At 53.7% G+C, this 57,671-nt stretch carries 48 protein-coding genes and 3 pseudogenes; 20 read left to right on the top strand and 31 right to left on the bottom strand.

What is annotated here, in order from left to right; genetic code table 11:
• Nucleotides 1–43 precede the first annotated feature (43 nt).
• On the top strand, nt 44–865 hold the full coding sequence (locus FHW04_RS03240; protein WP_069729745.1) for an alpha/beta fold hydrolase: 822 nt from the start codon (nt 44–46) through the stop codon (nt 863–865).
• A 45-nt stretch (nt 866–910) separates the two neighbouring features.
• Here the strand turns inward: FHW04_RS03240 and FHW04_RS03235 are convergent, their stop codons facing one another.
• The 5 genes from FHW04_RS03235 to FHW04_RS03215 all read right to left on the bottom strand — a co-directional run bounded on the left by FHW04_RS03235 (nt 911) and on the right by FHW04_RS03215 (nt 6,248).
• Nucleotides 911–1,636: a pirin family protein gene (locus FHW04_RS03235; protein ID WP_031374435.1), complete on the bottom strand. Its 726-nt coding sequence runs from the start codon at nt 1,634–1,636 to the stop codon at nt 911–913.
• A gap of 179 nt (nt 1,637–1,815) precedes the next feature.
• Nucleotides 1,816–2,796, bottom strand: coding sequence for a LacI family DNA-binding transcriptional regulator (locus tag FHW04_RS03230; protein WP_031374434.1), 981 nt, complete (start codon nt 2,794–2,796; stop codon nt 1,816–1,818).
• An 84-nt stretch (nt 2,797–2,880) separates the two neighbouring features.
• Nucleotides 2,881–3,927 carry a sugar phosphate isomerase/epimerase family protein gene (locus FHW04_RS03225; RefSeq protein ID WP_089561781.1) on the bottom strand — a complete coding sequence of 349 codons (1,047 nt, stop codon included), beginning with the start codon at nt 3,925–3,927 and terminating at the stop codon, nt 2,881–2,883.
• A gap of 23 nt (nt 3,928–3,950) precedes the next feature.
• Nucleotides 3,951–5,180 (bottom strand): MFS transporter, encoded by a 1,230-nt coding sequence (locus tag FHW04_RS03220; RefSeq protein ID WP_069729749.1) that lies wholly within the window; start codon nt 5,178–5,180, stop codon nt 3,951–3,953.
• A gap of 162 nt (nt 5,181–5,342) precedes the next feature.
• Nucleotides 5,343–6,248, bottom strand: a complete 906-nt coding sequence (locus tag FHW04_RS03215) for a DMT family transporter (RefSeq protein WP_046289353.1) — start codon at nt 6,246–6,248, stop codon at nt 5,343–5,345.
• A 634-nt stretch (nt 6,249–6,882) separates the two neighbouring features.
• Between FHW04_RS03215 and FHW04_RS03210 the strand changes: the two genes are divergently transcribed.
• On the top strand, nt 6,883–7,899 hold the full coding sequence (locus FHW04_RS03210) for a lipoate--protein ligase A (RefSeq protein ID WP_089561780.1): 1,017 nt from the start codon (nt 6,883–6,885) through the stop codon (nt 7,897–7,899).
• A 38-nt stretch (nt 7,900–7,937) separates the two neighbouring features.
• Here the strand turns inward: FHW04_RS03210 and gap are convergent, their stop codons facing one another.
• The 4 genes from gap to FHW04_RS03190 form a co-directional block, all read right to left on the bottom strand.
• The gene (gene gap / locus FHW04_RS03205) at nt 7,938–8,939 is read right to left on the bottom strand and encodes a type I glyceraldehyde-3-phosphate dehydrogenase (RefSeq protein ID WP_046289315.1); all 1,002 of its coding nucleotides are present in this window, start codon (nt 8,937–8,939) and stop codon (nt 7,938–7,940) included.
• A gap of 335 nt (nt 8,940–9,274) precedes the next feature.
• A complete protein-coding gene (cspE, locus tag FHW04_RS03200) occupies nt 9,275–9,487 on the bottom strand; it encodes a transcription antiterminator/RNA stability regulator CspE (protein WP_031374430.1) in 213 nt (70 codons plus the stop codon).
• A gap of 227 nt (nt 9,488–9,714) precedes the next feature.
• The gene (locus FHW04_RS03195; protein WP_158087041.1) at nt 9,715–9,891 is read right to left on the bottom strand and encodes a hypothetical protein; all 177 of its coding nucleotides are present in this window, start codon (nt 9,889–9,891) and stop codon (nt 9,715–9,717) included.
• Between the two features lie 26 nt (nt 9,892–9,917).
• Nucleotides 9,918–11,117: an MFS transporter gene (locus FHW04_RS03190; protein WP_227021901.1), complete on the bottom strand. Its 1,200-nt coding sequence runs from the start codon at nt 11,115–11,117 to the stop codon at nt 9,918–9,920.
• A gap of 274 nt (nt 11,118–11,391) precedes the next feature.
• Here FHW04_RS03190 and FHW04_RS03185 point away from each other — a divergent pair, with 274 nt between their 5' ends.
• Nucleotides 11,392–12,444 (top strand): FUSC family protein, encoded by a 1,053-nt coding sequence (locus tag FHW04_RS03185; RefSeq protein ID WP_179420060.1) that lies wholly within the window; start codon nt 11,392–11,394, stop codon nt 12,442–12,444.
• 45 nt (nt 12,445–12,489) lie between these two features.
• On the opposite strand, the gene FHW04_RS03180 is transcribed toward FHW04_RS03185, so the two are convergent.
• The 3 genes from FHW04_RS03180 to FHW04_RS03170 form a co-directional block, all read right to left on the bottom strand.
• Entirely contained in the window at nt 12,490–14,037 is a 1,548-nt protein-coding gene (locus tag FHW04_RS03180) for a UbiD family decarboxylase (protein WP_089561778.1), read from the bottom strand.
• A 10-nt stretch (nt 14,038–14,047) separates the two neighbouring features.
• Nucleotides 14,048–14,449 (bottom strand): SRPBCC family protein, encoded by a 402-nt coding sequence (locus FHW04_RS03175; RefSeq protein WP_031374426.1) that lies wholly within the window; start codon nt 14,447–14,449, stop codon nt 14,048–14,050.
• A gap of 201 nt (nt 14,450–14,650) precedes the next feature.
• Nucleotides 14,651–15,544 (bottom strand): ABC transporter six-transmembrane domain-containing protein, encoded by an 894-nt coding sequence (locus FHW04_RS03170; protein WP_031374425.1) that lies wholly within the window; start codon nt 15,542–15,544, stop codon nt 14,651–14,653.
• A 94-nt stretch (nt 15,545–15,638) separates the two neighbouring features.
• Between FHW04_RS03170 and FHW04_RS03165 the strand changes: the two genes are divergently transcribed.
• The 3 genes from FHW04_RS03165 to FHW04_RS03155 all read left to right on the top strand — a co-directional run bounded on the left by FHW04_RS03165 (nt 15,639) and on the right by FHW04_RS03155 (nt 19,560).
• A complete protein-coding gene (locus tag FHW04_RS03165) occupies nt 15,639–16,214 on the top strand; it encodes a TetR/AcrR family transcriptional regulator (protein ID WP_031374424.1) in 576 nt (191 codons plus the stop codon).
• Nucleotides 16,215–16,693: 479 nt separating this feature from the next.
• Complete coding sequence (locus FHW04_RS03160) at nt 16,694–18,079, top strand: diaminobutyrate--2-oxoglutarate transaminase (RefSeq protein WP_176035905.1); 1,386 nt, start codon at nt 16,694–16,696, stop codon at nt 18,077–18,079.
• Between the two features lie 14 nt (nt 18,080–18,093).
• The gene (locus FHW04_RS03155; RefSeq protein ID WP_031374422.1) at nt 18,094–19,560 is read left to right on the top strand and encodes a pyridoxal phosphate-dependent decarboxylase family protein; all 1,467 of its coding nucleotides are present in this window, start codon (nt 18,094–18,096) and stop codon (nt 19,558–19,560) included.
• A 58-nt stretch (nt 19,561–19,618) separates the two neighbouring features.
• Here FHW04_RS03155 and FHW04_RS03150 read toward each other — a convergent pair whose 3' ends face one another.
• Nucleotides 19,619–20,935, bottom strand: a complete 1,317-nt coding sequence (locus FHW04_RS03150) for an MFS transporter (RefSeq protein ID WP_089561776.1) — start codon at nt 20,933–20,935, stop codon at nt 19,619–19,621.
• A 206-nt stretch (nt 20,936–21,141) separates the two neighbouring features.
• On the opposite strand from FHW04_RS03150, the gene FHW04_RS03145 reads away from it, so the two are divergent.
• Entirely contained in the window at nt 21,142–21,429 is a 288-nt protein-coding gene (locus tag FHW04_RS03145; RefSeq protein ID WP_031374421.1) for a VF530 family DNA-binding protein, read from the top strand.
• A gap of 73 nt (nt 21,430–21,502) precedes the next feature.
• On the opposite strand, the gene mqo is transcribed toward FHW04_RS03145, so the two are convergent.
• Nucleotides 21,503–23,152: a malate dehydrogenase (quinone) gene (mqo, locus tag FHW04_RS03140; protein WP_031374420.1), complete on the bottom strand. Its 1,650-nt coding sequence runs from the start codon at nt 23,150–23,152 to the stop codon at nt 21,503–21,505.
• A 311-nt stretch (nt 23,153–23,463) separates the two neighbouring features.
• On the opposite strand from mqo, the gene FHW04_RS03135 reads away from it, so the two are divergent.
• Together FHW04_RS03135 and dcuR are read left to right on the top strand one after the other, a co-directional pair.
• Nucleotides 23,464–25,098, top strand: coding sequence for a sensor histidine kinase (locus tag FHW04_RS03135; RefSeq protein WP_031374419.1), 1,635 nt, complete (start codon nt 23,464–23,466; stop codon nt 25,096–25,098).
• Entirely contained in the window at nt 25,095–25,814 is a 720-nt protein-coding gene (dcuR, locus tag FHW04_RS03130; RefSeq protein ID WP_031374418.1) for a two-component system response regulator DcuR, read from the top strand. The genes FHW04_RS03135 and dcuR overlap by 4 nt, the downstream gene beginning before the upstream one ends.
• Here the strand turns inward: dcuR and FHW04_RS03125 are convergent.
• Nucleotides 25,808–26,776 (bottom strand): FAD:protein FMN transferase, encoded by a 969-nt coding sequence (locus tag FHW04_RS03125; RefSeq protein ID WP_031374417.1) that lies wholly within the window; start codon nt 26,774–26,776, stop codon nt 25,808–25,810. The two genes, dcuR and FHW04_RS03125, sit on opposite strands and share 7 nt — an antisense overlap.
• 62 nt (nt 26,777–26,838) lie before the next feature.
• The gene (locus FHW04_RS03120; protein WP_179420059.1) at nt 26,839–29,616 is read right to left on the bottom strand and encodes a flavocytochrome c; all 2,778 of its coding nucleotides are present in this window, start codon (nt 29,614–29,616) and stop codon (nt 26,839–26,841) included.
• Nucleotides 29,617–30,203: 587 nt separating this feature from the next.
• Between FHW04_RS03120 and FHW04_RS03115 the strand changes: the two genes are divergently transcribed.
• The 3 genes and pseudogenes from FHW04_RS03115 to FHW04_RS03105 all read left to right on the top strand — a co-directional run bounded on the left by FHW04_RS03115 (nt 30,204) and on the right by FHW04_RS03105 (nt 34,982).
• Nucleotides 30,204–31,712, top strand: coding sequence for an anion permease (locus FHW04_RS03115; RefSeq protein ID WP_031374416.1), 1,509 nt, complete (start codon nt 30,204–30,206; stop codon nt 31,710–31,712).
• A gap of 159 nt (nt 31,713–31,871) precedes the next feature.
• Nucleotides 31,872–33,518 carry a class I fumarate hydratase FumA gene (gene fumA / locus FHW04_RS03110; protein WP_031374415.1) on the top strand — a complete coding sequence of 549 codons (1,647 nt, stop codon included), beginning with the start codon at nt 31,872–31,874 and terminating at the stop codon, nt 33,516–33,518.
• A gap of 66 nt (nt 33,519–33,584) precedes the next feature.
• A pseudogene (locus tag FHW04_RS03105) lies at nt 33,585–34,982 on the top strand (IS3 family transposase).
• 61 nt (nt 34,983–35,043) lie between these two features.
• Here the strand turns inward: FHW04_RS03105 and FHW04_RS03100 are convergent.
• Nucleotides 35,044–35,682, bottom strand: a pseudogene (locus FHW04_RS03100) (IS3 family transposase); the annotation flags it as partial.
• 23 nt (nt 35,683–35,705) lie between these two features.
• Nucleotides 35,706–36,826 (bottom strand): IS3 family transposase gene (locus FHW04_RS03095; protein ID WP_089562617.1). Its coding sequence is split into 2 segments (ribosomal slippage): nt 35,706–36,568 and nt 36,568–36,826, totalling 1,122 coding nucleotides; the frame shifts between segments, so codons are not numbered across the junction.
• A gap of 551 nt (nt 36,827–37,377) precedes the next feature.
• Between FHW04_RS03095 and FHW04_RS03090 the strand changes: the two genes are divergently transcribed.
• A complete protein-coding gene (locus FHW04_RS03090; protein ID WP_227021900.1) occupies nt 37,378–38,082 on the top strand; it encodes a DUF6710 family protein in 705 nt (234 codons plus the stop codon).
• A 13-nt stretch (nt 38,083–38,095) separates the two neighbouring features.
• Here the strand turns inward: FHW04_RS03090 and FHW04_RS03085 are convergent, their stop codons facing one another.
• The 6 genes and pseudogenes from FHW04_RS03085 to FHW04_RS03060 all read right to left on the bottom strand — a co-directional run bounded on the left by FHW04_RS03085 (nt 38,096) and on the right by FHW04_RS03060 (nt 44,025).
• Nucleotides 38,096–38,731 (bottom strand): hypothetical protein, encoded by a 636-nt coding sequence (locus FHW04_RS03085; RefSeq protein WP_094106471.1) that lies wholly within the window; start codon nt 38,729–38,731, stop codon nt 38,096–38,098.
• A gap of 24 nt (nt 38,732–38,755) precedes the next feature.
• Nucleotides 38,756–38,932, bottom strand: a pseudogene (locus tag FHW04_RS03080) (tyrosine-type recombinase/integrase); the annotation flags it as partial.
• Between the two features lie 242 nt (nt 38,933–39,174).
• Entirely contained in the window at nt 39,175–40,941 is a 1,767-nt protein-coding gene (locus FHW04_RS03075) for a GNAT family N-acetyltransferase (protein WP_089562618.1), read from the bottom strand.
• Nucleotides 40,926–41,732: a class I SAM-dependent methyltransferase gene (locus FHW04_RS03070; RefSeq protein ID WP_089562619.1), complete on the bottom strand. Its 807-nt coding sequence runs from the start codon at nt 41,730–41,732 to the stop codon at nt 40,926–40,928. Before FHW04_RS03070 ends, FHW04_RS03075 begins: the two co-directional genes overlap by 16 nt.
• A complete protein-coding gene (locus tag FHW04_RS03065; RefSeq protein ID WP_089562620.1) occupies nt 41,729–42,964 on the bottom strand; it encodes an MFS transporter in 1,236 nt (411 codons plus the stop codon). Before FHW04_RS03065 ends, FHW04_RS03070 begins: the two co-directional genes overlap by 4 nt.
• Nucleotides 42,961–44,025 (bottom strand): HesA/MoeB/ThiF family protein, encoded by a 1,065-nt coding sequence (locus FHW04_RS03060; protein WP_089562621.1) that lies wholly within the window; start codon nt 44,023–44,025, stop codon nt 42,961–42,963. The genes FHW04_RS03065 and FHW04_RS03060 overlap by 4 nt, the downstream gene beginning before the upstream one ends.
• Nucleotides 44,026–44,587: 562 nt before the next feature.
• Between FHW04_RS03060 and FHW04_RS03055 the strand changes: the two genes are divergently transcribed.
• The 3 genes from FHW04_RS03055 (at nt 44,588) to FHW04_RS03045 (ending at nt 46,487) form a co-directional block, all read left to right on the top strand.
• Nucleotides 44,588–45,759 (top strand): IS3 family transposase gene (locus tag FHW04_RS03055; RefSeq protein ID WP_179420058.1). Its coding sequence is split into 2 segments (ribosomal slippage): nt 44,588–44,855 and nt 44,855–45,759, totalling 1,173 coding nucleotides; the frame shifts between segments, so codons are not numbered across the junction.
• Nucleotides 45,704–45,973, top strand: coding sequence for an HNH endonuclease (locus tag FHW04_RS03050; RefSeq protein WP_227021899.1), 270 nt, complete (start codon nt 45,704–45,706; stop codon nt 45,971–45,973). The genes FHW04_RS03055 and FHW04_RS03050 overlap by 56 nt, the downstream gene beginning before the upstream one ends.
• Nucleotides 45,974–45,980: 7 nt before the next feature.
• Complete coding sequence (locus tag FHW04_RS03045; protein WP_089562607.1) at nt 45,981–46,487, top strand: YrhA family protein; 507 nt, start codon at nt 45,981–45,983, stop codon at nt 46,485–46,487.
• 179 nt (nt 46,488–46,666) lie between these two features.
• Here the strand turns inward: FHW04_RS03045 and FHW04_RS03040 are convergent, their stop codons facing one another.
• Together FHW04_RS03040 and FHW04_RS03035 are read right to left on the bottom strand one after the other, a co-directional pair.
• Nucleotides 46,667–47,323: an SDR family oxidoreductase gene (locus FHW04_RS03040; RefSeq protein WP_031374414.1), complete on the bottom strand. Its 657-nt coding sequence runs from the start codon at nt 47,321–47,323 to the stop codon at nt 46,667–46,669.
• An 88-nt stretch (nt 47,324–47,411) separates the two neighbouring features.
• A complete protein-coding gene (locus tag FHW04_RS03035) occupies nt 47,412–48,479 on the bottom strand; it encodes an SDR family oxidoreductase (protein ID WP_031374413.1) in 1,068 nt (355 codons plus the stop codon).
• Nucleotides 48,480–48,579: 100 nt separating this feature from the next.
• Here FHW04_RS03035 and FHW04_RS03030 point away from each other — a divergent pair, with 100 nt between their 5' ends.
• From FHW04_RS03030 to FHW04_RS03015, 4 genes are all read left to right on the top strand, one after another.
• Nucleotides 48,580–49,482: a LysR family transcriptional regulator gene (locus FHW04_RS03030; protein ID WP_089562608.1), complete on the top strand. Its 903-nt coding sequence runs from the start codon at nt 48,580–48,582 to the stop codon at nt 49,480–49,482.
• 379 nt (nt 49,483–49,861) lie between these two features.
• A complete protein-coding gene (locus FHW04_RS03025; RefSeq protein ID WP_031374411.1) occupies nt 49,862–51,304 on the top strand; it encodes a sugar porter family MFS transporter in 1,443 nt (480 codons plus the stop codon).
• 136 nt (nt 51,305–51,440) lie between these two features.
• Entirely contained in the window at nt 51,441–52,268 is an 828-nt protein-coding gene (locus tag FHW04_RS03020) for a TIM barrel protein (RefSeq protein ID WP_031374410.1), read from the top strand.
• Nucleotides 52,269–52,281: 13 nt separating this feature from the next.
• Nucleotides 52,282–53,292, top strand: a complete 1,011-nt coding sequence (locus FHW04_RS03015) for a Gfo/Idh/MocA family protein (RefSeq protein WP_031374409.1) — start codon at nt 52,282–52,284, stop codon at nt 53,290–53,292.
• Between the two features lie 37 nt (nt 53,293–53,329).
• Here the strand turns inward: FHW04_RS03015 and FHW04_RS03010 are convergent, their stop codons facing one another.
• From FHW04_RS03010 to FHW04_RS02990, 5 genes are all read right to left on the bottom strand, one after another.
• On the bottom strand, nt 53,330–54,844 hold the full coding sequence (locus FHW04_RS03010; protein WP_227021898.1) for an MDR family MFS transporter: 1,515 nt from the start codon (nt 54,842–54,844) through the stop codon (nt 53,330–53,332).
• 621 nt (nt 54,845–55,465) lie between these two features.
• Nucleotides 55,466–55,939: an OmpA family protein gene (locus tag FHW04_RS03005; protein ID WP_094106462.1), complete on the bottom strand. Its 474-nt coding sequence runs from the start codon at nt 55,937–55,939 to the stop codon at nt 55,466–55,468.
• Nucleotides 55,940–55,941: 2 nt separating this feature from the next.
• A complete protein-coding gene (locus FHW04_RS03000) occupies nt 55,942–57,150 on the bottom strand; it encodes a diguanylate cyclase domain-containing protein (RefSeq protein WP_031374407.1) in 1,209 nt (402 codons plus the stop codon).
• A gap of 1 nt (nt 57,151) precedes the next feature.
• The gene (locus FHW04_RS02995) at nt 57,152–57,475 is read right to left on the bottom strand and encodes a YfiR family protein (RefSeq protein WP_227021897.1); all 324 of its coding nucleotides are present in this window, start codon (nt 57,473–57,475) and stop codon (nt 57,152–57,154) included.
• Between the two features lie 32 nt (nt 57,476–57,507).
• Nucleotides 57,508–57,671, bottom strand: a 164-nt coding sequence (locus FHW04_RS02990; protein ID WP_000507499.1) for an IS1 family transposase, incomplete at its 5' end; no start/stop codon positions are given.

Here is a 57,671-nt window from a genome sequence, read left to right as displayed (position 1 = left end):
TACAGCAACCTTTCATTCATCACGTCATGTAGAGGGCAATACCATGAGCACACTCAAAACCACCGACGGCACCCATATTTATTTCAAAGACTGGGGCACCGGTAAGCCTGTACTGTTCAGCCACGGCTGGCCGCTGGATGCGGATATGTGGGACAGCCAGATGAATTTCCTGGCAGAGCGCGGTTACCGGGTTATCGCTTTTGACCGTCGTGGCTTTGGCCGTTCCGAACAACCCTGGACCGGCAACGATTACGATACTTTTGCTTCTGATATTAACGATTTGATTAATCATCTCGATCTGCAGGATGTCACACTGGTGGGTTTCTCAATGGGCGGCGGTGATGTGACGCGCTATATCGGCCGTTACGGCACTGCACGTGTGGCGGCGCTGGTATTGCTTGGCGCGGTAACGCCGGTGTTCGGCAAAATCGCTGATTACCCGCAGGGCGTCGATCTGTCGGTGTTTGCCGGTATCCGCGATGGCCTGCTGAAAGATCGTGCGCAGTTCATCAGTGATTTCGCCACGCCGTTCTACGGCCTTAATGCCGGTCAGACCGTTTCGGAAGGCGTGCTGACCCAGACGCTGAACATTGCGCTGCTGGCCTCACTGAAGAGCACCGTTGATTGCGTTACCGCCTTCTCCGAGACCGATTTCCGTGCCGATATCGCCAAAGTAGATGTGCCGACGCTGGTGATCCACGGCAGCAACGACCAGGTGGTGCCGTTTGAATCCACCGGTAAAGTGGCCGCAGAGATGATTGAAGGATCAGAACTGAAGGTCTATGACAATGCGCCACACGGTTTCGCGGTGACGCATCAGGATCAACTGAATCAGGATCTGCTGGCGTTTTTGAACGCGCGTTAACAGCAAAAAACTGCGCGGTGCAAGCCGCGCAGTTTTTATTAACGGTTAACGGGTCGGATGATTGACTTCATTTGGCCGCAGGTCGAACACCAATACTTCCGCGTCGTTACCGCCACTGAAGGTCAGAGTTTTCTCGTCACGCACCCGCGCACCGTCTCCGGCATTAAACTGCAGTCCATTAACGGTGATACTGCCGCGCGCCACATGAATATAAGCGTAGCGATCGTCCGGCAGCGTCAGGGTTTGCTGCTCGTCTCCGTCGAATAAGCCTGCATAGATACGGATATCCTGACGCACCCGCAGCGCGCCATTTTCCCCTTCCGGCGATATAATCAGCCGCAGATTACCGCGTTTATCCGCTTCACTGATCGAAACCTGCTGATATCCCGGCGGGCTGTTTTTCTCTGCCGGCACCACCCAGATTTGCAGGAAGTGCACGCCATCGGTACTGGAGTGGTTAAACTCACTGTGCGTCACGCCACTGCCGGCGCTCATCAGCTGCACGTCGCCGGGCACGATAACTGAACCGGTACCCATCGAATCTTTGTGCGCCAGTGCGCCTTCCAGTACGTAAGAGATAATCTCCATGTTGCTGTGGGGATGCGCACCGAAGCCCCGTCCTTTCGCCACCCGGTCATCATTAATGACCAGCAGATCAGAAAAGCCAACCTGTTTCGGGTCCCAGTAGTTGGCAAAGGAGAAGGTGTGACGTGAATTCAGCCAGCCGTGATCACCGACGCCGCGTTGTTCTGACAATCTTTGCTCAATCATGTTCTGCCCCTTAACGTGCTGTTTAATGGTGTGAAGCGCGAGTGCCCTTCGTTAGAAACAGCATATAAGTAAACCTGATCGTCGAACAATGGCGTCAAAAGCCAATCACTGTCAGGGATTAGTGGACAATAACGCTAAGCGGTATTTCGCATGAAAGCGGGAGGCTGATAAGTGAGGTGTTAGCTGCTGGCGCGGAGGATTAATTCGCCGGTCATGATGATGCGCTGCGGCGACGCGTCGGGCCGGGCAATTTTCTGCAGCACCAGTTCGCACGCCTGACGGCCTATCTCACGTGACGGCTGGGCCAGGGTGGTAAGCGGCGGCGAAACCATGCCGGCCAGCTCGGTGCCGTCAAAACCAACCACGGCGATATCGTCCGGGATGCGCAGGCCAGCCTGCTGAATAGCCGCCATTGCACCGGCGGCAAGCGTATCAGAGACGGCAAACACCGCGTCTGGCCGGGTTTCAGCCTGCAGTAACAGATTCATCGCCGCCTGACCGGCGCTAAAACTCAGCTCACTGGCGTAGGCGATCGCCTGCCAGCTCAGCCGTTGTTGACTGAGCTGTTGCAGATAACCCTGCTGACGCAGCCGGGCATAGTTGTAACTCAGATCGTGATTGATCAGGCCGATGCGCTGCCGTCCCTGTTCAGCCAGATACCCGACCACCTGCCGGGCGGCAACGCGATCGTCAATACCGACACAGGAGGTCGCGCCACTGTCGTCATATTCAGCACACTGCACCCACGGCGCAGTGCCAATCAACTGACTCAGCTCGGCCAGTTTACTGAACGCATCCATGGTGATGATGCCATCTACCATTTTGCCGGAGAGCAACTGCAGGCTGGAACGCGACCGCTCGATATCTGAACCTGAATTACACAGCAGAATGCGATAACCGTTTTTCTCAGCCTGCTCCTCAATCCCTTTCACCACTTCAGCGCAAAACGGGTTAGAAATATCCGAGACCATCACCAGAATCATGGAGCTGCGGGCGGTACGCAACTGACGCGCCAGCAGGTTAGGCTGATAATTACTCTCTTTGATCGCCTGCAGCACCTTCTGGCGATTGCGATCTTTGACACTGTCGCTGTTATTTAACACCCGTGAAACCGTGGCAACCGAGACCCCGGCCAGCCGGGCGATTTTCTGAATCGACATTATGGCAACCCTTGCTCAAATCGGTGACAGGCAGGCTAACACATTTTTCTGCACCGCTGCGTCGCCCGCCCGACCTTCAGGGACTCAGTCCAGCCCCAGTTGCCTGCGTACCGGCGCAGCGGCGGCGGCAAAATCGTCAAAAGCGCGATCGGCGACCGGAATAATATGGCGACGGATAAACTCTGCGCCTTCACGCGCGCCGGTCTCGCCCGCTTTCAGGCAGCATTCCCATTCCAGCACCGCCCAGCCTGGGTAATCGTACTGCGCCAGCTTGCTGAAAATGGTTTTAAAGTCGATCTGCCCGTCGCCCGGCGAGCGGAAACGACCGGCCCGCGACAGCCACGGCTGATATCCGCCGTAAACGCCACTGCGGCCATTGCGCAGAAATTCGGCATCCTTAACGTGAAACGCCTTAATCCGCGGATGATAGATATCGATAAATTGCAGATAATCGATGTGTTGCAGATGGAGATGGCTGGGATCAAACAGAATATTGCAGCGCGGATGATGATTGACCTGCGCCAGAAATCGCTCAAACGTCACGCCATCATGCAGATCTTCGCCCGGATGAATTTCATAACAGAGATCAACGCCGTGCCGGTCAAAGCTGTCCAGCACCGGTAACCAGCGGCGCGCCAGTTCGGCGAAGGCCTCATCGAACAGCGCCGGGCTTTGCGGTGGCCACGGATAGAACCACGGCCAGGCCAGCGATCCGGAAAAGGTCGCATGCGCCTGCAGGCCGAGTTTTTCCGAAGCCGCTGCCGCGCGCTTTAGCGTGGCAATGGCCCACTCAGTACGCCTGGCCGGATCGCCGCGCAGCGCCGCTGGAGCAAAACTGTCGAAGGCAGCATCAAAGACCGGATTTACCGCGATCAATTGCCCTTCCAGATGGGTTGAAAGTTCACTGATTTCCAGTCCATAGCCCGCCAGCAGACCGCGGATATCGTCACAGTAGGTCTGACTGACGGCCGCCTGCTCAACATCAAAAATCGCGGGCTGATGACAGGGGATCTGCAACGCCTTGTATCCCAGTCCCGCCGCCCATTCAGCCAGTCCGGCCAGCGAATTAAACGGTGGCCGATCGCCGATAAACTGCGACAGGAATATGCCTGGCCCTTTTACTGTTTTCATCTCCGCCTCCTTAAATGAAACACTCAATCCCGATATCTGAACGAGAACAGGAAAATAATCGCAATCAGCGCCGCCGCCGCCGCCGGGATCCACCAGAAAATGGCCCAGCTCTGCGCGCTGGCATTGCCCGCCACCAGCTGGTTATAGAGCGCGCCGGAGATCTGCGATCCCAGCAACATGCCAATGCCATAAGTAAACATCACCACCATGCTCTGTGCCTGACCTTTAACCTTTTCACCGGCAATGCGATCGGTATAAATAAAGCCCACTACAAAGAAAAAGTCATAGCAGACGCCGTGCAACAGGATGCCGAGATAGATCAGACTACGCGTCTCATCACTCATCCCCAGCGCAAACAGCGCATAGCGAACAAACCACGCCGCCATGCCAATCAGCAGCATGTATTTCACGCCAAGGCGACGAAACAGCAGCGGGATGATCAGCATAAAGACGATTTCCGACATCTGCCCCAGCGACATCAGCGTACTGACATTCTGAACCCCGGCATCCGCCAGCCAGGATGCGGTGAAGGCGTAATAGGTCCCGAGCGGAATCGAAATCAGCGTGGCGCACAGTGCAAACACCAGAAAATGACGCAGCTTAAGCAACGCAAAGGCATCGGCACAGAACAGGTCCCGCACTTTGAGCGGCAACCCTTTGGCCGGGGCCGGCGTATGCGGCAGCGTCAGGCTGTAGATAGCCAGCACCAGCGAACTCAGCGCCGCCAGCTGGAAAACCGCAGTACTGGCGGAAATGCCGGTTACGCCAATAAATATCCCCGCCACGATCCAGCCGATAGTGCCGAACACCCGGACAACCGGAAAACTTTTCTCACTGCTGGCCAGGCTGTGAAACGCAATGTTATTCGACAGCGCCAGCGTCGGCATAAAGCAGAGGGTATAGCCGAATAACAGCGCAATCAGCAGCGCGCCGTTTTCATCGATCAGCGCCTGCGGCACCAACCACATAATCACCGCGCCCGCGAGATTCATTACCGCCATCACCTTTTGCGACGGAAAGAAGCGATCCACCAGCATACCGAGCACGAAGGGCGATAAAATCGAGGCGATCGGCCCGGCCGAAAACGCATCGCCAATCAGCAGCGACATATTATGCTGGGTCATTACCAGACCCAGGGTGACTGACCAGCTGCCCCAGATGAAAAACTGCATAAACATCATCAGGGAAAGACGTGGAACCAGCAGCCGCTGCTGCATGCGCTGACGCGCACTCTCCTGCACTGTCGCTATCATCAGAACCTCGTCATTTATCATCGATTACCGGTTGGTGAGCTGTAAAGTAATCGATTACAAATGATCAAACTTTCGCCGCGATCACAGTTCATCCGGCTGGATAGCGCCTCGATCGGAAAACGCGATCGCGGCGAGGTTTTAGCTGAAGTAATCGGCAAGGTGTTAAGAGCTGGCGTTAACAATCCGGCTGCGGCGAAAGCGGTAACGCTCATACAGCACTGAATAGAGCCCGCCGAGCACCACCAGAATTGCGCCGATGACGGTAGTGGATTCAGGCAGATTCCCCAGCAACAGGTAACCCACCGCCACCGACCACAGCAAAGTGGTGTAATCAAACGGTGCCAGCAACGAGGCTTCGGCGTAGCGCAGACTTAAGGTCATCAGAATCTGCGTGATGCCGCCCAGCAATCCACAACCCACCAGCAGCAGCAGTTGCGATCCGTGCGGTATTTTCCAGCCGCCGATCAGGGTGATCAGCGAGGTTAAGGCAGTGGTCACCGCGAACCAGAAGGCGATTGCGCCCGGCTTCTCTTTCCCATTGAGAAAACGTATCTGCACCAGCGCGCAGGCGGTACAAAACGCCGCCATCAGCGCCAGTAAAATCCCGGCAGAAGCGGATAGCGAGAAGCTGGCATTGAATGACAGATGTCCGGAGAACATCACCATGATGCCACTGAATCCGGCCACAACCGCGACCCAGCGATGATGCCGCACCTTTTCACGCAGCAGCAGCGCCGCCAGTAGCACGGTAAACAGCGGAGCCGCATAGTTAATCGCGGTGGCATCGGTCAGGGAGATATAGAGCAGCGACAGGTAGCTGAAATAGAGGCCGCCGGTGCCCGCCAGACCGCGCAGGAAATGCCCGCGAACATTCCGGGTGCGGATGCCGTCCAGTACGCTGCCCTGCACCCGCAACCAGATCATCAGCGGCACCAGCGCCAGCACCGATCGGAAAAAGATCACTTCACCGACCGGAATAGCGCCATCCAGCCCTTTTACGCAGGCCAGCATCAGCGTCGAACTTAACGCAGCCAGGATTTTCATCACTATGCCAGCAGAGGCATTCATAACGGCAAGCACCTATCGGGACGAGTAAAATAAGCAGCATTATCAGTGCGCTTAAGCGACGTGAACCTCAATATTGGCATAATGGCGCACCGTGATGTGCCGGGATTGGCTGGCAGACGGCATTTAATGTTTTTTTACCGCTGCCGGACAGCATGAAGAATTCACGTGGCCTGGATTAGGGTGGTGGGTAGAAGGGAAAACGGCTTCAGGGTGAGCGGTGTTCTGAGGTTGGGTTTATTGATCGGAACAGGCAATACCCGCTAAAAAGCAATAATTGCGTCAGGCTGAAAACGGCGCGATGGCCATCGCAGCTGCCAGTTCCCTGATACCGATATCCGGATCTTCAATCATAGCGGAAATGATTCCACCCGCTTGCGGAGGATTATGCATTGTCATCAGATTTTAATCATCCGTACTCTCAATGTTGCCTGATGAGGAACATCATGGCATCTGTTGCACGTCAAGCAACACGCCATCATGGTGACTCACCTGAGTTGCCCACCCGCCAGCATGCAGAACATACCTTCCCGCTTCTGCCGGGACGCGCGTCCGCTTAATGTCGCTACGCTCTGCTGTTACACTGTGTCATCTGCCTGACAGCCGGGCGCCCTCTCTTAAGGAACGGGAGTAATTGATGTCCTCGTTACGTTTATTGTTATCTGAGTCGAACGATCCCTGGTTTAACCTGGCGGTGGAAGAGTGCATTTTCCGTCAGATGCCAGCGACCCAGCGGGTACTGTTTTTATGGCGCAATGCGGAAACCGTGGTGATCGGCCGAGCGCAAAACCCGTGGAAGGAGTGCAATACCCGGCGTATGGCAGAGGATGGCATCCGGCTGGCCCGTCGCAGCAGCGGTGGCGGCGCAGTGTTTCACGATCTCGGCAACTGCTGCTTCACCTTTATGGCCGGTAAACCGGACTATGATAAGAGCGTTTCAACCGCAATTATTCTGCGTGCGCTGGCGAAACTGGGCTTGCCGGCCGAAGCGTCAGGACGTAACGATCTGGTGGTCAGCACCGCCGACGGACTGCGCAAGATATCCGGATCGGCTTACCGGGAAACGCCCGATCGCGGCTTTCACCACGGCACCATTCTGATCAACGCCGATCTGTCACGGCTGGCAGATTACCTTAATCCCGACGTTAAAAAATTGCAGGCCAAAGGCATCACCTCGGTGCGCGCCAGAGTGGCGAATCTGGCGGAGTTAAGCCCAGGCATCAGCTATGAGGCGATTTGTGCCGCGGTGACCGAAGCCTATTTTGAACATTTTAATGCGCACTGCGAGCCTGAGTACATCTCACCGGCAGCGCTGCCCGATCTGCCGGGCTTTGAACAGCAGTTTGCCCGCCAGAGCAGCTGGGAATGGAATTTTGGTCAGGCACCGGACTTCTCGCATCTGCTGGATCAGCGGTTTAGCTGGGGCGGCGTTGAGATTCACTTCGACGTTGAACGCGGTGTTATCTCGCGCTGTCAGATTTTTAGCGACAGCCTCAATCCGACGCCGCTGGAAACGCTGGCGCAGCGGTTACAGGGCATCGCTTACCGGCCGGAGGCGCTGGACGAGGTATTGATTCAGCTCAGCGATGATTTCCCGCAACAGCAGCAGGAACTGAATGAATTGCAGCAGTGGCTGGTGGCCAGCCTGCGTTAAAGGCGAAAAAGGCCGTTCCTGAGAACGGCCTGACCGGCTTAAAGATTGACGAATTTGTGCAGCACCCGCACCAGCTGAGTGACAAAGCCATATTCGTTGTCATACCACGAGACGGTTTTAACCAGTTGCAGATCGCCCGCTTCACTGATTTCAGTCTGGCTGGCATCAAAAATCGACCCGTATGGCAGGCCAATCACATCGGAGGAGACAATCGGATCCTCGGTATAGTTAAACGACTCGTTGTTTTCGCACGCCTGCTTCAGGGCGGCGTTTATCTGGTCGACCGTCACTTTCTTCTCCAGAATCGTCACCAGCTCGGTGACCGATCCGGTTTTAGTCGGCACGCGCTGCGCATGCCCTTTTAGCTTGCCTGCCAGTTCAGGGATCACCAGACCAATCGCCTTCGCCGCGCCGGTGGTATGCGGAATGATGTTCTCTGCCGCCGCGCGCGAGGCCCGGAAATCTTTGCCGCGCGGCCCGTCCACCAGCGCCTGAGTGCCGGTGTAAGCATGGATGGTGGTCATGGTGCCGACTTTGATGCCGAAACTGTCATGCAGCGCTTTCGCCATCGGCGCCAGGCAGTTGGTAGTACAGGAGGCAACCGAAACAATGGTGTCTTCAGCGCTGAGCGTGTCGTGGTTGACGTTAAACACAACGGTCTTCATCTCCCCCGCTGGCGCGGAGATCAATACCCGTTTCGCCCCCGCATCGATATGTGCCTGAGCTTTTTCTGCTGAGGTATAGAAGCCGGTACACTCAATCACCACGTCTACGCCCAGCTCGCCCCACGGAATGTTGCGCGCCTCTTTCTCGGCGTACACGGTGATTTTTTTGCCATCCACCTGCAGCGCTTTGTCACCCGCCTCAACGCTGAACGGAAAAGCGCCGTAGTTGGTGTCATATTTCAGCAGGTAGGCCAGCATTTCTGGCGAGGTTAAATCGTTGATGGCAACGATTTCAACCGCTTCCTGCTGCTCAAGAATGCGTCTGAGGACCAGACGGCCGATACGTCCAAAACCATTAATGCCGATCTTCTTCATTTGGATCTCCAGCATGTCAGTATGTCAGGGGTTTTTGTCACGTGTTCAGCATCAGCGTAGTCAGGGGCGCGCCGATGTTATGGGCTAAAAATAGCATCAGACCAGGCTGAAGAAGGGGCAATCTATGCGCCGGAGAGGCAAATGGGTAACAGCAGAGAGAAAGATGCAGAACAGAATAAGTCAGCGGAGATAAACACAGCCATTATTATAATTTCAGGGCGGACTAAAAAAACAAAAAACCCGCACAAGGCGGGTTCTGTTAATTATCAATTTCAGGCTTATCTGCTCAGGTTATTACCGTCATCGCGATTGTAAGCGTAATTGACAATTAAAATTTACAGCGGGCTGACGTTAGCTGCTGATGGGCCTTTAGCGCCGTTTTCAATAGTGAATTCGACCTGCTGACCTTCATCCAGAGTTTTATAATCGTTACCCTGAATTGCAGAGAAATGTACGAATACATCTTTGCTGCCATCCTGAGGAGAGATAAAACCAAAACCTTTACCAGCGTCAAACCATTTTACTAAACCAGTCATTTTATTAGACATCGATACTTCCTTAATTTATGAGCCACTAAGTGGCGAAGATGGCCTGTCTTTCAGAGGGATACTTACTAGGCACTTAGGAGGAGACTCACGAAGAAGGGGTATCTTTTGATATCGCTTGCACTGAGGACTGCTTTACTAAAACTGCTTTCATAAGGTCTGTGTTCCAAACCGATGACGCTATTAAGCCACGCCTCACCGCTTTTATCAAACACTATTTTAATTTAATTTTAACATCCAGACGTCCGGAGCGCTTTTAATCGCAGCGGTATGTTTTTCAGGCGGGGAAATTCGCGCTTCGCCTGGCGGAAAAATAAAGCGATGCGCCGGAAAAATAAATAACCCGGCGCGGGATAATACCGGGAAATAAAAAAGCTGAAATAACGCGCAACGATAAACTCACTCATCCCTCGTTGCGCTTCAGATGCGGGGATTACGCCGGTTCAGGCTGCTGTCGTGCGGCATGACGCGCCGTCACGGTAAACACCATCAGACCGGCAATCCCCAACGCCACGCCGACCCAGGCGGTTGAGATCCAGCCATAACCCAGTGACACGGTCAGCCCTCCCAGCCAGGCACCCATCGCGTTAGCAATGTTCAGCGCTGAGTGGTTCATCGCTGCCGCCAGCGTTTGCGAATCATTGGCAACGTCCATCAGGCGAATCTGCAGCGACGGCAGCAGCACCGAACAGGTGCCAATCAGGAACGTGGCCAGTAATCCGGTTGCCACATGTTGCACCAGCAGGGGGAAGGCGGCCATCACCAGCACATTCCACAACAGCGTCCAGCCAATGATATTCAGTACCGCACCGTCAGCAAGCCGTCCGCCCACTAGGTTGCCGATAATCATCCCCAGTCCGAACGCCACCATTGCCCACGGAATCAGCGCAGCAGACATTCCGGCCAGGTTGATCAGCGTCGGCGCAATATAACTGAAGATGGCAAACATACCGCCAAAGCCTACCGCGCCCACCAGCAGCGTCAGCAGCACCTGAGCATTTTTCAGCGCACCCAGTTCACGCAGCGGATGCGCATCCGCATCGCCTGGGGTGTAAGGCACGTAGCGCCCAATCAGCAGACAGGTCAGCAGCCCAATCGCCCCGACAAAGGTAAAGACCACGTGCCAGCTGAACAACTGCCCGATCCACGAGCCCAGCGGTACGCCAATCAGGGTCGCGACCGTCAGCCCGAGCATCAGTGACGCCAGCGCCCGTCCACGTCGTTCGATCGGCACCAGCGAGGCGGCCACCAGTGATGCCACGCCAAAGTAAGCACCGTGCGGCAGGCCGGTCAGAAAGCGCGCCACCAGCAGTCCGTGATAGCTTTCAGCCATGGCGCTGGCGACATTCCCCAGGCTGAACAGTGCCATCAGGATCAGCAGCAGTGACTTGCGCGCCATCCGTGCGGCGAGCACGGCAATCACCGGCGCGCCCACGACTACGCCCAGCGCATAGCTGGCGATGGCGTTACCGGCCTGCGGCTCAGTGATCGCTAATGAGCGTGAGACGTCGGGCAGCAAGCCCATCATGATGAACTCGCCGGTGCCGATGCCAAAACCTCCCAGCGCCAGTGCCAGCAACGCCCAGCGGGCAAAGCCGGCAGCGTCGGTTTGACGATTATTTTTTAACAACATATTTTCCCAATGGATTGAACAGATAACAGAACCGCAGAGCCGGATAACGGGCACCCCGTCGCCCGGTAAGCGCGGGCAGACTATAGAAAGGAAGAACCGCCTTAGCAACCCGATAATGTGACACAGCGCACGCTTACCCCGGTCGTGAACCGCTGTTGCAGCCGCCGCTGCTCTCCAGCCAGCGGTAAAAATCTGGCTGACAGATGAGATCTGGTTCACACTTTTGTCAGCGGCAATGTTGCCATTGGGATTCAGATCAGGGAAATGCCGTGACGTGAACAGTACTCAACAACTCAGACATGACATGCGATTAGCACTCTGCTGTGTGCCCGCTATCCTGATAATTTTTGGCATTGGCCTCGCGACCCAGCATCTCCGGGAAGCCAGCGTGATGGCCAGCGGTGCACTGCCGCTGGCGTTTGGTGCCAGTAAAACCTGGGAGGGATCGTCAGCAAAATTACTGCTGGCGACCCTGCTCAGCCTCGGGCTGTGTGCATTTTTCGGTGCGCTGACCGGCAGCCTGCTGCTGTTTATCAGCGGTTCAATGCTGTTCGCCGCTGGCTATGCGGTAATCAGCGGCATTAATGGCACCGCCGGCTGGGTGGTACAACAGTCGGCCATCGCCTGGATGATATCCGGTTATTTTCCGGGCGACATCAGTCACGCCGCCAGCCGCGCCGGGCTGGTAATGCTCGGCGGTACGGTGCAGCTGATGCTGATTTGCCTGCTGGTGCGCAGCGGGGACTTCCGGCTGCAATCGCTGACCCGCTTTACCTGGCGCAGCGCTGTCCGGCGGCTGAAACACGCCTCGCGGCCCAAAATACATCTGCGCTGGTCGGTGGTGTTTGCCATCATCGCTATGGGCACGGCGCTGCTGACGGTTCATCATTTTTCGCTGCAGAACGGCTACTGGACCGGCATGACCCTGCTGCTGTGCCTGCGCAGTCATTTTCGTGAATCACTGCTGCGGGTACCCGCCCGCACCCTTGGCACGCTATCGGGTTGCCTGGCGGCAGGCATTCTCAGCCACAATGTGCATCAGCCTGCGCTGCTGGCGGCGGCATTTATCCTGTCAGCGTACATCGCCTTCACGCTCTCTTACCGGCTGGCGAACGGCTCCTATTTTGTCTTTACCTTCTTCGTCACGCTGATGGTCGTGCTGATGATTTCGCTCACCGGTCTGGTGCAGGGTAACGTGGCGGAGGATCGTCTGCTGGCAACCGCCATCGGCAGCGGCTTCGCGCTGGCCGCGATCCTGCTGACCCGTCTGGCGGCAGCCATGCAGGCGAAGCTGAGCGGAAAGGCGGATTTCGAGACGCTTTACTGAAAGTAACCCGCCGTCAGTCAGCGGCGGGTTACAGCTGGTGGCGGATTAACGCGGGAACAATGAGGGTGCCCACAGGCTGGGATCGACCTCAGCAAACCGGGCGCGAATGAAATGCGGTTTGAGTTTAAACGGCACGGTACAGTCAAAGATGGTTTTGGTGGTGGTCCCTTTGTCGCTGATGCGCGGATCGTAAAACGGTTGCTGGGAAGGATCGAGCACATGCCCGGCCACGCCCGGCACAAACAACGTATCCAGATCGCCGACAAAGCGGGTCTGCATCGCCCACATCACGTCATCGGTATCAAACAGATCGACATCCTCATCCACCAGAATCACGTTCTTCAGTTCGCGGTAGACCGCCAGCGCAATCAGTGCCGCCTGGCGGGTCATTCCGTCATCACCGGCATTGCGTTTCGCCACCTGTAGCACCGCCAGAAACTTGCCGCCACCGGCACTGTGGGCATAGACGTTTTTGACCAGGCCGGGCAGCGCATCTTCACATTGCAGATAGATACTGGCCTCAGTGGGGATACCGGCAAGGCTGACATGCTCTTCGCCCGGCCCGACCAGGGTCTGCAATATCGGCTGGCGGCGGGTGGTAATAGCTTTGACCTTAATCACTGGCAGCGACGGATTGGCCTCGCCGGTGTAGCCCGGAAACTCCGGCATCGCTTTGCCGCTGTGGGTGTGCTGATCTTCCGCCACCCGCACGCCTGGCAGGATCTCGCCTTCTATCACTATCTCGGCCCGGGCGATGGCGCGCTGGTTTATCGTCAAACAGTCGACCAGCTCTACCGGCCGGCCGCGCAGTCCTCCGGCAACGCACAGTTCATTGAAGCCAAACGGCGTAGTGGGCGCTTCGAACTCCGCGCCGATAGTGATAGCCGGGTCCAGTCCCATATTGATTGATACCGGCAGCGCCTTGCCTGCCGCTTCAGCTTTTTGCCGGAAGGCGTCGATGTGGCGGCCAGGCGCAAAGAAAATCGACAGCTGATCCTTACCCTGAACACATAAGCGATGAATAGTGACGTCGGTGTTATCACGGTCGTCCGGATCGCTGCCCAGCACCAGCCCGAGGCAGAAGTAAGGGCCGGCATCTTCAGTGGTATTGGTTGGTGCGGGCAGAATCTTACGCAGATCAAAGTCCGGATCGTCGGCGCGATAGACCACCTGCTGACATGGCGCATCCTTCTGCTCTGTCTGCACCGGCGGAGTGACGTTACGTCGCGCCTGCGCCATCTGAATCCCCAGCTCGCGTGCCGGCGCACCCAGCAGCGCGCTGACCCGTTCGCGGCTGGCCATCAGCCCCACCAGCACCCGCGCATCCGGAAAGCCTTTGATGTTATTAAAGGTCATCGCCGGGCCGATGCGGGTCGGCCGCATCACTGTCCCGCCGGCACCGATATAGCGGTAGACGCCCGCCAGTTCGGCAATCGGGTCGACTTCGCGATCGGTCTCAATATAGTGACCCGGTAACGTTTGCAGCAACGCGATCGCCGAGCGCAAATCGTTAACCGGCGGCACCTGCCAGCCCTGAGGATGCGGATCGCCAGGTTTAACTTCGTGATAGGTGGTCGGGCGTTTTTGCGGCATGATTCACTCCTTATCGGGATTCAACCCAGCTTTTCAGATGCTGTAACACCTCACCCCAGCGGGTATTGCAGAACGGCAGATGCGGATCGCGATCGGACCAGCCACCATGACTGAGCGCCACAATGGTTTGATCGGGTCCGAAATCGGCCAGCGTGATACGCAGAGTTTTTCCCGCCGGGCTATCCGGCTCGTCAACCGAGACCTGCACCAGTTCCTCGTCCGGTACCAGTTTTTCGGTTCGCCAGCTGATATGGGCGTGCGGATTAGGTCGCAGAGTCAGAATTTCGCCCGCGGCAATCGTTCCTTCAACCACACCCAGATGCCAGCTGGCGAGTTGGGTGATATCGGTTAAGGCGGCATAGACCCGGCTGCGTGCAGCGGTGATTTTGATGGCGTGATGAAGCGTGATCATATGAACTCCCCGAACAGCGTGTAAAAGCAGTCGCAGAAAGTATATGTGTCAATCAGCAGCACGGTTTGTCCTGGTTAGTCCTCTCCCGCTTCGCACCGCCTGTCAGCGATGTCAGCCCCGACGCCACGCAGGCTGGCAGGCCGGGTAAGGTTTGAGTCAGTAAATGTAACCATTCACTGCACCAGGCTTTCCCCGCGCCGCTTATAGCTCGCCGGTATTGACCCGGCGGCCAATATCCCGCAGCTGCGAATATTTCTCCAGCAGCTGCGGACCGTCATCCAGGCTCATGGCAAACATCCACATATAGGTCATCACCGAATAGAGGTGCCCGGCCTGAATATTGCCGCGACCGGACATGGCGAAAATGGTCACGCCAAACAGCAGCGCCGCGACGCTGCCTATCGCCAGATAACCCAACGCTTCCCGATCGGATAAGCGAATACGCAGGCTGGCCAGCACCTGATAGTGACGTCCCAGCGCCGAAGGGCTGGCATCACCAACCAGCTGCACCTCTTTTTCCAGCCGGTTATTCAGCCGACCAAATAACGCGTCGTTTTTACGGGTGAAGCCGGGCAGGAAGCAGGCGAAAAACAGCAGGATCGCCAGGCAGCCCGCGCCGGTCCAGAACTCAATCACCAGCAGCATCACCGCCGCCCCGCTCATTGACGCCAGCGAGGTGATCAATACCGGCAAATGCTTCTCAAAAAAGTCGACAAATTCGCGTGACAGCGCGACGCGTGCCGCAATAGTCGAGGCGTTATGTTGCTCGTGTCGCTGCGCCACAATCACCGGCACCGCCAGTTCGGCGTAAATACGGGCGAAGGTGCGGGTATCAACGCTGCGCCGTGCGGCGCCGATCGCCCACATGATAAACACCATCACCGCATACAGCAGCGCATGCCACGCCTGCCCGGTCACAATGGCATTGATAGCAAAGCCAGCCAGCAGCGGATACAGCAGGTACATCACATTTTCAGCCACCACCAGCAGCAGCGTGAGCATGAGTTTTCGGCTGTGTCGGCGTCCGAGCTTTTTTAATGTCAGAATAGCGCTGCGTGCGGCAGGTACCGGCACGAGGTTTTTGGCGGAATACATAGAATATTTTCTGATAAGATGAGTCTTGAGCGGTTGCTCAAAATCGAAAGGCAGTGTATTTGAGCAACCGCTCAAAGTCAACGAGAGAGCGATGATGAAACAGTCGGCGGAAGCGCTAAGAATTAAAATCCTTGAGGGTGCAGTCGCACTATTTATTGAGAAAGGCATCGGGAAAGTGACCACCCGGGAATTAACCGAATCCGTGGGGATTTCACGCAGCCACATCTATCACTATTTCAGCAACTGGCAAACGCTGTGTCTGGCGGCGCTTGAACGCTTCATGCATAACGAGTTTGCGCACTTTTCCGCGATGCTGGCGGCCGTCCCGCCGCCGCAGCGCCTCGGGCTGTTGTTTGAAAGCTATCTGCCCAACTCGCCCGATGCGGTCTGGCAGCTTTACGCTTCGTTCTGGCAACTGGCGAGTCATAATCCGGCTTATGCGGCGCTGGCGGAAGAGATGACGGCAAAATGGCAGGGGCTGATGGAGAGTCTCATCGCTGCTGAGGTCGAAAACGGCACGCTGCGCGTAACCGATGTGGCACGCACCGCACGACAGCTGAGTGCCATGCTCAATGGCTATGCCGATCTGCTGACCATCAATCCTTCCGCAGCCAAAGCCGGTGAAGCACTGGACGATTTGAATCATTTTGTCGGACAAATGCGCGGATAACGTCCTTTTAACCGTTGCGGTTAACGCCAGCAAAGTGGGTCATTTTTAATTAATTGTTAATAAAAGGTTTAATATTTTAACGAATTGACTGGCTGACTGCGATTATTTAAACCGCCCGACAAAGCGACAATAATGCCGGCTTTTCTTTTTTTAGCGGCGCTTTTTCGAATAGCGTTTTCCCGCCGAAACAGCTGTTTACACAACTGGTTATCCCTTACTGCCAGCCCATGAAACCGGGTAAATCCGTGTTTTTACGTGCTTTATTAAAAGCCCCTGAACAGATCCCGGCTGATAAAAACGCTCATAAAGCAACCAAGCCGTTGATAAACAAAGCAAATAATCCGTAAACCGGCGATAAAATTAATCATTGAGTCGGACCTTAAAAACCAATATATTGGCCGCGTTTTATCTACAGCCATTACTTTTTTTATTCATTTATTCAACTGCGACGTTACACCCGTCCCGGTTGTAGGAGAGATATGATGACGGATAAAGTCCGTATTGATAGTTTGAATGCGCAGACCTTAAACGGAAACAATGAAACCTATTTAGCCCGTCAGGCTGAATTTGAATCAAACGTTCGAAGTTACCCACGCAAATTGCCGTTCGCGATTGCGAAAGCACAAGGTGTCTGGATCACTGACGTCGAGAATAATCAATATCTTGATTGTCTTGCCGGTGCCGGAACGCTGGCATTGGGCCATAACCATCCAGACGTTCTGCAGAGTATTCAAAATGTCATTACCAGCGGCTTGCCGTTACATACGCTCGATTTGACTACCCCGTTAAAAGATGAGTTCTCTGAGTACCTGCTCTCCTTACTGCCGGGCCAGGGCAAAGAATATTGCCTGCAGTTCACCGGTCCGTCTGGCGCGGATGCGGTTGAAGCGGCTCTGAAACTGGCGAAAAAGCATACCGGTCGTTCCGGTATCATCAGCTTCTCGGGGGGTTATCACGGTATGACCCACGGCGCGCTGTCGGTGACCGGCAACCTGTCACCGAAAGAAGCCGTCGACGGTATGATGCCGGAAGTGCAGTTCATGCCGTATCCGCATCTTTATCGCTGCCCACTGGGCCTTGGCGGTGAAGCGGGCGTTAAAGCGCTGACCTACTACTTCGAAAACCTGATCAACGACGTTGAGAGCGGCGTGCGCAAACCAGCAGCGGTGATCCTCGAAGCGGTTCAGGGTGAAGGCGGCGTTAACCCGGCGCCGGCGGAGTGGCTGCAGCGCATCCGTAAAGTGACCCAGGAACATGGCATTCTGCTGATCCTCGATGAAGTGCAGGCTGGTTTTGCCCGTACCGGTAAGTTCTTCGCCTTTGAACACGCCGGCATTGAGCCGGACATCATCGTAATGTCCAAAGCGGTCGGCGGCGGTCTGCCACTGGCGGTGCTCGGCATTAAGAAACAGTTCGATGCATGGTCTCCGGGTCATCACACCGGCACGTTCCGCGGCAACCAGCTGGCGATGGCAACCGGTCTCACCACCCTGAAGCTGCTGAAAGATAATAACATTGCTGACAAAGTGGCGGCGCAGGGCGAGTGGCTGAAAGGCAAACTGGGCGAACTGCAACAGCGTTATCCGGTGATCGGTAACGTGCGCGGCCTGGGCCTGATGATCGGCATCGAGATGGTGAAACCGGACGAAGCCGCCGATCACATGGGCAGCTTCCCGGCCGATGGTGAACTCTCGGCGCTGGTACAGAAGAAATGTTTCGAAAACGGCCTGATTCTGGAGCGTGGCGGTCGTCACGGTAGCGTGCTGCGTCTGCTGCCGTCCCTGCTGATCACCAATGCAGAACTGGACGTGTTTATGGATAAATTTGAAAACGCCCTGCTGTCAGCTGGCGTGAAACCAGTTTGAGTGGAGTGAATGCAATGTCCCGGTTAAACCCGATTCTGGCGGCCTCAGCACAGAGCACCGAGGCCTACCAGCAGGCGATTGCCCAGAGTAGCGCGGCGGTCGTTAAGTGGCTGGAACAACCTGAGATGTATCAGGGCAAAACCGTCGCTGAGCTGCGTGAACGTATTACGCTGGACTTCAATCCTCAGGGCTTGGGTAACCAGGCCGCGATTGAGCGCGCCATCGAGTACTTCCTGAAAGACAGCCTGTCAGTGCATCACCCACAATGTGTGGCGCACCTGCACTGCCCAAGCCTGGTGATCAGCCAGGCGGCAGAAGTGTTGATCAACGCCACCAACCAGAGCATGGATTCGTGGGATCAGGCACCTTCCGCCACCATCATTGAGATGAAGCTGATCGAGTGGCTGCGTACTCAGGTGGGTTACCAGCCTGGCGACGCTGGCGTGTTCACCAGCGGCGGCACCCAGAGCAACCTGATGGGCCTGATGCTGGCGCGTGATGCCTGGTTTGCCCGTCAGGGACATTCGGTACAGCAGGATGGCCTGACCGGCGATCTGAAAAAGATCAAAGTCTTCTGCTCTGAAAACGCGCACTTCTCGGTACAGAAGAATATGGCGCTGCTCGGCCTTGGCTATCAGTCGGTGACGTTGGTTAAAACCGATCGCTTCGCCCGCATGGATCTGGACGATTTACGTCACAAGCTGGCCCAGGCTCAGGCCAACGGCGAGCAGGTGCTGGCGATTGTTGCGACCGCAGGCACCACCGATGCCGGTGCGATCGATCCGCTGCGCGAGATCGCCACGCTGGCGGCAGAACAGCAGATCTGGGTACACGTCGATGCGGCCTGGGGCGGTGCGTTGCTGCTGTCCGAACAGTATCGCGACTATCTGGATGGGATTGAGCTGGTGGACTCCATCACGCTCGACTTCCACAAGCAGTTCTTCCAGACCATCAGCTGTGGCGCTTTCCTGCTGAAAGAGGCGCGTCACTATGAGCTGATGCGTTATCAGGCGGCCTACCTGAATTCAGAGTTTGATGAAGCGCAGGGCGTGCCGAATCTGGTGTCGAAGTCGCTGCAGACCACCCGTCGTTTTGATGCACTGAAACTGTGGATGGGTCTTGAAGCGCTGGGTCAGAAACAGTATGCCGCGATCATCGATCACGGCGTGACGCTGGCGCAACAGGTTGCTCAGTACATTGAGCAGCAGGCCGCGCTGGAGCTGGTGATGCAGCCGCAGCTGGCGAGCGTGCTGTTCCGCTATCGCCCGGCCCATCTGGCGCACCTCAGCGACGCGGAAATCGCGCTGCTGAATCAGCGTATCGGTGATGCCCTGCTGGAGTCTGGCCGCGCCAACGTCGGCGTTACCGAATTCAACGGCGTCACCTGTCTGAAAATGACGCTGCTGAATCCGACTGTCACGCTGGAAGATATTCAGATCCTGCTGACCCTGGTGGAAACCACTGCACAGCAGCTGGTGTAAGTTACCGGTTGTTAAAAAGGCTCCCACGGGAGCCTTTTTTATGCCGGCAACAGCCGGTTTAGCGCGATGGCGGCTCATCCAGCAGCCGCAGATGGTCATCTTTGTTGAGGGTCATCAGCGCCACAATGCTGATCACCGCGGTGATCATCACGTACCAGGCGGGAATATCCAGATTACCGGTCTGCCTGATTAAGCCGGTGATAATCAGCCCGGCACAGCCGGAGAAGACCGCGTTAGAGAGCGAATAGGCCAGCCCCAGACCGGTATACCGCACGCGGGTAGGAAACATCTCCGCCAGCATCGCCGGTCCCGGTCCGGCCAGCAGTCCGACTATCCCGCCAGCAATAAACACCACCAGCGCCTTCAGTCCCAGACCGCTGCTCGCCGCCTGCAGTACGTTGAGCAGCGGCAGCGCCAGCAACAGCAGCAGTACCGCCGCCGTCACCATCACCGCGCGGCGGCCAATTTTATCGCTCAGTATGCCAGCCGGAATGATGGTCGCGGCAAAGCCGAGGTTCGAGATCACCGCAATCAGCAGCGCCTGATTAAAACCGGTATGCAGCGAAGCCTGCAGGTAGGTCGGCATAATCACCAGATAGGTATAGCCGGCGGCCGACCACACCATCAGCCGACAGATACCAAGCAGAATAGTTTTCAGCGTCGCGCCGAGGCTGGCCTTAACTATCCCGGCCGCCGGTTCTGCCTGTTGCCGGATAAACGCCGGGGTCTCCTCCATCTGCACCCGCAGCCAGAGCGCCAGCGCACCTAAAGGCAGCGCGAGGAAAAAGGGAATACGCCAGCCCCACGCCAGCATCTGCTCCGGGGTTAACAGCAGTGACAGCAGCGCCACAATGCCTGCGCCCGCCAGCAGTCCCAGCGCCACGGTAAACGACTGCCAGGCCCCGAACAGCCCACGCTTACCGCGCGGCGCAAATTCGGTCATCAACGAGACCGCCCCGCCATATTCGCCGCCCGCGAACAGCCCCTGCAGAATACGCAGCACGGTAATGATCAGCGGAGCCAGCACGCCCAGGGTAGCGTAGGTCGGTACCAGCCCGATGGCGGTGGTCGCCAGCGTCATCATAATCAGCACAAAAATCAGCGTCGGCTTACGCCCGATGCGGTCGCCCATCCGGCCAAAGATAATCGCGCCGAGCGGACGGAAAAAGAAGGCGATGGCGAACGAGGCATAGGTCAGTAAGATTCCGGTCAGCGCCGACTCCCCCTCAAGCCGAAAAAAATTCTGCGCAATCAGGGTGGCGAGAAAGCCGTAAACGGCAAACTCATACCATTCAATAAAATTCCCCACCGAACCGGCCAGCAAGGCACGTTTACGGCTGGCGGAACTGAGCAGCTTATCAGCGGCGTCGGACATGGCAGGTGATCCTTTTTGTCGTGGCATCAATCGCTTATGATTAGCACAATCGCTGATAAATTGCCCGGGCATCTGTGGTCGGCGTTAACTCAGCCACAAAACGCCGCGCCAGAGTACGGTTAGCCGGCTTTTTCGTCCGGGGGACTTGCACTCCGGCGCGACGATCGTCAGGATGTGCGCAATTAACTGAACCGGGCGGATAAACCATGAACGCACACACTTCAAAAGATCCTCTGCACGGCGTGACGCTCGAGATGCAGGTAAACCACTTAGTGGCACAGTATGGCTGGTCTGAGCTGAGTAAGCGCATCAACATTAACTGCTTTAAAAGCGATCCCAGCGTAAAATCGAGCCTGAAGTTTTTGCGCCGTACGCCGTGGGCGCGGGCAGAAGTCGAAGCACTCTACCTGGCGTCTTTGCAGCAGAAAACGCAGGCGGCACCTGCGCCCGAAGAGGACCCCTGGGCGGGCTGGCGAGGCAATAAGCCGGAGTAATCGCGATTGCCAGAGGAATAAAAAAAGCCCGCGTCGGGTAACCGGCGCGGGCTTTTTGACGATCAGGCAATGATTACAGCGCCATATCGTGTTGCGGTGATGCGGCCGATTTTTCAGCCGGCGCAGCCGGTGCTGCTGGCGCATTGTCATCCATATGGATCACCGGCGGCGTGGTCAGTTGCAGCGTTGACGCGGTGTCATTCCACACCTGCTGCAGCAACGGAACGTTGTCATTCAGTTTCTGGCCGTAACCCGGGATCATTTTATGAATCTTCGCCTGCCACTCGGCTGACTTAAACTCTTCCGGGAACAGTTTCTGCATCACGTTCAGTGCGATTGGGGCCGCAGTTGAGGCACCCGGTGAGGCACCCAGCAGTGCAGCAACGGTTTTCTGCTGATCGGTCACAATTTCGGTGCCCAGTTTCAGCACGCCGCCCTTCTCTTCATCTTTTTTGATGATCTGTACGCGCTGACCGGCCTGAATCAGTTTCCAGTCCTCTTTCTTCGCATCCGGATAGTACTCTTTCAGCGCAGCAAAGCGGTCATCGTCAGTCAGCATCACCTGACCCACCAGGTATTTCACCAGGTCGAAGTTATCCATCCCAACGTGGGTCATCGGGATCACGTTGTGAGTGGTGGTGGTGCTCAGCAGATCAAACAGGGAACCATTTTTCAGGAATTTGGTTGAGAAGGTGGCGAACGGTCCAAACAACACCACGCGCTTGCCATCCAGGTAACGGGTATCCAGATGCGGAACCGACATCGGTGGCGCACCGACAGAAGCCTGACCGTACACTTTGGCCAGATGACGATCGGCAATCGCGCTGTTCTCTGTCACCAGGAACGAGCCGCCCACCGGGAAGCCAGCATAGTTTTCAGCTTCAGGAATACCGGTTTTCTGCAGTAACTTCAGCGCGCCGCCGCCAGCACCGATAAAGACATATTTCGCATCAACCGCACGCTCAGTGCCGTTTTTAGCGTCTTTAATGGTGACGTGCCACGAGTTGTCGCCGTTACGTTTAAAGTCCGTCACTTCGGATGAGGTTTCCAGTCTGAAGTTATCATTTTTCTTCAGGCTGCCGATCAGCTGGCGGGTAATTTCACCGTAGTTAACGTCGGTGCCGACCGGCGTCCAGGTCGCGGCCACTTTCTGCTGCGGATCACGTCCTTCCATCACCAGTGGCGCCCACTGCGCGATCTGCTGATGATCGGTAGAGAACTTCATGCCCTGGAACAGCGCGGTTTTCTGCAGCGCCGCGTAGCGTTTGGTCAGGAAGTCGACGTTGTCGCCCCAGACAAAGCTCATGTGCGGTGTCGAGTTAATGAAGCTGCGGGGATCGTGCAACACGCCTTCTTTAACCTGTGCGGTCCAGAACTGGCGAGACACCATAAAGGCTTCGTTGATTTCCAGCGCTTTGGTGACGTCAATCGAGCCATCTTTACGCTCAGGCGTATAGTTCAGCTCCATGTTGGCAGAGTGACCGGTACCGGCGTTGTTCCAGCCGTTAGAGGATTCCAGCGCCACGCCGTCCAGTTTTTCCACCATGATCTGTTTCCAGCCTGGCTGTAACTCTTCCAGCATGGTGCCCATTGAGGCGCTCATGATGCCGCCGCCAATTAACAGTACGTCGGTTTTCTCTGGTGAAGTTTCAGCATGAAGCGCTGAAGAAACAAGCAATGCCGCGAGGGAAAGTGCAGGGATAACTTTTGTTGATTTAATCATTTCGCAATCTACAGTTAACTTAATCGTACTGGTTAAAAAAAGTCCTCAAAGTTTAAAATAATGTTATTTATGAGTTAATGCGAAAATAGTTATAAAATTAAAAATAGCCATTTAGCCTTAATTTAATTACAAAAGGCATACGAAATTTACTAACTATTTTAACCTCACATTAAAGGTGCACTTTGAATTATTCAATCCCCTAAGGCAAATAATCTGACCGTTTTTTCCTGCTGCATACGCGGCTAAACCTGTACGCGTGCAGCGTCTTAGCGTATGTTTCCTGGCGAACCACTCACCCGCGCTGAACACCGATGAAAAGCCAATCACAAAAAAGATATGCCGTGAATAAACGCCCGATGAAACTCAGCACGCTGACCACACTGATGATGACGGCGGTGATCTTTACCGTCCTGCTGTGCGTCCATCTGCTCTATTTCATCCAGATAGATAATTTTGCCCAGTCGCATCTTAAAGATAAAGCGATGGCGGTGGCACGCACCGTGGCCGACAGTCCCGAGCTTCAGCGTGGACTGCGCCGTCCTGACGGTCGCGACCTGATACAGCCCGTCGCCGAGGCGGCACGCAAACGCAACGATCTGCTGTTTGTGGTGGTCACCGATATGAACGGCATCCGTTTTTCGCATCCTAATCCCGATGCGATCGGCAAACATTTCATTGGCGACGATCTCAATCCGGCGCTGGCTGGCCGGGAAAATGTTGCGGTCAATCACGGTGTGCTGGTCGAAGCATTACGGGTGTTCACTCCGGTTTATGACGACAGGCATCAGCAGATTGGCGTGGTGGCGATCGGGATTTCACTCAATGACGTGGCGGCGCAGATCGCTAAAAGCCGCTGGAACATCGTCTGGACCGGCTTATTTGGCGGTATTGTCGGTTTGCTGGGTATCTATATTCTGGTCAGACGGCTGAAGACCATTTTGCTCGGGCTGGAACCGCATGAAATTTCCAGCCTGTTTGAGCAACGCCAGGCGATCCTTAATTCGATTAAGGAAGGGGTGATCGCGGTGGACGAGCACTCCCGCGTCAGCCTGATAAACCATGCCGCGCAACAGTTGCTGCACGAGACTACCCGCAAAATGCCACTGAGTGGCGATAGCCTGCCGGAAGAGAGCGTACTGCACAGCCACCAGCAGGATGCGCTGCACCAGGGCAAAGCCTGGCACGATCAGGAACTCACCATCGGCGGGCGTATTCTGATCAGTAATACCGTGCCGGTGCGCAGCCGCGAGCGGATTATTGGCGCGGTGACCACCTTCAGGGACAAAACCGAGATTAGCCAGCTAATGCAGCGCCTGGACGGCATGGTAAACTATGTCGATGCGTTGCGTGAACGCTCCCATGAGTTCATGAATAAGCTGCATGTCATTCTGGGTCTGCTGCACATGAAAAACTATGCGCAGATGGAAGAGTACATTCTTAAGACGGCGAACAACTACCAGACTGAGATTGGTTCGCTGTTACAGAAGATCAAATCGCCGGTCATTGCGGGCTTTCTGTTAAGCAAAATCAACCGGGCGAATGATGAAGGGCATCAGCTGATTATTGATGAAGCCAGTTTCCTGCCCGACTGCGGCAGCGAACAACAGAGCGCCGTGCTGATCACCGTGCTGGGTAATTTAATTGAAAACGCCCTTGAAGCGCTGGACCCGGAAACCGAAGGGGAAATCCACCTGATGCTGCATTATCAGAATGGCTGGCTGGCCTGTGAAGTCAGTGATGATGGCCCCGGCATTGATGGGTCGCAGCTCGCCGCCATCTTCGAACGAGGCGTCTCGTCGAAAGGAGACGATCGCGGCGTGGGACTGTTCCTGGTTAAACAGCAGACAGAAAGCCTGGGCGGTAATGTCAGCGTCGAGTCGGAGCCGGGTGTGTTCACCCAATTTTTAGTGCAACTCCCGTGGGAGAGAGGAAGAAAAGTCGAATGATCAATGTCTTAGTTGTCGATGATGATGCTATGGTCGCCGAGCTGAATCGCTGTTATATCGGTCAGATCCCCGGTTTTACCTGCTGCGGCACCGCCTCGACATTACAGCAGGCCAAAGAGCAGTTACTCCAGTCGGATTCGCAGGTCGATCTGGTGCTGCTGGACATCTATATGCAACAGGAGAACGGTCTCGACCTGCTGCCCGAACTGCGCAGTGCCGGACGCCCGGTCGACGTGATCATCATCTCTTCCGCCGCCGATGCGGCCACCATCAAAACGTCGCTTAATTACGGTGTGGTGGACTACCTGATTAAACCGTTCCAGTTTGCCCGCTTCGAGGAAGCGCTGACCGGCTGGCGGCAGAAAAAAGCGCTGATGGATAATCATCAGTTTTATCAGCAGTCGGATGTTGATCAGCTATTGCACGGCAATCCACCGGGCGCCAGTGAGCAGAAACGGCTGCCTAAAGGCCTGACGCCACAGACGTTGCGCACCTTATGCCTGTGGATTGATGCCCATCCGGGCACCGAGTTTTCCACCGATGAACTGGCAACAGAAGTGAATATCTCGCGCGTTTCCTGCCGGAAATACCTGATCTGGCTGGCGCAGATTAATATCCTGTTCACCAGCATTCACTACGGCGTTACCGGCCGGCCGGTCTATCGCTATCGTCTGCAGCCGGAATATCACACCCTGCTGAAGCAATATTGTCAGTAAGCCAGCCGGTAATCCGCGTCCAGCAGACTGAAAGAAAAGTGACGTTGTGACGAGCAGATGACCTGCTTGTCGCGGGTCACAAAAATCGCTTCAATAGCGGGCGAATCGGCGAGGCAGGCGATACCCTTCTCCACGCCCATGCCATACAGCAGCGTGGTGTAGATATCGCCGTCAATCGAACGGTCGGAGATCACCGTCACGCTCAGCAGTTCGTTATCGAGCGGATAGCCGCTGCGGTCATCCAGAATATGGTGATAGCAGACGCCGTTCAGTTCGAAATAGCGCTCATAGATACCGGAAGTCACCACCGACTTATCTGCTACGTGAATCACCCCAATCAGCGCATCCGCCGTGCCGAACGGTTTTTTCAAGCCAATCGCCCAGCCGGGTGACGCCTCTTCTTCGGGTGAGCCGACCGTCTGAACGTTACCGCCCAGATTAATCAGCGCGCTGTTCACTCCCTGCTGACGCAGAAACGCCTGCACCCGATCGGCGATATAGCCTTTGGCGATCGCCCCGAGATCAATTTCCATCCCGGCTTTCGCCAGCATCACGCTGTTCGACGCCGGGTCGAGAATCACATCATGCGGATTGGTCAGTGCCAGACAGGCCTGTAACTTCTCTGCCGGCGGCACGCTGTGTCCCTGAAAGCCAATTTTCCAGCACTTCACCAGCGGACCGATGGTCAGATTAAAACGGCTGTCGGGCAACAGGCTGACGGCGTGAGCGCAGGCAATCAGATCGAATACCGGCTGACTCACCACCACCGGATGCTGGCCCGCCGCCTGATTGATCGCCATCACTTCAGAACCGGAACGGTTAACGGTGAACAGGTTCTCCTGCTGTTTAATCAGACGGAAGACCTGGCCGGCAAGGGTTTCATTGTGTTCGAACAGTTTGAGCAGAATGGGCGAACCCATCAGAACCGCGGAGTAAGCATAGACACGCGCATCAGTTAACATAGGCGACTCTGCTTTAAGCAAGGAAACCGGCATCCGCTGAGCGCGGATGCCGGAGAGAGCGATTACCGTTTCGCGTAAGCTGCCGCGTTACCGCCCGCCAGAATACCAAAGATGATGATATCAGCGACGGCGTTACCGCCGATGCGGTTAGCGCCGTGGATGCCTCCGACCACTTCACCGCAGGCCCAGGCACCGTTAATCACCTGCTGCTGGCTATCCAGCACCGCAGTGGTGGTGTCGATTGTTACACCGCCCATGGTGTGATGGACGCCCGGCGCAACACGGATGGCGTAGAACGGACCTTCGCTCAGCGGATGACGCAGCGCGGTCTGACGGCCAAAGTCTTCATCATTCTGCTGAATGACAAAGCCGTTGTAGCGGGCCAGTGTCGCTTCCAGCGTCCGGTGTTCCATGTTGAGTTTCACCGCCAGTTCACCGACCGTCGGCGCGCTGACCACAAAGCCTTTAGCGATATATTCATCGGCCGCTTTGTTATTCATCCGCACCTGCTCGTCAAACACAATCCAGGCACTCTTCTCAGGCAGAGCAATGATTTGCGCCGAGACTTTGTCACGGGTTTCCATTTCGTTGTAGAAACGTTCACCCGCCTGACTGACCAGGATAGCACCGCCACCGCGGATTGATTCAGACACCAGATACGAGGTGGTCTGTTCAACCGTTGGGTGAATCTGGATTTCGCCCATATCGACCGTGCCGGCACCAATTTTGGTCAGCATGGCGATACCGCTACCGGTGGCCCCTTTGTGGTTGGTGGTGACGAAGCCATCCAGTTCAGGACGGTATTTCACCACCAGCTCGCGGTTAGCACTGAAGCCGCCGGTCGCCACGATCACGCTTTTCGCATTCAGGATCCGGCTGTCATTGTACTCATCGACCACTTTCACGCCGGTCACCGCGCCGTTCTCGTAGAGGATTTCAGCGACAGAGGTTTCCAGCAGCACTTCAATATTACGGGCGTTGATATTTTTCACCAGCCCGCTGATCAGGAATCCGCCAACGGCTGAACGATCCGCCGGACGGTGAGTACGATCGATGCTCATACCGCCGGTGATGGTGATGTCGTTCAGTTCGATGCCGTGGTCGGCCAGCCAGTCAATCGCTTCCGGCGCCAGGTCCACGAACTCACGCAGCAACACCGGGTTGTTTTTGAATTTGCCGCCTTTCAGCGTCTCTTCATAGAACAGCTCTTTGCTGTCCTCGATGCCTTTCAGTTTCTGGAAGCGGGTTTCCGCCGCGTTCATGCCGACTGACGCCTTGATGGTGTTACCGCCGATGGTCGGCATCTTCTCGATAATCACCACGCGCGCGCCTTCATCGTGCGCCTGAATCGCTGCCGCCAGGCCCGCACCGCCGCTGCCTACCACCACCACATCATAGTTCTGCGGTGCGTTAGGGTTGCCGCCCTCTTCAATCACATGTTCTTTGCTGGAGGTGGTCAGGGCGCGCGAAACCGCTTTCTTCAGTGCTTCACTCTGGGTGGTCGCACCGGTGATCGCATCCACGTGCGGGCTGTTTGCCACCAGAATACGGTTACGCAGGCTCTCAAAGGTGGTGGTGAAGTCGACGTCCAGCGTGTCATCCGGCACCAGTGAGATGTCGGTGATACGGTCGGTATCCAGCGTGACGTTGATTTTCAGCTTCAGTGCTTCAGCTTCAACTTTCTCCTGATAGACACCCGCTTTGTATTTGCGGCCCGATTCGCTCATGTCGCGGATCATCGCGTCAACCAGCGAGAAGCGCCACAGCGGTTCCGGGATTTTCAGCTCTTCACGTTTGTTACTGTCGATATAGAGATCGAGATGCTCGTTGTTGATGATGCGGTCGGCCCAGTTCGGGTAGGCAATACAGGCTTTACCTATTGCCACCAGATCGTAGCCTTTTTCCAGCGCCATCTCAGCATCCGATTTATTCACCACGCCACCGACGCCAATCACCGGCACTTTGGCCAGCACCGGCGAGCGCATCGCGATGTATTTTTCGATCAGCGGAGTAGGATCCTGGGTATCCACAATCGACGGACGCAGCAGCTGGCCAACCGAGAAGTGGACGTAATCCAGTCCGCGTGCCGCCAGTTTCTCCAGCAGATAGAGCGTATCGTCAAAGCGGATGCCGGGTACTTCAATCTCTTCCGGCGAGAAGCGATAGCCGATGATGAATGAGTTATGCGCAAAGCGCTCCGCCATCTTATGGGTGATTTCCAGCACTTCCAGTGGGAAACGGGCGCGGTTGTCGCGGCTGCCGCCCCATTTGTCGTCGCGCTGGTTAGAGTTCGGTGAGTAGAACTGCTGGATCAGGTAGGTGTTGGCGCCGTGAATCTCTACCCCATCAAAACCGGCCTTAATCGCACGGTTCACCGCGTCACCAAATTTGGTGATCATGGTATCGACTTCTTCAGCCGTCAGCGCCTGTGGTTTGGTTGCGCCTTCACGCGGTGCAGCGATTGCGCTCGGGGCGACCGGCGTTTTGCCGCCGATCAGCTCCGGTTCGACCATGCGGCCACCGTGATAAATCTGCAGAATCGCGGTCGATCCCTCTGATTTTATCGCGTCAGCAATGCGTTTCAGGCCAGGAATTTTGTTGTCGCTGTCGATGGCAATCGCGCCCGGGAAAGCCGGACCACGGTTGTCGATAAAGCAACATTCGACGATGACGGTACCAAGGCTGCCCGCGCGGGCACGATAATATTCCACCAGCTCGCTGGTCACCGTGCCGTCATAAAAACCGGTACAGGTGGTCATAGGTGCCATCACTAATCGATTTTTAAGCACCGCACCGTTAGGCAGCGTCAGGGGAGTGAGAATCGGGGTGAGAGTATTCATGCGATAAACTCCAAGATTTAAAAGTCTGGAAATTTTTAGCGGACGCAAAGTATCGCTTAATTAAGTGGTCCGATGTCATGGCCTAAATATACCATTTTCTTTGCTTATATAAGCGATAAATTTACTTTTTAAACTTTTAAACCATTTAGAGTTTTTATTTGCCGAAAACGGTAAGTGAAGTTATATTAATTGTTAACCAAGGGTTACCAAAAATCAACCCTTCGTTTACATTAAAAACAACATCTTGCATATCAACAAGTTATGTCATAGACTAGCCAGCTCATAGCTTTCCCGCCTGCCGATCTGGATCACAGAAAGGGTGCTGCGCCCGGTAGCGGGATATAAATTAAAAATAAATGTTAAAAATCAGGAATAACCATTTAATTTTATTGATCTGGATCAAAAATCTATATTTTCAGAAATCGCATCATATTCACATCGGATTATAACGCTGCTGTTTTTAGCAGCGATGAGTCAAAAAACATTCAGGCATCACGGTTTATTCACGTCATAAAGAATAATAAAGAAAGCAGTCAGTGAAGTACCGGGGCGCAAATCGCATTCTTCTCAACTTGCAGACAAATACTATGAAACCACTCTCAGCTGTGAATGAACCTCCAAAAGCAGCCCCTGCTGCGGCTGGAAAAAAGAAAGCTATCATGCTGGCCTTACCGGTGTTGGTCGCAGTGCTCCTGCTGCTGGTGCCGGTACCCGCCGGACTCGAACCTTACGCGTGGCACTTCTTCGCTATCTTTGTTGGCGTGATTGTCGGGCTGATTTTTGAGCCATTACCGGGCGCGGTCATCGGTCTGACTGGCGTGGTGGTCATCGCCCTGTTCAGTCAGTTCCTGTTGTTCAGTCCGGCGGAGCTGGCGAACCCGAAATTCAAACTCGCCAGTGAGTCATTTAAGTGGGCGGTAAGCGGCTTCGGCAACTCTACCGTCTGGCTGATTTTCGGTGCCTTTATGTTCGCCGCCGGGTACGACAAGACCCAGTTTGGACGTCGACTGGCGCTGATTCTGGTGAAATATCTCGGTCGCCGCAGCCTGACGCTCGGCTACGCCATCACCTTTGCCGACCTGTTGCTGGCACCGTTTACGCCATCAAACACCGCGCGCAGTGGCGGGACTATCTACCCAATCATTGCTAACCTGCCGCCGCTTTACGGCTCTAAACCTAACGACCCAAGCGCCCGTAAGATCGGTTCTTACCTGATGTGGGTTGCCATCACCGCCGCCTGTATCACCAGCTCAATGTTTCTCTCTGCGCTGGCCCCGAACCTGCTGGCACTGGCGCTGGTGAAAAGCGTGATCGGTTTCGATATCTCATGGGGCATGTGGTTCCTCGCCTTCCTGCCGCTGGGTGTGTTACTGATTCTGACCATGCCGCTGCTGGCGTACTGGTTCTACCCGCCTGAAGTGAAAGTGAATGACGAAGTGCCGAAATGGGCCATCGCTGAACTGGCAAAACTGGGCAAACTGACCCGCAACGAAATCCTGCTGCTGGTGTTTGTGGTCTGCGCCCTGCTGATGTGGATTTTCGCTACCGCCTGGATTGAACCGGCTATGGCGGCGCTGCTGGTCATTATTCTGATGCTGTGGACCGGGGTACTGAACTGGAATGACATCACCAGCAACAAAGCGGCCTGGAATACCTTTGCCTGGTTCGCCACCCTGGTGGCACTGGCTGATGGCCTGGCCCGGGTCGGCTTTATCGCCTGGTTAGGTAAAGAAGGCGGTATGCTGTTGCAGGGATACGATCCGCAGGTTTCCGCAGTGGTGCTGTTAATCGCCTTCTTCCTGCTGCACTACCTGTTCGCCAGTACCACCGCGCATACTACCGCGCTGTTACCGGCAATGCTGACCATCGCGGCATCAATTCCAGGCATCAACATGCCGGTCTTCTGCCTGATGCTGTGTACCTCACTGGGTGTGATGGGCATCATTACCCCCTACGGTACCGGACCCAGCCCGATTTATTACGGCAGCGGTTATCTACCAACCAAAGACTACTGGCGTCTGGGTACCATCTTCGGCGCCATCTTCCTGGTGTCGATGATGCTGATTGCCTATCCGTGGATGGTGTGGATGTTCTGACGGATACAACATGCAGATCAACGCGTTATAAGATACCATTCCACGTCTTACCCGCCGCCCTCCCGGCGGCGGGTAAATATAATAAACGATTAATTCGCCTATGATGCTGACCCTCGCGGCCTGAAAGCGACGGCTCAGCTGGTCATTAAGTGAGAAAAAATGTCGAACAAACCTTTCTTCTATCAGAACCCCTTTCCTCTGACCCACGAGGATACCGAATACTATCTGCTGAGCCGTGAGCACGTTTCCGTCGCCGAATTTGAAGGCCAGGAAGTGCTGAAAGTTGCGCCGCAGGCCCTGACATTACTGGCGCAGCAGGCGTTTCATGACGCCTCGTTTATGCTGCGTCCGGCGCATCAGCAGCAGGTCGCCTCGATTCTTGACGATCCGGAAGCCAGCGATAACGACAAATATGTCGCTCTGCAGTTTTTAAGAAACTCCGAAATCGCTGCCAAAGGCGTATTGCCGACCTGTCAGGATACCGGCACCGCCATCATCATGGGTAAAAAAGGCCAGCGCGTCTGGACCGGTGGTGGCGACGAAGCTGCGCTGTCACAGGGGATCTATAATACCTACATCGAAGATAACCTGCGCTATTCGCAAAATGCGGCGCTGGATATGTATAAAGAGGTCAACACCGGTACCAACCTGCCGGCGCAGATTGATCTCTATAGCGTGGATGGCGACGAATATAAGTTCCTTTGCATCGCCAAAGGCGGCGGCTCAGCCAACAAAACCTATCTCTATCAGGAAACCAAAGCGCTGCTGAGCCCAGGCAAGCTGAAAAATTATCTGGTCGATAAGATGCGCACGCTCGGCACCGCTGCCTGCCCGCCGTACCACATCGCGTTTGTGATTGGTGGTACCTCGGCAGAAAGCACCCTGAAAACCGTTAAGCTGGCCTCCACACATTATTACGATGGCCTGCCAACCGAAGGGAATGAGCACGGCCAGGCGTTCCGTGATACCCAGCTGGAGCAGGAACTGCTGGAAGCCGCGCAGCAACTCGGCCTTGGCGCGCAGTTTGGCGGCAAATATTTTGCCCATGATATCCGGGTGATCCGCCTGCCACGCCACGGCGCTTCCTGTCCGATTGGCATGGGCGTTTCCTGCTCGGCAGACCGCAACATCAAAGCCAAAATCAACCGCGAAGGCATCTGGATTGAAAAACTGGAAGCCAATCCGGGTCGTCTGATTCCTGAAGCGCTGCGTCAGCAGGGTGAAGGCGAAGTACTGCATGTCGATCTCAACCGTCCGATGGAGCAGATTCTGGCACAGCTGTCGGCCTACCCGGTCTCCACGCGTTTGTCGCTGAGCGGCACCATCATCGTGGCGCGTGATATTGCGCACGCCAAGCTGAAAGAGCGCATCGATAACGGCGAAGGCCTGCCGCAGTACATTAAAGATCATCCGGTCTATTACGCTGGCCCGGCCAAAACGCCTGAAGGTTACGCTTCTGGCTCACTCGGCCCAACCACCGCTGGCCGCATGGATTCCTATGTTGATCTGCTGCAGGCACACGGCGGCAGCAAGATTATGCTGGCCAAAGGAAACCGTAGTCAGCAGGTTACCGATGCCTGTCAAAAACATGGCGGTTTCTACCTGGGCAGCATCGGGGGTCCGGCTGCGGTACTGGCGCAACAGAGCATCAAGCGTCTGGAATGCGTGGAGTATGCTGAACTGGGTATGGAAGCGATCTGGAAAATTGAGGTGGAGAACTTCCCTGCCTTTATCCTGGTCGATGACAAAGGCAACGATTTCTTCCAGCACATCGAGCGACAACACTGCGCGAAATGCGTTAAGTAATGAAAAAGCCCGACGATTGAACTGCACCCCAAAAGTTGGACACCCGACTGATTAAGGTGCAGTTCAGTGAGCAGTCCTAAGTTTCCCCTTGAATTACGGCTCGCCGTTGTCACGCATTATCTCAACAGCAGGGATGGTTATCGTGAGACGGCTAACCGTTTTGGCGTGGGCCGCACGGCGGTTCGCCGCTGGGTTTCCGCATGGCAGCAGCACAGCATTGACGGGCTGACATGGAAAACGGGTGACTACACTCCTGAGTTCCGGCTGAAGGTTGTCCGCGCCGTCATCAATGATAAACTCTCGCTTCGCGATGCCACCGCTCAGTTTAACCTTCCCAATGAGAGCACCGTTTACCAGTGGGTCAAACGCTTTCAGGCGTCCGGAGCCGGGGCGCTCTCAGGCCTGAAACGCGGAAGACCGAAAAAGCCGGAACCCATGCATAAAGACATCACCTCCCCGCCAGCACCATGCGATAACTCCCCTGACGCTCAGGCCGAACTGCGCTACCTTCGCGCCGAAATCGCCTTGCTTAAAAGAGCCGAAGGGCTGGACAGCGGTAAGTTTCAGCACCGAAAAGCCCTTATCATTCAGGAACTGCGCCGGGAGCACGGCCTGAATGACCTTCTGAGGGCGGCTGGCATGGCGCGAAGCACGTTCTACCATAACCTCTGCGCTCTCAGGAAAACTGATAAGCACCAGACTCTATAAGAACGAATCCTTGAAATTTATCTCCACCATAACGGCCGGTACGGTTATCGCCGGATAACGCTGACGCTCCGGCACGGCGGTTGCTCCATTAATCACAAGACAGTTCAGCGCCTGATGGGCGAGCTTTCGCTCCGCGCCGTTATCCACGTCAGAAAATACCGCTCATGGAAAGGTCAGGTGGGTAAAATCGCCCCTAACCGCCTGCAACGTGACTTCACGGCCAGCAGCGCCAACGAGAAATGGGTGAGTGACGTGACGGAGTTCGCGGTTAACGGTGAAAAGCTTTACCTCTCCCCGGTGATTGACGCCTTCAACAGCGAGGTTATCGCATACAGCCTGTCGGAAAGGCCCGTGATGGCGCTGGTTGATACGATGCTTGATAAAGCATTTATGCGGCTGACGCCGGGAGATGCGCCCGTACTGCACACTGACCAGGGCTGGCAGTATCAGATGACGGCTTATCAGGACAGGCTCAGGGCGGCAGGTGTTGTGCAGAGCATGTCGAGAAAGGGCAACTGCCTCGATAACGCGATGGCAGAAAGCTTTTTCGGCACGCTCAAATCTGAATGCTTCTGTCTGGAGGAATTCAGCAGCGTTCCTGCGCTGAGAGAGGCCATTGACGCCTATATCCACTACTACAACCATGAGCGAATCAGCCTGCGGCTGAACGGACTCAGCCCTGATGAATTCAGGTTACTGCGGCTGAACGGACTCAGCCCTGTTGAATTCAGGTTACTGCACCTGAAAGCTGCATGACCAGGGAGCGTATTTCATATGACTGTTTCTGCCCCGTAGCAGTAGAAGGCAACTGTAGTGGTCAACAAAAACTGGCCACGGCTTTAGAATTTTTCCAGAACAATCTTTCTGATTCATTCGGCGTCAAACCACCATTATATTGATGGGGTCTGAGCTGGCAGTAATATCCTGTGATGTAATTCCTTATTGCCGTGCTGGCCTGGCTAAAATTCGCGTAGCCATTATCCGGTACCCACTCTGTTTTCAGGCTTCTGAAGAACCGTTCCACTGGGCTGTTATCCCAGCAATTTCCCCGGCGACTCAGGCTTTGCTTTATCTGATATCTCCACAGTAATTGTCTGAAATTCCTGCTGGCATAGTGGCTTTGATCCGGGTGATACAGTAAATTAGCCGGCTTTCCTCGCGCTTCCCAGGCCATGGACAGCGCTTTAGCTGTCAGTGCAGAATCCGGGAAAAATGACATAGCCCAGCCAGCCGGTTTACGGGAAAAAAGATCAAGCACTACAGCCAGATAAGCCCAGCGTTTACCCGTCCAGATATAAGTCACATCACCGCACCAGACCTGATTAGGCTCGGTTACAGCAAACTGGCGTTCCAGATAATTGGGGATCTCTACGTATTCCTTAGACGCCTTCTTATATCGATGGCCAGGCTGCTGACAGCTGATGAGACAAAGCTCTTTCATCAGCTTTGTTGACCTGCCCCCAGGATTAGATACAACCTTCAGTTAGTAATGTCGGTTGGTTTTTGTTCATATTTCCTGTTTCGCCAGTCCGTTGCGAATTCAGCTGGTGTCTGGTAATCCAGCGATGAATGGGGACGGCACTCGTTATAATCCTGCCGCCAGTCATTAATTGTTTTCCGGGCATGAAGAATATCGCTGAACCAGTGTTCATTCAGACACTCATCGCGAAAGCGTCCTTTAAAACTCTCAATAAATCCGTTCTGCGTTGGCTTACCTGGCTGGATAAGCCGTAGTTCCACACCATGCTCAAAGGCCCATTGATCGAGTGCGCGGCAGGTAAATTCCGGGCCCTGATCGGTTCTTATTGTCGTAGGATAGCCCCGAAATAGCGCGATGCTGTCCAGAATACGCGTGACCTGAACGCCTGAAATACCAAAAGCAGCGGTGATCGTCAGACACTCCTTCGTGAAATCATCCACACAGGTCAGGCACTTGATCCTGCTACCGTTGGCCAGAGCGTCCATAACTAAATCCATCGACCATGTAAGGTTCGGCGCATCCGGGCGCAGAAGCGAAAACCGTTCGGTCGCCAGCCCTTTACGGCGTCGTCTGCGTTTTACGCTCAGTCCATTAAGGTGGTAAATACGGTATACCCGCTTGTGATTGACGTGAAGGCCCTCCCTACGCAGCAACTGCCAGATGCGCCGATAACCAAAACGTCTGCGTTCAAGCGCCAGCTCAGTAATACGCCCTGATAAATGGGCATCAGCCGCCGGTCGCTGAGCGTCATAGCGGCAGGTCGACAGGGACAAACCTATGAGTCTGCAGGCACGTCGTTGCGACAGACCGGTCGCATCACACATCAACACCATGACTTCGCGCTTCTGGTCTGTCGTCAGTACTTTCGCCCAAGAGCCACCTGAAGCGCCTCCTTATCCAGCGTGGCCTCGGCGAGCAGCTTCTTGAGTCTGGCGTTCTCTTCCTCAAGTGACTTCAGGCGCTTAACCCCATGCACCTCCATGCCGCCATACTTCTTACGCCAGGTATAAAACGTGGCGTCGGAAATGGCGTGCTTACGGCAGAGCTCACGGGCAGAAACCCCGGCTTCAGCCTCGCGGAGGATACTGATGATCTGTTCGTCGGAAAAACGCTTCTTCATGGGGATATCCTCATGTGGCTTATGAAGACATTACTAATATCGCGGTGTATTAATCAACGGGGAGCAGGTCAGATATTTCCTGCAGAATGAACCAAATGTGCTCAAATGGATGGGTTATTATCAGTTGAGAATGTTGTGGTGATAATTATTTTTCAAGATAATTACTTAAAAGCCTTTTAGGTTCTAATACTGTAATCAGGGAGAGAATAAGAGTGAAATGTGGATTTTGTGGTACGAATGTACCTGACGGCTATACGGTTTGTACCGGATGCCATGCAAAATACAGGGTATGTGGCATTTATGGCGTACCTGCCGTTCTGTCAATGTTTCTGGGATTTATGATCTTCGTAATGTCGTATGCGTTCTTCAGTGAAGGTGGATTCAGATACGGTATGCCAGTGCTGATTACCGGTATCCTCCTTTTCCTTCTCGGGAGAAAAGGTCTGAAGCGCATCAGTAAAAACCCCCATCGTTACAGCGCATGGTACCGGCAGTGAATAATCATGCACTGGTAACAGGCGCGACTGCTTCTTTGTTCGTAATACACCTGCATGACATTGATATCGAATGAAATGGTTCTAAAAAAACAGAAACTCTGTCAGCCCAATGTACCGGGTGACAGTGTCACAGGTTCGGACAGCGAAGCCAGCTTTAACCCGGACAAGATCAGGTTTGATCATGTGCTTTCACTTGCGGCATCCCTGCCCTCAGCTGCGCGCCACAATCTTCTTCATGCACTGGTGAGGCCCATACAGTCTGATTACCTTCTGGCGGTAGCGGCGGATGGTCAGGATGCGCGTCCGACCCTGGATGAAAGGCAGTTCTTTTTTCAGAGTTTGTTTGATTACATCAGTTTTGAACAGCTGAGCCATCAAAAACTGATGCCTGAAGAATACCCACTGTCGCTGGCTACCGACATGGTGCTGCCGTGGCCGTGGAGCATGAACAGCTATAAGGGGTGCCTGAGTATAGGGAGTCAGCAGGGAAATCCCTGGCAGTTCGACGATTCAAATCACGTTGTTGTGCTGTGGCTTCCTTGGCGTATTGGCTTTGTAAAGGGAGGAAATCACTCGCTGGCCGCAGGCATCCTGGCAGGTGAAGGGACACTGTTGCCCGACCGGGTTTTTGACATGCAGGAGCTGCTTCGTCGCGTATCCACGGATGGTGTGTGGTGGTATGCCGATGAGAGTCATCTTGAGAAAGTGCGCGACTGGCGTACAGCTGCATTCTTTGAGCTGGGAAGGCTGATCAACTGACCAGCCTGATGTGTCAGTTTGTCTCTGCTGATGATGCATTATATGCGCTGATATAGGTCTCCATCTCCTTAGTAGGTGGCGGAGCCATCGGAGACGTCATGACAAGCCATGGCAGATACCATGCGAGCATATTGAGAGACAATATGATTACCAGCTTGTCAAAACCATAAATCTGTATAAATACGTGGCACATAAATCCGAGATATAGCGTGCTGAGCGGCAGATTGATGAATAAAAAAAAGCGCCAAACATACCGGTACAACCGGCCTGCAAAAACAATGACGCCATTTTTTTCCGACAGATAGGTACGCCAGCGGGTAAAGTAGCGGGACGGAAGATTATGGCGAAGGCAGATGCGGGTTAGTTTTTCCTGAAGGTGCGGATCCGAAAAGCCGGTCAGCTTTCTTCGCGACATCTGATTGAGCTCCGCCCGGGCCAGATTACGAGTTTCACGCGAAAGATAAGGCTGAGAGAGCATCTTTTCCAGGTGCTGGCGTCTTTTGTTGAAAAATGCCCTGAAGAGGCCGGCGGCTTCATACCGGCTCAGCCAGTCAAAAACCAGATTGATGATACGGTACAGAACAAAAGCAACCACTACCGGCCCACCTTGCTGTAGGAACAGCTCGATAAAATCCTTAGCCCCTGTCACTGATTAATCTCCCTCTATTTAATTTTAACGTCCGGGCGGCAATGATCGCAGCACGGCAGCCGCTTCCGCACCCTCCCCGCTGAACCGCACTGCCAGCGTCGCCGCCACGTCCAGCGCAAAAACCCGCATATACACATCTATTGATCGCGCATCCCTGTGTCCGGCCAGCGCCTGGATGACCTTAGGGGGCTGCCGGTGATACTGGGGCAATAAATTCTCGTGATCTGAATGGGGAAACGGCTGAAGGAATTTTCGATTCTAATGCGTGATGCCATTTCCGGGCGCACTGCGCCCGGGAGAGTTTTTTCTGAGCAGGGTAAGACCGTTCATGCAGTCTTTAATGCGAAAACCTGTCCGGGCTCAGGCACCAGTAAATTCTGTCAATAAGACCGCTGTGGTCATTTTAACAGAAGCATTCAATTGCCCCTTTCAGAGAACTGCAATTAGGGCGCTATGTAGCTATATACGTTCTGGTCGTGAAAAACGCCGTTAAGTAATTCTGCCTTCCGCATTTTGCCCTCAAGGACAAAACCGCAGCGTCGGGCAACTTCATTACTTTTTAAGTTGCTTACTGAGCATTTAATTACGAACCGGTTTATTAATTTTCGTTCCGAATAATCTTTCACCAGCGCGTTCAGGGCTCTGGTTATGACGCCCTGGCCCTGCACCTTCATATCGAGCCAGTATCCGATATATGCGGTTTTATTCGCGCTATCGATACTGTTGAATGAGAGTAGGCCCACTGCCGCATCGTTAAACAAAATAACATAGGTTTTACCCTCATTTTTCTGATGAGCTAAAAGACAGGCATCAAGAAAGCCGGACTCATCATCTGCCGTTTTAACAAACCGAGGCCATGCCATATATTGACTGAACTCCTCACGGTTTCTATCAACCACACTGAAAAGCTCAGCGGCAAAGCGGGACGAGGCAGGCGCCAGCTGAATGTTTTCATCAACGCAAAGGGATTTTTCGGCATGCATAAGATCGAGCATGGCCGCAGGTAAAGCTGGCGAAGGGAGCCTTGCCGTAATGATTTCTTGGTTCAGCAGGGCATAAACCGGCGGTCTGGTCCGAGTCCACTCGTTAGCCGTCTGTAAATCATATGCGCCGCAGCCGCGGATAATAAATAACTGATTTTTTTTAAGATGAAGCGGACCTTTCGGGAAAAGGCAGTCGTTTTCAAAGCAGTTAAAACCGGCGAGTATCTGAGCCGTATCATCCGGAGTATGCTCATCATTACCTAATGGTAAAAGCGAATGATGCCAGTTATGTACGGAAGGAATCCAGTTTATCCCAAGGTTTGTCTGAATAACCTCCGAGTCGTAGCGGTTTTTCACGCTGACCGTTTTCCCTATCGCATATCCGTGATCTTCACTGAGCGTTCTTCCGGGTTCGAAAATGAGTTTCCACTTTTGAGTTAAAGCAGGATCATACTCAGAGAGAACGCTGTAAATGTCCCTGAAAAACACGGCAGGCCCCATTGTCGGTATAGCCGTATCCGGTGAAAACGAGTCCGCCGGGAATCCACTCCCCATATCGAGGTGGCCTCCATCAGGCATGTTTTTTACCAGAAATGGAAGCCAGTCCCGGAGACTGTCAGTGACTTTAGAAGGGTTCTCAAGGTTGGATCCGGTATGCAGGTGAAATCCTCTGAGGCTGATATTCGGACAGGAAGTCAGGAGAGGAATGATTTCATCCCGAAACTCTTCAGCGGTAACACCGAATCGGGAACGCTGTGTGCCGCTATAGAGATGCGAAAGCCTTACGCCAACGCTGAATTTCTGGTTGTAACCGGACGTTAAGCGAATGATTTCATTCAACTCATGAGCACTGTCAATATGGACCAGTGCCCCATTATTCAGGGCGAGGGAAAGATCCTCTGCGTTTTTATAGGGGCCGTCCAGAATAATCCGATCGCCGGTAAAACCGGCCTTAAGGGCCAGCTTGAATTCATCTGCTGAGCAGACCTCTGCACTTAATCCCTCTTCAGCAATCAAGCGCAGAAATATCCCCAGAGAACAGGACTTAACCGAAACCGCAATAACGGCATCCGGGAAATACTCCTTACAGGCTGCAGTAAGATGCCGGGCTCGTTCCAGGGCTGCATCTGCATCAAAAATGAAAAAAGGCCAATCAGAGTGAGACGGGCGCGCAGCAATCGCTTCAGCCGCAGAAATGATGGTCGGGTTAACTATTTTTTGCGCCATAACTGTATGGTTACCCCCTGATAGTCACGTTGATTGTTGAGAGGTTCCCGGATAGCAAGAAACCGCTCATAAAAGGCGTTCTGAGTAGTTTCATCCAGCTGGCGAGTATATTCGTTCTCAGCGGTTATGTAGCTCAGCAGGCTTTTTTTAAGCTCCTCACCGGGCTGTGATGACAGCTCATGGTTTTTCTCGTGATATAGCTCAAGACTCGCACTGGCAAAAAAATCCTGCCAGTACTGCAGAGTCCATTCAGGATCGGGCCTGAAACCTATTGCATTGTAAACTCCGTTAATGATTTCTTCGCCGGGGGTTTTCCTGTAATAAAAATTTGAAGTACAGATAATGCCTTCCGGTTTCAGCACACGGAAAACTTCAGCCAACGCCTTTTCTCTTTCCTGAATAAACGCGAAATTGCATCCACCGAGAATATGCGTAAAGGTATCATCGCTAAAAGGAAGGCTGCACGCATCAGACACCTGATAGCGTAATTTATCCTCAGCGCCAAGCACAGCTGCTTTTTCACGTGCAGTGTTGATAGCTACTTCAGAAATATCAATTCCTTCAGCAGAAGAACCTGTTTTGCTGAAACAGTATCGGGAGCTGTAACCGGTTGAACAGGCAAGATCCAGCAGGACCGAGCGATTACTCATATCCGCATGTTCGATCCAGTAATCAACAGTATATGCACTACCTGGTGGCGTATTATCCTGCTTCATTAACGCCACGAAGTCCGGATAACTCATGGAGCGCAGATATTCAGGGGTAATGACTTTATCAGCATGTTCAATCATGTAACTTCCTCATTATATTGTTTCTTTATCACGGATAACCAACGAAGCACTACCAGACCACATAAAGAAAATGCAACGGTCGGTAATATAAGGTAACTGACAGGAGGTATTCCTTCAGGCAAAAATGAAATAATACTCAGTACGATGACTGAAAAAATTCGGCCACTGAATGATACAGCGCCGACAATACCTGAAACATAAGCAGTATGACGGTCATTCAACTCGGAAAAGAAAAGACTTTTTGCTCCAATTGGTACGGTGCAGATAAAGCCGTGTATAAGGGAGAATGCGATGACCGCCAGGAAGGTTTGCCCGGCAGTGACAAGCCCATATAAAGCAATACACATAACCGAAGAAACAAATGAAAAGTGTTTTATCAGTTTTGTGTATCTCTGGTCAGATACATGATGCCGGGACATGAACGCATTAGCGATATACTGAGATGAGAATGCCCCGACATGACAAAACATTAGCACCAGTAATTGTACGTTATCCATGTGGCCGTGGCCTTGTCTGGAAAGTATGATTGGTTGCCAAAAATGAAAAATAATCTGGATGCCTGCGCTGAAGAAACAGGTCAGAAGAATAAACTGAGAACCGCCCGGTGTATTTTTAAAGATCCACAATGTTTCATGCGCATTCTGAATGAAACTTTTCTTTTTATGCCCTTCGCTTAACACACTGTCTTTTTCAGGGATAATTAAAAAGGTAAGTGTAATGACCACCATCATTAAGCAGGAAATTATATAGCCCGAAGCATAATTTCCCGAGAAATAAATCGTGGCAATGCCGGCTATGCCCGTGATTACGCTTCCAAAGGAGTTAACCTTCTGGCAAAGGTGAGCATAATGCGAAAACCGGTCCTTCTCGTTTTCTAGAGAATGGTATACCCATCCGTCAATAGCCCCGGTGATCAGGCAGATGCCTGCTGCATATACAATCTCAGAAAGGGCGAGGTAAACCATGTCCGGCGACTGCAGGCAAAGAGGATAGAATAAAGCCGTGAGAACAACCCCCGCCACGACAGAATATTTTCTGTGGTATTTGTCCGCCAGGACAGCACACGGAAAATCGAGAGCCAGAATTGTTACTGAAAATATAACCTGCAGCATGGCAAGATGGGGCAGGCTGACACCGGTAGATAAAAGAAATATAGCGTGATAAACACCTATCAGCATACGGACGGCATTATATGAGCCGTAAGTAACCGACAGCGTTTTCGGGATGTTCATGAAAGTTCACCGCAGATAACACACTTTTTATTTTTCGTAAGGGTTCTTTCTTCAGTAAAAAGTCGATCACTCCATATCCCAACGCGACGATTAACTGAAAGGGGCTGCCCGTAGCCACCCAGAAACTTCAAAACATCGTTTGCGCACAGCGCAGATGAGAGAGCATTCACCGGCGGAAAGGTTGCCACCTTAAAATTGTTATTAATTGCCCTGCAGGCTTCTTCTATTTTATTGTCACTCATTTCAGGCAGATCGCCCACAGATGAATTACAGGCATAACAGCCAGTTTCTCCCGGTTTATACAGCGGGCCGAAAACGGCGATGTCATTAACATAACCTGCATTGATGTATGCTTGGCCATTTTTGACGCACCACTCATTTAACCATGGCACAAGATAATAAGGCTCATCAGCTGAAATGATCCACATATCGGCTTTTGGAAGTCGCGATATGTCTGATTTTGTTTTGATAGTCATCGGTATTTCAGAAATAACCGTGCTGCTGTTTCTTTTTTTCAGTTCCCGCATAAGTACAGACGTTTTAGGACAGCCTATGTCATCCTCTGTAAATAAAATCTGGCGGGTTAGGTTTGTCATTTCAACCTCATCATTATCAACTAAGATAATTTCACCTATCCCTGAGGTTGCCATTATTGCAGAAACATGATTGCCTATTCCTCCGCATCCTAAAATCAAGACTTTCTTTCCTGAGAGCCTGTTCTGTACAACTTCAGGATCGACACCATAGCTTTGATAGTGCAGGTGATTGCGGGAATACCGGTTCAGGAAAATATTATCCGAGGTTTCTGCAGGCATCAGAAAGTGATTTGATAAAAGGAAACTAACTACTCGATCAAAATCCTGTTTACTCATCCGCTCCGCAACGTGCTCGTATACCTCCGATACGGTTTTCTTTTCTGTCCACTGTGAGGCAGACAGGACCAAGTTTTCCCAGTAGATTCTGTCAGTGATGACATGCTGTTTTGAGCCGGCACCAAATATTGCATCATTCTGACGTAAAAGTACCCGTGTATATTTTCCTAATAAATATTTTTGCTCCATGCGTCCCTCTCAATCAAAGAATTAGGACGCCCTCCGCAATTATGTCAGAGGGCGGTTGTATCACTGATTAGTTATTCATTGAATGATCCATGGAATCCTCCTTAATAATCGTGATTTATAAAATTGCCACCTAGGTGACCCGGTAATAATTCAATGTCTTTCAGCAAGTGTAAACAAGCAAGTAACCAATTCTGCGATCTGTATCTCAAAATAAATTTAACTGTTACTTGTGTTATTTTAATTCTGGAATGAATGATAAAATTTATTGAAATCTTTCGTTTTTTATAAAAAACTATATTTATCAGAATAATATCTATTCATTTATTTCATATACCATTATTTTTTATTATTTTCTGGAAGTTATGATTCTATAATTGGTGATTTATACTAATGTTTTGGTGGGCATCTATGCTTATATGTGTTCTAAGAGGCGGGCCTTTAACCCGGATTCAACTTCCGGGATATGTCAGAGTTTTCAGGGCGTTAAGGTGTAGTGGCATAGTAAATTTGGCCACCTGAATAGAGGTGATATCATCACCTCATAGTCAAAACAGGTGACATTATGACCGGACGTAACAGACGCAATTTTAGCCCCGAGTTTCGCCTCGAAGCTGCTCAGCGTGTACTCGATCAGCACTACACCGTTGCCGCCGCTGCCACTGCGATGAATGTCGGGACATCCACGATGGACAAATGGGTTCGACAACTGAAAGATGAGCGAGCGGGAAAATCACCCATAGCTTCACCCATGACACCTGAGCAGATTGAGATACGTGAGCTAAAGAAAAGACCTCAACGCGTTGAAATTGAAAGAGATATATTAAAAAATGCTACCGCATTCCTGATGTCAGACTCCCTGAACAGTTCTCATTAGTTGAGAAACTCAGGGCGCGGTTTCCCGTTGCCGTTGTGTGCAATGTGTTTGGGGTTCATCGCAGCAGCTATAAATACTGGCGGCAACCAAAAAAGCCTGATGCCACGCGAGTGACATTACTCAGTCCTGTTCGTGAAAGTTATCGCGAAAGTAACGGCTCCGCAGGCGCACGTAATATTGCAGCGATGGTCACGAACAAAGGTGTAAAACTTAGCCGCTGGCGGGCAACAAAGCTGATGAAAGAGCTTCGTCTCATCAGTTGTCAGCAGCCTGGCCATCGATATAAGAAGGCGTCTAAGGAATACGTAGAGATCCCCAATTATCTGGAACGCCAGTTTGCTGTAACCGAGCCTAATCAGGTCTGGTGCGGTGATGTGACTTATATCTGGACGGGTAAACGCTGGGCTTATCTGGCTGTAGTGCTTGATCTTTTTTCCCGTAAACCGGCTGGCTGGGCTATGTCATTTTTCCCGGATTCTGCACTGACAGCTAAAGCGCTGTCCATGGCCTGGGAAGCGCGAGGAAAGCCGGCTAATTTACTGTATCACCCGGATCAAAGCCACTATGCCAGCAGGAATTTCAGACAATTACTGTGGAGATATCAGATAAAGCAAAGCCTGAGTTGCCGGGGAAATTGCTGGGATAACAGCCCAGTGGAACGGTTCTTCAGAAGCCTGAAAACAGAGTGGGTACCGGATAATGGCTACGCGAATTTTAGCCAGGCCAGCACGGCAATAAGGAATTACATCACAGGATATTACTGCCAGCTCAGACCCCATCAATATAATGGTGGTTTGACGCCGAATGAATCAGAAAGATTGTTCTGGAAAAATTCTAAAGCCGTGGCCAGTTTTTGTTGACCACTACACGCCCGGTTGGCAGGTTCACCACAAGATCCCACTCGATGACAGTGGAACAAATGCCCTGAATAATCTGATACTGATCCAAAACTCGCCATATCACTCCGCGCTTTCAAAGACACAGGCGATAATCACTAAAGACCTCCCATACAACGCCAGCACTAACGTTTTATGGCCTTCGCCGAACGGCGTAATTTACCCTGTAGGGAAGTGAAAACGAGATGAATAACACAATTCAGATAATGGGTATCTTCAAAAATTTGATGATTTCCGATAGTTACCCGATAGCCAGCCCAATAGCACCAGATGTTATTACGGACTTGAAGCGCAAGCCTGCGCCAATGGAATGGGATGAAACTAAACGTGGTGTTTACTCGGATATTCAGAAACTAGTGATGAATCGCCAGGACTACGCCGATATGCTCGAAGTCATGGATGGTCTGGAATACAACGGACTCACCCTGTATAGCTTGACGCAGGCAGAGAATGGTGAGTTGGCATGGTCAAATATCTATATTAGGAACATTGATACGCGCGATAATGACGTCTACGTTGATCCCAATCTGACAGACAAACTGCTGATTGGTGAAGATGGAATGTCCGTATTCGTGTACAGCTTCAAAGAGAAGTGTTTTCAGATTCGTGACAAAGCATCAACTGATTACGTTATTGAAGAGTACGAAACCTTCAGCGACCTCTTATCGGCCCTTATCGACATAGTAAAATAAAATTATCTCTGTCTTAGGGGCATTGACAATAGAACACCCAAAGTTGATAGAACACAGAATTATAAAGTGCTGTTGAAGCCCCCCGACCAATCTATGTCAAGTTGGTCGAGGGGATCCTCCGATGAAACAGTGTCCAATATTACGGGGTCAGTTCAAATTACGGTGCTTTTTTTGCTGGCTTAATAGCGCTGTAATCGTTGCAGCGCCGTCTCAATCGGCTGGTCGCCGCTGGTCAGCTCGATAATCTGATACTTAATCGCCGGAGTTTCAATCAGGCCAGCCAGCGTGGCGGCGACATCATCACGCGGGATTTCCCCGTACGGGATCGCCAGATCGGCCTGTACCCGACCGGTGCCGGCTGCATCGGTTAGCGTTCCCGGACGCAAGATTACCCATTCCAGCCCGCTCGCCACCAGCCGCGCATCCGCCAGCCTTTTGACCCGCATATAGTTTTCAAATCCTTCCGAAATCGCTTTACCGCGACCAGCATCCGGAAACGCCGAGACCAGAATAAAGCGTGGCACACCCGCCTGTTCCGCCGCCGCGACCGCCAGATCCAGCCCGTCGCCGTCAATCGCATTGGTCAGCGCAATACCCGCTCCACCCGCACCGGCGGTGAAAACCACCACCTCGTGACCGGCCATCTTTTGCGCCAGCTCGTCAACCGTCAGTTGCTGAATATCACCTGATACCGGCTGCGCACCAGCGGCCTGCAGGGTAGCAGCCTGCTCCGGTTTACGGTGCAGCGCCGAAACCGCGTGCTGCTTAGCGCTTAGCTGGCGGGTCAGTCGCAGACCCACTTTACCCGCCGCGCCGATAATAAAACATGCCGCCATAATCTCAGTTCCTCTGTTAATTCAGCGAGAGCAGAAGTATAGCCATCAGCCAGAGACAAAACAGGCGCCTGATGCGGCGCCTGTTGACTTACTGCGGGATCACTTTTTCCGCTTTCAGCTTATCAAACAGCTGAGTGAAGGAGTCGAGCGTACTGCGATAGCCGGTGAAGCCCGCTTTGCGACTTTTGCTCATGTCGGTGAAGGCTTCCATCGGACGACCAAGATCGGCGTCGGTATGCCACCAGGACGCGAGCTTATTGATGTCCGCTTCGCGCAGCTGGTGACGCTGGGCAATCTCCTGCCAGGCGCTGGCCGCTTCCTGCATCCGGCCTTCCAGCGGCATCATCTGCGCCGGGAATTCGGCCGCCTCGATACCGAAATAGCCAGCCAGCTTCGGCCACATCCAGCTCCAGCGGAACACATCGCCGTTCACGGCGTTGAAATCCTGATTGGCCGCCGCAGGAGACGTAGCCGCCCAGTGCAGTTGCTCAGCCAGCAAACCGGCGTCGGTCATGTCAGCCACGCCATTCCACTGCTCTGGCGAGCCGGGGAAAATAAACGGCCAGCCTTTCTCTTTGCACAGCGTGGCATACACCGCCAGCGTCTGACCCATGTTCATCGCGTTACCGACGGCGTAACCGATAATGGTGTGCGGACGATGGACGCTCCAGCGGTAGTCATATTTTTCCGCGCCAGCAAACAGCTCATCTTCCTGAGCATAATAGAAGTTGTCGACTGGCTGACGACCCTGCTCTTCACGGAACGGCGTTACCGGCACCGCGCCTTTGCCGTAGGCTTCAAACGGGCCCAGGTAGTGCTTAAGACCGGTTACCAGCGCGACGTGTGCGCCCTTCAGCCTTTCGCCCAGCGCCTCGATGACGTTGCGTACCATGCCGCCGTTAACCCGGATGTTCTCTTTTTCATTCTCCTGACGCGCCCAGACGCTGAAGAAAACGGCATCCGGTTTCACCGACTTCAGTGCTTCGCGCACCGCGTCAGCATCGGTCAGATCGGCTGTCAGACTGGTCGCGCCTTCCGGTACCGCGCCGCGTCCGCGTGACAGACCGGTCACCTGCCAGCCCTCCTGCTGCAGTTTATCCGCCAGTGCGCGGCCGATAACGCCGCTGATACCCACAATCAAAGCCTGTTTTTTCATTTGATTTCTCCTCGTTTTGCGTAATGCTAAGCCTAATAGAGAATTGAGTTCTTATCTCTGGCATTAATTCATAGCATTCTCAACCTGAGTTCATTAATCGATGCACGATCAGCGCCTCAAAGATATCCTGCCTTTTGTTGCCAGCGTGGAATGCGGCAGCTTTACCGCTGCCGCTGAGCGCCTGCATGTTACCGGCTCGGCCGTCAGTAAAAGTGTCAGCCGGCTTGAAACAAGATTAGGTTCCCGATTGCTGGAACGCACGACCCGCAGCCTGCAATTGACCGATGCCGGCAGCGCCTATTACCAGACCTGCCTGCGTATTCTGGAAGATCTGGCCGAGACCGAAGCGGTGCTGGCGGCGCAGCGCACCATTCCCTCCGGCCGCCTAAGACTGGCGGTGCCCAACACCTATGGCCGGCTTAACGTGATGCCGTTGCTGATGCCGTTCTGTCAGCAGCACCCTGAACTGGCGCTCAGCCTGAGTTTTTCCGATCGGTTCGTCGACCTGTTTGATGAAGGGATGGATGTCGCGGTGCGGATTGGCGGTGCGCCCGACCTGCCCGCCTCGCTGGGCTGGCGTAACATGGGCCGTGAGCAGATGCAGTTCTGCGCTGCACCGACCTATCTCGATCGTGAAGGCCGGCCGCACAACCAGGCCGGGTTACTGAATCACCGCGCCATCCTTTATCAGCGCGTTGACGGCAGCACCAAACCCTGGCTGTTTACTACTGAAGATGGTCAACCGAACTGGCGCGATGTGCCTTACCGGATGGCATTAGGTGATGTGGATGCGCAGATGCAGGCGGTAAAAGCTGGTCTGGGTATCGCACAAATGCCTTCCTGGCTGATTCGCCAGTCAGTCGCCGTCGGAGAACTGGAGATCGTTCTTCCCCAGTTGCAGCCTGACGGACTGACGCTCAGCGTAGTGTGGCCTCGTCGCAAACAGTTTCTGCCCAAAGTGGATGCACTGCTCTCTGCCCTGAGCGGCCTGGTGATCCGCTAATCTGACGGCGCAGACCCTCCGGTCGCGCCCATCGTCCGCCTGCCGGCTGTTATTTTAATTCCCCCTGCGGTTTGGGATGTTTATTTCATCCTGCGGTTATTTATCCGAAAATAAGACAATTCCAGCCCCTTTGTTTCACCGGCCCCGCCTTCTCTTCACATGGTGACGCTTTATTTCCGCGCTCAATAACCGGCTTAAATTTAAACCGTTTATTCGCATCCTGATGGAATCCCATCAAAATAAAATGGCCGGAAGGCTTGAGCTCACAAAATGAAAACTAAATTCCAAATATAATTTAACCCGAAATATAAATATCAGTAGGGTGAATGCTCCTTCATGTTCTGACGTTTTACCTGGCCTGTTTTCACCTGGAGTTTTCATGGAAAAAGAACTGTATATCTCGTCGAACCCGGCATCTGGCCCCAATAGCGCCACCCGTACCGAGCCGTTTGTGAAGATTATTGCGCTGGTGGCGACGCTGGGCGGCCTGCTGTTTGGCTACGACACCGGCGTGGTGTCGGGTGCGCTGCTGTTTATGCGTGGCGATCTGCACCTCACCCCGCTGACCACCGGACTGGTCACCAGCTCGCTGCTGTTTGGTGCCGCCTTTGGCGCACTGGCCGCTGGCCACCTGGCGGATAGCCTCGGCAGACGGCGCATCATCATTGCGCTGGCGCTGATTTTCGCCTTCGGCGCAGTGGGCTCAGCCATCGCCCCGGACGTGGAGTGGATGATCGCCTCACGCCTGTTTCTCGGATTCGCGGTAGGCGGTGCGGCCGCGACGGTACCGGTCTATATCGCAGAAATCGCGCCAGCCAATAAACGCGGCCAGCTGGTGACGCTGCAGGAGCTGATGATCGTCAGCGGCCAATTGCTGGCGTACATCTCCAACGCCACCTTCAACGATATCTGGGGCGGCGAAAATACCTGGCGCTGGATGCTGGCACTGTCGATTGTGCCCGCCATCCTGTTGTGGATTGGCATGATATTCATGCCGGAAAGCCCGCGCTGGCACGTGATGAAAGGCCGCAGTCAGGCGGCCCGCGAGGTGCTGGAGAAAACCCGCGCAGCCGAGGATGTGGAGTGGGAACTCGAAGAGATCGAAGAGACGATTGAAGAGAACCGCCAGCAGGGCAAAGGCCGGCTGCGCGATCTGGCCACGCCGTGGCTGATGAAAATATTCCTGCTCGGCATTGGTATCGCCGCCATTCAGCAGCTGACCGGCGTAAATACCATCATGTACTACGCGCCGACCATGCTGACAGCCGCTGGCCTGAGTAACGATGCCGCGCTGTTTGCCACCATCGCTAACGGTGCGATTTCAGTGGTGATGACCCTCGTCGGCATCTGGCTGATCGGCAAAGTCGGCCGTCGCCCGCTGGTGCTGATTGGTCAGATGGGCTGTACCTGCTGCTTATTCTTCATCGGGCTGATCTGCTGGCTGATGCCGGAATATCAGCAGGGCGCGGTTAACCTGCTGCGCGCTTATCTGGTACTGGCGGGAATGCTGATGTTCCTCTGCTTCCAGCAGGGTGCGCTGTCGCCGGTGACCTGGCTGCTGCTGTCGGAAATTTTCCCTGCCCGGATGCGCGGCATCTGCATGGGTGGCGCGGTCTTTTCACTGTGGATCGCTAATTTCGCCATTTCGATGGCCTTCCCGCTGTTATTAGCCGCCTTTGGTCTGTCGGGTGCGTTCCTTATTTTCGCCCTCATCGGCATCGGTGGTTCTGTTTTCGTCATGAAGTTTATTCCCGAAACCAAAGGAAGAAGTCTTGAGCAGGTAGAGCACTATTTCTACGCGCTTTATAACGGCAAAAAATAATGCTGCCGCATGGAGCCCGCAGAGATATCACTTTCGCTTAACGACGGTCAGAGAGGAAATAGCGACGTTCACCGATTAAATAACCGATGACGATTAAACCCGATTATTACGCACACATTACTTTCAGGAAATGACTATGAGCTTATCTATTCCACAGGCACGTTTTTGTGTAAACCGCAAAATTGCGCCCACTCTGAGCATCGAACGTTTTTTTAATCTGGTGACTCAGCTGGGTATTCATAAAGTCGAACTGCGCAACGACATGCGCAGCGGACGCGTTACCGACGATCTGACCGGTGAACAGGTTAAGGTGCTGGCACGCCAGTCAGGCATTGAGATCGTTACCATCAATGCGGTCTACCCGTTTAACCAGCTGAACGATGAGGTGCTGCAGCGCACCCGCCAGCTGCTGAGCGATGCCCGGGCGGTTGGTGCCGAGTCGCTGGTGCTCTGCCCGCTGAACGATGGCACCCCGATCAGCGCGGCGGATACCGTTGCTGCGCTGAAAATCTTAGGGCCGCTGTTTGCCGACTACGGCATTCAGGGACTGGTGGAGCCACTTGGCTTTCCGCAAAGTTCGCTGCGCTCAGCAATTCAGGCGCAGGCGCTGATCAAACAGGCCGATGTACCGTTCCGGTTGCTGATTGATACCTTCCACCATCATCTGTTTGAGGATGCTGAAAACGGCTTCGAACAGGAGATTGATGTGCAGCAGATCGGGCTGGTTCACCTGTCTGGCGTCACCGATCCGCGGCCGGTCGCCCAGCTTACCGATGAAGAACGCATCATGCTGAGCGCCGACGATCGCTTACGCAGCAAGCAGCAGGTCGAGCGGCTGGAAAAAATGGGCTACACCGGCCTTTACGCCTTTGAACCGTTCTCATCGGTGATGAATGACTGGCAGGAAGCAGACATCATCCGCGAAATTCGCGACAGCATTCAGCTGTTGAACCACTCAGCCTGATTAAGGAAGCACTATGACTATCAATATTGGCGTTATCGGAACCGGTGCGATCGGTCGCGAACACATCCGTCGTTGCAGCACGGTATTACAGAATGCGCGGGTGGTAGCACTCAACGACATCAATCGTGACAACTGTCAGCAGGTTGTCGATCAGCTGACGCCTGAAGCGCGTATTTATGATAACGCGATTGAGCTGATCAACGATCCGCAGGTCAATGCGGTGCTGGTCACCTCCTGGGGTCCGACCCATGAAGCCTTTGTGCTGGCCGCTATCGAGGCTGGCAAAGCGGTGTTCTGCGAGAAGCCGCTGGCGGTCACCGCCGAAGGCTGTCTGAATATTGTTGAGGCGGAGATCAAGGCGGGTCGCCAGCTGGTGCAGGTCGGATTTATGCGGCCGTATGACAGCGGCTACCGGGCACTGAAAGCGGTGATCGACAGCGGCGAGATTGGCGAACCGCTGATGCTGCACTGCGCGCACCGTAACCCGGAAGTGGGTGACAGCTACACCACCGATATGGCCATCACCGATACGCTGATCCACGAACTGGATGTGCTGCGCTGGCTGCTGAACGATGACTATGTCAGCGCACAGGTGATCTTCCCGCGCAAAACCCGTAAGGCCTCGTCACACCTGCGCGATCCGCAAATCGTGTTGCTGGAAACCGCCAAAGGCGCGCGTATTGATGTCGAAATTTTTGTTAACTGTGAATATGGCTATGACATTCAGTGCGAAGTGGTGGGTGAAAGCGGCATTGCCCGTCTGCCTGAGCCGATGTCAGTGCAGCTTCGCAGCGCAGCTAAGCTGTCGACCACTATCCTGACCGACTGGAAAAAGCGTTTTATTGACGCCTATGACGTCGAGCTGCAGGCGTTCATTAATAACGTTATCGCTGGTGAGATGACCGGTCCCTCAGCCTGGGATGGCTATGCGGCTGCGGTGGCGGCCGACGCCTGCGTCGCGGCGCAGAATTCCGGTCAGATTGTGCCGGTAACGATGGCGGAAAAACCGGCATTTTATCGCTGAAAGCAACGCTGCACGGCGGGTTCCGCCGTGCATTTCCTCATCCCTGCGTCCCTTTTTTCAGCGGCTCCTCACGCATCAGCAGCGACAGGATAAAGGCCAGCACCATGACGCAGGCCGCCATCATAAATGCCGCATGAATCGCCGCACCAAACGCCTGCAGATAATCGTGCCGGATATCGGCCGGCAGCTGATTCAGCGCTGCGGGCGAGATCGCGGGCGACAGCACGGTTCCGGCCGGCATCAGCGCTTCAAGCTGCGATTTCAGCACCTGACTGAAAATGGTGCCAAACAGCGCCACCCCAATTGAGCCGCCAATCGAACGAAACAGCGTCACCGACGAGGTGGCTACGCCGGTCAGCGCCGGTTCAATGCTGTTCTGCACCACCAGCACCAGTATCTGCATCACCATGCCCAGTCCCATCCCCAGCACGGCACTAAATAACTGAAGCTGCCATAACGGCGATGTGATGGTAATGGTGGTCATCAGCGCCAGCCCGGCGGTAGCCAGTAAGGTGCCGACAATGGGGAACAGGCGATAACGTCCGGTTTTGCTGATGATGCGTCCGCTGATAATAGAGGTGGTCAGCAAGCCGCCCATCAGCGGCAGCAGTTGCAGGCCCGCCTCGGTTGGCGTGGCCCCTTTGACCACCTGCAGATAAAGCGGCAAAAAGGTGACGCTGCCAAACAGCGACATACCAATAATGAAGCCGATCAGACTACTCAGCACAAAGCTGCGGTTGCGGAACAGCGTGAGCGGAATAATCGGTTCCCACGCCCGGCGTTCTTCATAAATAAAGCCAATGCAGCCGACCAGACCGAACGCCAGAATGCACCACAGTTGCGGATCGGACCACGGCCTGATGGTGCCCCCTTCGCTGGTAAACAGGGTAATGCCCAGCAGCGCCATGCTCAGGCAGATCGCGCCCGGGTAATCAATTTCGTGCCGGGTGCGTTTACCGCCTGAATTGAAGACGATGCCGATCACCAGCAGAGCGAACAGACCCAGCGGCAGATTGATATAGAAGATCCAGCGCCAGGAGACGTGTTGCACAATTGCGCCGCCCAGCAGCGGTCCCAGCACCGTGGCCAGCCCGAACACGCCGCCGAATAAGCCCTGATATTTTCCCCGTTCAGCCGGTGGGATCACATCGGCCACCGCCGCCATACTGACCACCATCAGCCCGCCGCCACCCAGTCCCTGTAGCGCCCGGGTCAGCACCAGTTGCGTCATATTCTGCGCCAGACCACACAGTGCGGAGCCCAGCAGAAACAGCACTATCGCAATCTGCAGTACCCGTTTGCGGCCAAACAGATCGCCGAATTTACCGTACAGCGGCACCACAATGGTCGATGACAGGGTATAAGCGGTCACAATCCATGACAGCCGATCCAGCCCTCCCAGCTCGCCGGTGATGGTCGGCAGCGCAGTGGAGACGATGGTCTGATCCAGCGCAGCCAGCAGCATCACCAGCAGCAACGCGCTAAATAATAACCGCACCGGGGGCGCTTTCCCGTTGGGTTGTTCCTGCAATTCGCTCACCTTATCAAACAAAATTTAACCTATCCTGTTGTTTTTATTGAAATCACAAGCTTATAAATCAGTCTGTCCATCAGGATTTCACAAATAAAGCTGTTTTCCAACGACATATCAGAAGTTTAGCTGGAAAAAGAAAACGGTTTTCATCACAGGATGTTCGCGATCTCGCCGCTGAGCGGCAAGCGCATTCTGACGCACCAGGGTGGTACGCATACGAATCAGGCTACTGTGCTGCGCGATTTTGGCGGCGGCTGATTTAACCGCTCGGGGTGTTGAAAGTTTGAGCAATAGCAGATTATGAAAACAGCATGGTGATTCTGTGCCACTCCACAGTTTATCCTGGTGCTGGCGGTTAGTTTATTCACGAAGCCAGCGGATGTAGCCTGTTATTTTTCTTTAGAAGCCGGGATGAATTACTCATATACGCAAGGGTCAGGTAAATTCTGTTGCCAGATTCAGGCTCAACGGGTTCAGTTAAATGCCCGGATATAACCTTCATCCCTTTAACTGTCACTCACCCGACTCGCCGATGAATAACCTTCCCTGTCAGTCAGCATCTTAAAAACTATATGCACCATCACCACAAAAACAACGCGATACGGCCGCGGTATCATTATGCAGCGGCCGTCGGGATTATCATGGCGCAGTGATCACAATTGCCACGCGCCGATTTTGCGCGCGCCCCTGAGCGCTATTGTTGGGGGTAACCGGTGCACTCATGCCTAATCCACGGGTAGTGATATTTTCAGGCGGTATGGCAGCACCTTCCGCCCACTGTGCCGCTACCGCGTTAGCTCTTTTTAACGAGAGCTGTTGGTTATAGGCTGCTTTGCCGTAATTATCGGTGTGCCCGTCAATGCGCACATGCTTAATACCGGTTGACGCCAGGTTTTTCGCCATCGTCTTAATGTTACTTTTGCTGGTCGGGGTAAGCTCTGATTCGTTTACGCCAAACAGGATCTTATCGGATATGCCCAATCCCCAGCCTTCGGTATTTTGACTGAATCCGGCATTCTGCATCGCGGCGATCTGCGCATCGCTAAAACGCCCTTTCGACTGACACCCGACCAGGGCCAAAATAAGCACCATCAGGGAAATTTTTGTTTTCATAATTAAGCCTTACTTTTTCGCTTATTCTTGTACATATTCATATCGGCACGCTCGAGAATAGACTCAACCGTATCACCGTGTTGTGACCAGGCGTAGCCGATGGTAACCGAGGTAGTGATCGGCGTACCTTCAGCAATCACAATTTTTTGCATCATGGCCTGGTGAATGTTCTGCATGAGCAGCTGTAATTGCTCTTCACTGGCGCGACTGCTCACCAGCATTGCAAATTCATCCCCACCTAATCGGGCGACTAAATCCTGTTCAGCAGCCAATGATGAGAGGCGCGACCCGATAGCTTTTAATACCTCATCCCCGGCGGCATGGCCCCAGTTATCGTTAATGCTCTTAAAGCGATCGCCATCAAGAAACAACAAGGCAAAACGCTCTTCGGCATATTGCTGATCGAGCAGCTCAGTAAGACGAGCAGCAAAGGCGCTGCGGTTGGCAAGTCCGGTTAACGGATCTTCCAGCGCTTTGGCTGCCAGAGAGCGATTATCGCGAATAAGTGAGGCCTTCAGCGTTTGCATTTCCATCAGCAACGAGTTCAGGTCATCTGAAAACAGCTGAAACTCACTGGTCGGGCTCTCCGGGATACGCAGGGAAAAATCGCCAGACCGAATCACATAGTGAATCGAACTGGTAATGTTGCGCAGCGTTGCAATAATCCCTCGATGCAGAAACTCACTCAGCAGAAGCGAGATAATCAGCACACATAACATACCGCAGGTAAGAATCATAAAAGAGTAACGAATGAAACTCACCGCACCGGTCACCGTGCCTTCTAGCGTCAACGTACCAACAGTAACGTCTGCGTGATTTATATTAACCTTAAGAGGTTTAAGATAAATCCATTCACGTAATAACCGTGAATACCAGCCCGTCTGTTCTTTCTGAGCATGCCAGTCGACCAAAATAATCTGATCGCGGGTGGCCAGTTTCGCCGAATCGAACATGCCTTCATCGCCAAGCCGGGCAATTTTATTATGCGCATCGGAACTGTCGGCAAAAACGGTAGCGGCGGTTAGCGTGGTGCTTAACGTCGCGGCGATCAATTCAAGGTTTCGCTTCTCATAGTTTTTAATAAATAGCAGCGAGGTAGAGGAGAGCAACAGCCAGCACAACAGTAATATAACCGCAGAATTGATGGTGCTTATTTTTCGCAGTTTATTGCGTATCGATGATTTGTCGTTTCTGAATTTATCGTATTTCATGTTATTCGCTTCTATCGCGGGACAGCAAAAGCACGTCCGGACTCACCCTGACACCGCTTCTGGCAAGCGAATCAAGGTTAACGGAAAAAAGCGTACGATCCGGTTGAAAAATCATGCAAAAAGCAGCGCCAATGGTGCAATCCGCGTTGTTCTCCGCAAGGGTCAGCACGGCTCTTCCACTGAACTGCTGAATAAGTGCGACCTGCTGTTGCGACGTCTGATCGCCGAAATAGACTGCATCGCATCTGTGTGTCGGGAGGTCGCTGGCTTTAGTAAGATAAACAACAGTGAATGTCGCTGCCGGAGATGGTTTTTTTTCCGGCAAGGAGAGATGCCGGGCTGGGTAATGACTCCAACTTATTGATAGTGTTTTATGTTCAGATAATGCCCGATGACTTTGTCATGCAGCTCCACCGATTTTGAGAACGACAGCGACTTCCGTCCCAGCCGTGCCAGGTGCTGCCTCAGATTCAGGTTATGCCGCTCAATTCGCTGCGTATATCGCTTGCTGATTACGTGCA

Source organism: Pantoea sp. AN62, assembly GCF_050432985.1.
In the GTDB taxonomy this organism is placed as follows: Bacteria; Pseudomonadota; Gammaproteobacteria; order Enterobacterales; family Enterobacteriaceae; genus Pantoea; species Pantoea brenneri.
The sequence above is the reverse complement of the archived record's forward strand: the minus strand, read 5'-3'. Positions and strand labels throughout refer to the sequence as shown.

Bases quoted from the DNA above. Each gene is read 5' to 3' on its own strand.
- FHW04_RS03215 (WP_046289353.1), bottom strand. From the start codon at position 6,248: ATGAATGCCTCTGCTGGCATAGTGATGAAAATCCTGGCTGCGTTAAGT.
- FHW04_RS03190 (WP_227021901.1), bottom strand. From the start codon at position 11,117: ATGTTGTTAAAAAATAATCGTCAAACCGACGCTGCCGGCTTTGCCCGC.
- FHW04_RS03015 (WP_031374409.1), top strand. From the start codon at position 52,282: ATGACTATCAATATTGGCGTTATCGGAACCGGTGCGATCGGTCGCGAA.
- FHW04_RS03225 (WP_089561781.1), bottom strand. From the start codon at position 3,927: ATGAAAACAGTAAAAGGGCCAGGCATATTCCTGTCGCAGTTTATCGGC.
- FHW04_RS03125 (WP_031374417.1), bottom strand. From the start codon at position 26,776: ATGTTAACTGATGCGCGTGTCTATGCTTACTCCGCGGTTCTGATGGGT.
- FHW04_RS03030 (WP_089562608.1), top strand. From the start codon at position 48,580: ATGCACGATCAGCGCCTCAAAGATATCCTGCCTTTTGTTGCCAGCGTG.
- FHW04_RS03025 (WP_031374411.1), top strand. From the start codon at position 49,862: ATGGAAAAAGAACTGTATATCTCGTCGAACCCGGCATCTGGCCCCAAT.
- cspE (WP_031374430.1), bottom strand. From the start codon at position 9,487: ATGTCTAATAAAATGACTGGTTTAGTAAAATGGTTTGACGCTGGTAAA.
- FHW04_RS03035 (WP_031374413.1), bottom strand. From the start codon at position 48,479: ATGAAAAAACAGGCTTTGATTGTGGGTATCAGCGGCGTTATCGGCCGC.
- FHW04_RS03160 (WP_176035905.1), top strand. From the start codon at position 16,694: ATGATGACGGATAAAGTCCGTATTGATAGTTTGAATGCGCAGACCTTA.
- gap (WP_046289315.1), bottom strand. From the start codon at position 8,939: ATGAAGAAGATCGGCATTAATGGTTTTGGACGTATCGGCCGTCTGGTC.
- FHW04_RS03090 (WP_227021900.1), top strand. From the start codon at position 37,378: ATGACATTGATATCGAATGAAATGGTTCTAAAAAAACAGAAACTCTGT.
- FHW04_RS03115 (WP_031374416.1), top strand. From the start codon at position 30,204: ATGAAACCACTCTCAGCTGTGAATGAACCTCCAAAAGCAGCCCCTGCT.
- FHW04_RS03050 (WP_227021899.1), top strand. From the start codon at position 45,704: ATGAATCAGAAAGATTGTTCTGGAAAAATTCTAAAGCCGTGGCCAGTT.
- FHW04_RS03000 (WP_031374407.1), bottom strand. From the start codon at position 57,150: ATGAAATACGATAAATTCAGAAACGACAAATCATCGATACGCAATAAA.
- mqo (WP_031374420.1), bottom strand. From the start codon at position 23,152: ATGATTAAATCAACAAAAGTTATCCCTGCACTTTCCCTCGCGGCATTG.
- FHW04_RS03150 (WP_089561776.1), bottom strand. From the start codon at position 20,935: ATGTCCGACGCCGCTGATAAGCTGCTCAGTTCCGCCAGCCGTAAACGT.
- fumA (WP_031374415.1), top strand. From the start codon at position 31,872: ATGTCGAACAAACCTTTCTTCTATCAGAACCCCTTTCCTCTGACCCAC.
- FHW04_RS03170 (WP_031374425.1), bottom strand. From the start codon at position 15,544: ATGTATTCCGCCAAAAACCTCGTGCCGGTACCTGCCGCACGCAGCGCT.
- FHW04_RS03145 (WP_031374421.1), top strand. From the start codon at position 21,142: ATGAACGCACACACTTCAAAAGATCCTCTGCACGGCGTGACGCTCGAG.
- FHW04_RS03065 (WP_089562620.1), bottom strand. From the start codon at position 42,964: ATGAACATCCCGAAAACGCTGTCGGTTACTTACGGCTCATATAATGCC.
- FHW04_RS03175 (WP_031374426.1), bottom strand. From the start codon at position 14,449: ATGATCACGCTTCATCACGCCATCAAAATCACCGCTGCACGCAGCCGG.
- FHW04_RS03220 (WP_069729749.1), bottom strand. From the start codon at position 5,180: ATGATAGCGACAGTGCAGGAGAGTGCGCGTCAGCGCATGCAGCAGCGG.
- FHW04_RS03045 (WP_089562607.1), top strand. From the start codon at position 45,981: ATGAATAACACAATTCAGATAATGGGTATCTTCAAAAATTTGATGATT.
- FHW04_RS03070 (WP_089562619.1), bottom strand. From the start codon at position 41,732: ATGATTGAACATGCTGATAAAGTCATTACCCCTGAATATCTGCGCTCC.
- FHW04_RS03195 (WP_158087041.1), bottom strand. From the start codon at position 9,891: ATGAGTGAGTTTATCGTTGCGCGTTATTTCAGCTTTTTTATTTCCCGG.
- FHW04_RS03230 (WP_031374434.1), bottom strand. From the start codon at position 2,796: ATGTCGATTCAGAAAATCGCCCGGCTGGCCGGGGTCTCGGTTGCCACG.
- FHW04_RS03210 (WP_089561780.1), top strand. From the start codon at position 6,883: ATGTCCTCGTTACGTTTATTGTTATCTGAGTCGAACGATCCCTGGTTT.
- FHW04_RS03075 (WP_089562618.1), bottom strand. From the start codon at position 40,941: ATGGCGCAAAAAATAGTTAACCCGACCATCATTTCTGCGGCTGAAGCG.
- FHW04_RS03060 (WP_089562621.1), bottom strand. From the start codon at position 44,025: ATGGAGCAAAAATATTTATTAGGAAAATATACACGGGTACTTTTACGT.
- FHW04_RS03235 (WP_031374435.1), bottom strand. From the start codon at position 1,636: ATGATTGAGCAAAGATTGTCAGAACAACGCGGCGTCGGTGATCACGGC.
- FHW04_RS03120 (WP_179420059.1), bottom strand. From the start codon at position 29,616: ATGAATACTCTCACCCCGATTCTCACTCCCCTGACGCTGCCTAACGGT.
- FHW04_RS03135 (WP_031374419.1), top strand. From the start codon at position 23,464: ATGAAAAGCCAATCACAAAAAAGATATGCCGTGAATAAACGCCCGATG.
- FHW04_RS03180 (WP_089561778.1), bottom strand. From the start codon at position 14,037: ATGCCGCAAAAACGCCCGACCACCTATCACGAAGTTAAACCTGGCGAT.
- FHW04_RS03040 (WP_031374414.1), bottom strand. From the start codon at position 47,323: ATGGCGGCATGTTTTATTATCGGCGCGGCGGGTAAAGTGGGTCTGCGA.
- FHW04_RS03240 (WP_069729745.1), top strand. From the start codon at position 44: ATGAGCACACTCAAAACCACCGACGGCACCCATATTTATTTCAAAGAC.
- FHW04_RS03165 (WP_031374424.1), top strand. From the start codon at position 15,639: ATGAAACAGTCGGCGGAAGCGCTAAGAATTAAAATCCTTGAGGGTGCA.
- FHW04_RS03005 (WP_094106462.1), bottom strand. From the start codon at position 55,939: ATGAAAACAAAAATTTCCCTGATGGTGCTTATTTTGGCCCTGGTCGGG.
- dcuR (WP_031374418.1), top strand. From the start codon at position 25,095: ATGATCAATGTCTTAGTTGTCGATGATGATGCTATGGTCGCCGAGCTG.
- FHW04_RS03155 (WP_031374422.1), top strand. From the start codon at position 18,094: ATGTCCCGGTTAAACCCGATTCTGGCGGCCTCAGCACAGAGCACCGAG.
- FHW04_RS03020 (WP_031374410.1), top strand. From the start codon at position 51,441: ATGAGCTTATCTATTCCACAGGCACGTTTTTGTGTAAACCGCAAAATT.